Origin of the sequence: Streptomyces sp. NPDC050732, from assembly GCF_040654255.1 — a bacterium.
Classification (GTDB): Bacteria; Actinomycetota; Actinomycetes; order Streptomycetales; family Streptomycetaceae; genus Streptomyces.
The window spans coordinates 1-57671 of sequence record NZ_JBFAHP010000035.1; the positions used below are offsets into that span (position 1 = coordinate 1).

Annotated in this window: 48 protein-coding genes and 1 pseudogene; 14 read left to right on the forward strand and 35 right to left on the reverse strand. The window is 71.8% G+C overall.

Features of this window, described 5'->3' with window-relative positions; all coding sequences use genetic code 11:
- Positions 1 to 98 precede the first annotated feature (98 nt).
- A complete protein-coding gene (locus AB0H82_RS28010; protein WP_362997463.1) occupies positions 99 to 1463 on the reverse strand; it encodes a glycoside hydrolase family 6 protein in 1365 nt (454 codons plus the stop codon).
- A 62-nt stretch (positions 1464 to 1525) separates the two neighbouring features.
- Positions 1526 to 2716, reverse strand: a complete 1191-nt coding sequence (locus AB0H82_RS28015) for a cellulase family glycosylhydrolase (RefSeq protein ID WP_362997465.1) — start codon at positions 2714 to 2716, stop codon at positions 1526 to 1528.
- 470 nt (positions 2717 to 3186) lie between these two features.
- Here AB0H82_RS28015 and AB0H82_RS28020 point away from each other — a divergent pair.
- The 3 genes and pseudogenes from AB0H82_RS28020 to AB0H82_RS28030 all read left to right on the forward strand — a co-directional run.
- A pseudogene (locus AB0H82_RS28020) lies at positions 3187 to 5064 on the forward strand (glycoside hydrolase family 48 protein); the annotation flags it as partial.
- 123 nt (positions 5065 to 5187) lie between these two features.
- Positions 5188 to 7506: a xyloglucanase gene (locus AB0H82_RS28025; protein ID WP_362997620.1), complete on the forward strand. Its 2319-nt coding sequence runs from the start codon at positions 5188 to 5190 to the stop codon at positions 7504 to 7506.
- A gap of 114 nt (positions 7507 to 7620) precedes the next feature.
- The gene (locus tag AB0H82_RS28030; protein WP_362997467.1) at positions 7621 to 8004 is read left to right on the forward strand and encodes a VOC family protein; all 384 of its coding nucleotides are present in this window, start codon (positions 7621 to 7623) and stop codon (positions 8002 to 8004) included.
- Between the two features lie 15 nt (positions 8005 to 8019).
- Here AB0H82_RS28030 and AB0H82_RS28035 read toward each other — a convergent pair whose 3' ends face one another.
- From AB0H82_RS28035 to AB0H82_RS28095, 13 genes are all read right to left on the reverse strand, one after another.
- The gene (locus tag AB0H82_RS28035; RefSeq protein ID WP_362997469.1) at positions 8020 to 9315 is read right to left on the reverse strand and encodes a polysaccharide lyase family 1 protein; all 1296 of its coding nucleotides are present in this window, start codon (positions 9313 to 9315) and stop codon (positions 8020 to 8022) included.
- 2 nt (positions 9316 to 9317) lie between these two features.
- Positions 9318 to 10037: a rhamnogalacturonan acetylesterase gene (locus AB0H82_RS28040; RefSeq protein WP_362997470.1), complete on the reverse strand. Its 720-nt coding sequence runs from the start codon at positions 10035 to 10037 to the stop codon at positions 9318 to 9320.
- Positions 10034 to 11365: a sugar ABC transporter substrate-binding protein gene (locus AB0H82_RS28045; RefSeq protein WP_362997472.1), complete on the reverse strand. Its 1332-nt coding sequence runs from the start codon at positions 11363 to 11365 to the stop codon at positions 10034 to 10036. The genes AB0H82_RS28040 and AB0H82_RS28045 overlap by 4 nt, the downstream gene beginning before the upstream one ends.
- The gene (locus tag AB0H82_RS28050; RefSeq protein ID WP_362997474.1) at positions 11362 to 12918 is read right to left on the reverse strand and encodes a family 43 glycosylhydrolase; all 1557 of its coding nucleotides are present in this window, start codon (positions 12916 to 12918) and stop codon (positions 11362 to 11364) included. The genes AB0H82_RS28045 and AB0H82_RS28050 overlap by 4 nt, the downstream gene beginning before the upstream one ends.
- Positions 12915 to 13754, reverse strand: coding sequence for a PmoA family protein (locus tag AB0H82_RS28055; protein WP_362997476.1), 840 nt, complete (start codon positions 13752 to 13754; stop codon positions 12915 to 12917). Before AB0H82_RS28055 ends, AB0H82_RS28050 begins: the two co-directional genes overlap by 4 nt.
- Before the next feature lie 7 nt (positions 13755 to 13761).
- Positions 13762 to 14940: a Gfo/Idh/MocA family oxidoreductase gene (locus AB0H82_RS28060; protein WP_362997478.1), complete on the reverse strand. Its 1179-nt coding sequence runs from the start codon at positions 14938 to 14940 to the stop codon at positions 13762 to 13764.
- Entirely contained in the window at positions 14937 to 15830 is an 894-nt protein-coding gene (locus AB0H82_RS28065) for a carbohydrate ABC transporter permease (RefSeq protein ID WP_362997480.1), read from the reverse strand. The genes AB0H82_RS28060 and AB0H82_RS28065 overlap by 4 nt, the downstream gene beginning before the upstream one ends.
- 5 nt (positions 15831 to 15835) lie before the next feature.
- Positions 15836 to 16798 (reverse strand): sugar ABC transporter permease, encoded by a 963-nt coding sequence (locus AB0H82_RS28070; protein WP_362997482.1) that lies wholly within the window; start codon positions 16796 to 16798, stop codon positions 15836 to 15838.
- 124 nt (positions 16799 to 16922) lie between these two features.
- Positions 16923 to 18686 carry an L-arabinonate dehydratase gene (araD, locus tag AB0H82_RS28075; protein WP_362997484.1) on the reverse strand — a complete coding sequence of 588 codons (1764 nt, stop codon included), beginning with the start codon at positions 18684 to 18686 and terminating at the stop codon, positions 16923 to 16925.
- Positions 18683 to 19594, reverse strand: coding sequence for a dihydrodipicolinate synthase family protein (locus AB0H82_RS28080; protein WP_362997622.1), 912 nt, complete (start codon positions 19592 to 19594; stop codon positions 18683 to 18685). Before AB0H82_RS28080 ends, araD begins: the two co-directional genes overlap by 4 nt.
- 5 nt (positions 19595 to 19599) lie before the next feature.
- Entirely contained in the window at positions 19600 to 20247 is a 648-nt protein-coding gene (locus AB0H82_RS28085) for a GntR family transcriptional regulator (RefSeq protein ID WP_362997486.1), read from the reverse strand.
- 137 nt (positions 20248 to 20384) lie between these two features.
- The gene (locus tag AB0H82_RS28090; RefSeq protein WP_362997488.1) at positions 20385 to 21920 is read right to left on the reverse strand and encodes a glycosyl hydrolase 53 family protein; all 1536 of its coding nucleotides are present in this window, start codon (positions 21918 to 21920) and stop codon (positions 20385 to 20387) included.
- A gap of 228 nt (positions 21921 to 22148) precedes the next feature.
- Entirely contained in the window at positions 22149 to 24170 is a 2022-nt protein-coding gene (locus tag AB0H82_RS28095; RefSeq protein WP_362997490.1) for a beta-galactosidase, read from the reverse strand.
- Positions 24171 to 24371: 201 nt separating this feature from the next.
- On the opposite strand from AB0H82_RS28095, the gene AB0H82_RS28100 reads away from it, so the two are divergent.
- From AB0H82_RS28100 to AB0H82_RS28115, 4 genes are read left to right on the forward strand one after another with little or no spacing between them, the layout of a single operon-like run.
- Positions 24372 to 25700 carry an extracellular solute-binding protein gene (locus tag AB0H82_RS28100; RefSeq protein WP_362997492.1) on the forward strand — a complete coding sequence of 443 codons (1329 nt, stop codon included), beginning with the start codon at positions 24372 to 24374 and terminating at the stop codon, positions 25698 to 25700.
- Positions 25697 to 26641 (forward strand): sugar ABC transporter permease, encoded by a 945-nt coding sequence (locus AB0H82_RS28105; RefSeq protein WP_362997494.1) that lies wholly within the window; start codon positions 25697 to 25699, stop codon positions 26639 to 26641. The genes AB0H82_RS28100 and AB0H82_RS28105 overlap by 4 nt, the downstream gene beginning before the upstream one ends.
- Positions 26638 to 27552, forward strand: a complete 915-nt coding sequence (locus tag AB0H82_RS28110; RefSeq protein ID WP_362997496.1) for a carbohydrate ABC transporter permease — start codon at positions 26638 to 26640, stop codon at positions 27550 to 27552. Before AB0H82_RS28105 ends, AB0H82_RS28110 begins: the two co-directional genes overlap by 4 nt.
- Entirely contained in the window at positions 27549 to 28580 is a 1032-nt protein-coding gene (locus tag AB0H82_RS28115; RefSeq protein ID WP_362997498.1) for a LacI family DNA-binding transcriptional regulator, read from the forward strand. Before AB0H82_RS28110 ends, AB0H82_RS28115 begins: the two co-directional genes overlap by 4 nt.
- A 17-nt stretch (positions 28581 to 28597) precedes the next feature.
- Here AB0H82_RS28115 and AB0H82_RS28120 read toward each other — a convergent pair whose 3' ends face one another.
- From AB0H82_RS28120 to AB0H82_RS28170, 11 genes are all read right to left on the reverse strand, one after another.
- Positions 28598 to 31327 (reverse strand): Tat pathway signal sequence domain protein, encoded by a 2730-nt coding sequence (locus tag AB0H82_RS28120; protein ID WP_362997500.1) that lies wholly within the window; start codon positions 31325 to 31327, stop codon positions 28598 to 28600.
- A gap of 193 nt (positions 31328 to 31520) precedes the next feature.
- Positions 31521 to 32078 carry a hypothetical protein gene (locus AB0H82_RS28125; RefSeq protein ID WP_362997502.1) on the reverse strand — a complete coding sequence of 186 codons (558 nt, stop codon included), beginning with the start codon at positions 32076 to 32078 and terminating at the stop codon, positions 31521 to 31523.
- A complete protein-coding gene (locus tag AB0H82_RS28130) occupies positions 32075 to 32938 on the reverse strand; it encodes a carbohydrate ABC transporter permease (RefSeq protein WP_362997504.1) in 864 nt (287 codons plus the stop codon). Before AB0H82_RS28130 ends, AB0H82_RS28125 begins: the two co-directional genes overlap by 4 nt.
- Positions 32935 to 33957, reverse strand: a complete 1023-nt coding sequence (locus AB0H82_RS28135) for a sugar ABC transporter permease (protein WP_362997506.1) — start codon at positions 33955 to 33957, stop codon at positions 32935 to 32937. Before AB0H82_RS28135 ends, AB0H82_RS28130 begins: the two co-directional genes overlap by 4 nt.
- A gap of 8 nt (positions 33958 to 33965) precedes the next feature.
- On the reverse strand, positions 33966 to 35273 hold the full coding sequence (locus tag AB0H82_RS28140; RefSeq protein WP_362997508.1) for an extracellular solute-binding protein: 1308 nt from the start codon (positions 35271 to 35273) through the stop codon (positions 33966 to 33968).
- A 251-nt stretch (positions 35274 to 35524) separates the two neighbouring features.
- On the reverse strand, positions 35525 to 36259 hold the full coding sequence (locus AB0H82_RS28145; RefSeq protein WP_362997510.1) for an ANTAR domain-containing protein: 735 nt from the start codon (positions 36257 to 36259) through the stop codon (positions 35525 to 35527).
- Between the two features lie 55 nt (positions 36260 to 36314).
- A complete protein-coding gene (locus AB0H82_RS28150) occupies positions 36315 to 36992 on the reverse strand; it encodes an ANTAR domain-containing protein (RefSeq protein WP_362997512.1) in 678 nt (225 codons plus the stop codon).
- A gap of 199 nt (positions 36993 to 37191) precedes the next feature.
- Positions 37192 to 37953 carry a metallophosphoesterase gene (locus AB0H82_RS28155; RefSeq protein WP_362997514.1) on the reverse strand — a complete coding sequence of 254 codons (762 nt, stop codon included), beginning with the start codon at positions 37951 to 37953 and terminating at the stop codon, positions 37192 to 37194.
- Positions 37950 to 38204 (reverse strand): hypothetical protein, encoded by a 255-nt coding sequence (locus AB0H82_RS28160; protein ID WP_362997516.1) that lies wholly within the window; start codon positions 38202 to 38204, stop codon positions 37950 to 37952. The genes AB0H82_RS28155 and AB0H82_RS28160 overlap by 4 nt, the downstream gene beginning before the upstream one ends.
- Positions 38201 to 38884: a nucleotidyltransferase family protein gene (locus AB0H82_RS28165; RefSeq protein WP_362997518.1), complete on the reverse strand. Its 684-nt coding sequence runs from the start codon at positions 38882 to 38884 to the stop codon at positions 38201 to 38203. Before AB0H82_RS28165 ends, AB0H82_RS28160 begins: the two co-directional genes overlap by 4 nt.
- A 166-nt stretch (positions 38885 to 39050) precedes the next feature.
- Positions 39051 to 39860: an SDR family oxidoreductase gene (locus AB0H82_RS28170; protein WP_362997520.1), complete on the reverse strand. Its 810-nt coding sequence runs from the start codon at positions 39858 to 39860 to the stop codon at positions 39051 to 39053.
- A gap of 103 nt (positions 39861 to 39963) precedes the next feature.
- On the opposite strand from AB0H82_RS28170, the gene AB0H82_RS28175 reads away from it, so the two are divergent.
- The gene (locus AB0H82_RS28175) at positions 39964 to 40272 is read left to right on the forward strand and encodes a hypothetical protein (protein ID WP_362997522.1); all 309 of its coding nucleotides are present in this window, start codon (positions 39964 to 39966) and stop codon (positions 40270 to 40272) included.
- Positions 40273 to 40308: 36 nt separating this feature from the next.
- On the opposite strand, the gene AB0H82_RS28180 is transcribed toward AB0H82_RS28175, so the two are convergent.
- The 8 genes from AB0H82_RS28180 to AB0H82_RS28215 form a co-directional block, all read right to left on the reverse strand.
- Positions 40309 to 40800, reverse strand: coding sequence for a DUF5709 domain-containing protein (locus AB0H82_RS28180; protein WP_362997524.1), 492 nt, complete (start codon positions 40798 to 40800; stop codon positions 40309 to 40311).
- A gap of 120 nt (positions 40801 to 40920) precedes the next feature.
- Positions 40921 to 41307 (reverse strand): VOC family protein, encoded by a 387-nt coding sequence (locus AB0H82_RS28185; RefSeq protein WP_362997526.1) that lies wholly within the window; start codon positions 41305 to 41307, stop codon positions 40921 to 40923.
- Between the two features lie 136 nt (positions 41308 to 41443).
- Positions 41444 to 42163, reverse strand: coding sequence for a class I SAM-dependent methyltransferase (locus AB0H82_RS28190; protein ID WP_362997528.1), 720 nt, complete (start codon positions 42161 to 42163; stop codon positions 41444 to 41446).
- Positions 42164 to 42342: 179 nt separating this feature from the next.
- On the reverse strand, positions 42343 to 44850 hold the full coding sequence (locus tag AB0H82_RS28195; protein ID WP_362997530.1) for a SpoIIE family protein phosphatase: 2508 nt from the start codon (positions 44848 to 44850) through the stop codon (positions 42343 to 42345).
- Positions 44851 to 45017: 167 nt separating this feature from the next.
- Entirely contained in the window at positions 45018 to 47411 is a 2394-nt protein-coding gene (locus AB0H82_RS28200; protein ID WP_362997624.1) for an MFS transporter, read from the reverse strand.
- Positions 47412 to 47676: 265 nt separating this feature from the next.
- A complete protein-coding gene (locus tag AB0H82_RS28205; RefSeq protein ID WP_362997532.1) occupies positions 47677 to 48120 on the reverse strand; it encodes an SRPBCC family protein in 444 nt (147 codons plus the stop codon).
- Between the two features lie 96 nt (positions 48121 to 48216).
- A complete protein-coding gene (locus tag AB0H82_RS28210; RefSeq protein WP_362997534.1) occupies positions 48217 to 49476 on the reverse strand; it encodes an SLC13 family permease in 1260 nt (419 codons plus the stop codon).
- Positions 49477 to 49518: 42 nt separating this feature from the next.
- A complete protein-coding gene (locus tag AB0H82_RS28215; RefSeq protein WP_362997536.1) occupies positions 49519 to 50031 on the reverse strand; it encodes a GNAT family N-acetyltransferase in 513 nt (170 codons plus the stop codon).
- 260 nt (positions 50032 to 50291) lie between these two features.
- Here AB0H82_RS28215 and AB0H82_RS28220 point away from each other — a divergent pair, with 260 nt between their 5' ends.
- From AB0H82_RS28220 to AB0H82_RS28235, 4 genes are all read left to right on the forward strand, one after another.
- Positions 50292 to 51350 (forward strand): Rv2578c family radical SAM protein, encoded by a 1059-nt coding sequence (locus AB0H82_RS28220; protein WP_362997538.1) that lies wholly within the window; start codon positions 50292 to 50294, stop codon positions 51348 to 51350.
- Between the two features lie 119 nt (positions 51351 to 51469).
- Positions 51470 to 53038, forward strand: a complete 1569-nt coding sequence (locus AB0H82_RS28225) for an alpha/beta hydrolase (RefSeq protein WP_362997540.1) — start codon at positions 51470 to 51472, stop codon at positions 53036 to 53038.
- Positions 53035 to 53433, forward strand: a complete 399-nt coding sequence (locus AB0H82_RS28230; RefSeq protein WP_362997542.1) for a RidA family protein — start codon at positions 53035 to 53037, stop codon at positions 53431 to 53433. Before AB0H82_RS28225 ends, AB0H82_RS28230 begins: the two co-directional genes overlap by 4 nt.
- Entirely contained in the window at positions 53434 to 53955 is a 522-nt protein-coding gene (locus AB0H82_RS28235) for a GNAT family N-acetyltransferase (protein ID WP_362997544.1), read from the forward strand.
- Between the two features lie 19 nt (positions 53956 to 53974).
- On the opposite strand, the gene AB0H82_RS28240 is transcribed toward AB0H82_RS28235, so the two are convergent.
- A complete protein-coding gene (locus AB0H82_RS28240) occupies positions 53975 to 54544 on the reverse strand; it encodes an adenylosuccinate lyase (protein WP_362997546.1) in 570 nt (189 codons plus the stop codon).
- A gap of 355 nt (positions 54545 to 54899) precedes the next feature.
- On the opposite strand from AB0H82_RS28240, the gene AB0H82_RS28245 reads away from it, so the two are divergent.
- Together AB0H82_RS28245 and AB0H82_RS28250 are read left to right on the forward strand one after the other, a co-directional pair.
- Positions 54900 to 56681 (forward strand): 3-hydroxybutyryl-CoA dehydrogenase, encoded by a 1782-nt coding sequence (locus AB0H82_RS28245; protein WP_362997548.1) that lies wholly within the window; start codon positions 54900 to 54902, stop codon positions 56679 to 56681.
- A gap of 133 nt (positions 56682 to 56814) precedes the next feature.
- Positions 56815 to 57618 carry a TetR family transcriptional regulator gene (locus tag AB0H82_RS28250; RefSeq protein ID WP_362997550.1) on the forward strand — a complete coding sequence of 268 codons (804 nt, stop codon included), beginning with the start codon at positions 56815 to 56817 and terminating at the stop codon, positions 57616 to 57618.
- Positions 57619 to 57671 lie beyond the last annotated feature (53 nt).

Below are 57671 nucleotides of genomic sequence, written 5' to 3' on the forward strand. Positions count from 1 at the left end.
CCTTCTCCAACCAGCTGATGGCGATACTCCGCCTGCTGGTGGGGGGGGCCGGCCCGCCCCCCCCCCACCCCCGGTGGTTCACCTGTGCCGGCCGTGCCCTACAGCTTCGGGTGGGCGTTCCTCATGAGCTCCTGGAACTGTGCGGAGAACCAGTGCCCGGAGACCGGCGCGTCGGGCAGCGCACCGGACTTGTTGTAGCCGTTGCGCGCGTTCCCGTTGTACGTGGGGTCGCACATCCGGTCGAAGCCCTTGCCCTCGTCGTTCGGGATCTCCTTGCTCGATCCGTCGGACTCGCCCGGCGGCTTCATCCACACGTAGGCGTCGATGCCGGCCGCGGGTGCGGCCTTCGGGCGCTCGCCGAGGCCCGCGCCCGACTGGTTGCACCAGTTGCCGATGTGGACGCGGCGGTCGTAGCGGCCGCCGTTGACGTAGGAGTCCACGTCGGTGGTGGGGCCGGGCCGCGTGGGCCGTGCCGTGCCGCCCCAGCCGTTGCGGGAGGTGTCGATCAGCATGCCGATGTCGGACCGGAAGCCGGTGGACACCAGCTGGTTGCGGAAGGCCTGGGCGAAGGAGAGCTCGTCGGTGTAGCGGTTCCAGTCGACCCACTTGGACTCGCGGACCGACCTGCCGTTGACGGAGTCGGTGATCCTGAAGTTCTCCTCCTTCAGCGCGCTGTAGTTGGCGGTGTTGGTGATGAAGCCGTGCACCTTGTCGACCGTGCTGCCCTCGGCGGTGGCCGCCTCGCGGAAGATCTGCGCGGAGGGGCCGAAGTTGTCGTCCCAGCCGATCCAGCCGTGGTGGCCCGCGTCGACGTAGTTGTAGACGTTCGGGACGGCGCCGAGCTTGTTCAGGGCGTAGCCGACGCCCTTCACGTAGTTGCCGTTGGCCTTCATCACGTCGCACTGGGGGGTCGCGGTGGGGCGGCCGCCGGTGTTGGTGACGAGGTTGGGCAGGGAGTCGATCTCGACGGTCGTGACGATGCGGAGGCTGGCGTACTTCGGGTCGGCGAGGATCCTCGCGATCGGGTCGATGTAGTCCGTCTTGTACTTGTCGATCTCGGTGGGGCCGAGCTCGCCGTTGGAGGCGAGGGCCGCGCAGTCCCGGCCGGGCAGGTTGTAGATGACCAGCTGGATGACGCCGGCGCCCTGCCGGACGGCCGTGTCGAGGTGGTCGCGCAGGCCCATCTTGCCGTTGGCGCCCTCGATGGCGGCGATCCGGTCGAGCCAGACGCCGGTGGGCTGGTTGGCGATCCGGCTGCCGCCCGGTTCGGCGTTGGCCTTCGCCCGCCATTCGGGGTTCACGTAGCCCTTGGCGCCCGCGTAGGGGTTGTCGACGCGCGCGGCGGCAGCGGTGGCCTCGGCCGTGGTGTCGCCGGTGAGTGCGACGGCGGTGCCGCCGCTCACGGCGAGCACCGTGGCGAGTGCGAGGAGGAGCGTGCGTGATCTGTGGTGTGTGCGGCTCATGGTGAGTTCGGTGCCTCTCGATGTGGGGCCGGGTGGGGCCGGATGTCGGGTCAGGTGCCGGGTCAGGTGTCGAGGGCGCGCAGATGGTCGCGCAGCCCGATGCCGAACGGGGTCGGAGTGCCGTCGTAGGAGCTGATCAGGGCCGGACCCGATGAGCAGTCCCAGGCGTTCCAGGTCCAGCCGAGGTACGAGAGCCCGCGGTCGTCGAACCACTTCATGACGCGGTCGATGAACCCGTGGGAGCAGGTGTTCTCGCCGATCTCGCCCGCGACGAGCGGGACGCGGGCGGCGACGGGGGCGAGGGTGCGGTTCCAGCAGTCCTCGTCGGCGCAGGTGTTGAAGTTGTAGACGTGCCAGGCCGCGGCGAGATTGCGGGCGGGGTCGCGGGGCGCGTGTCGCAGCCAGCCGCTCAGGTCGTTGGCGTACGCGATGCCGGCCGCGAGGACGAGGTTCCTGGCGCCCGTGGCGCGGACGGCGTCCAGCAGGTCCTGCATGCCGGCGACTTCGTAGCCGATGCCGGGGCAGCGGCCGCCGTCGCGCCAGCAGGTCCAGGCGTCGGCGGTGGTGGGGGTCGCGCGGTCGGGGTAGGGCTCGTTGAAGAGGTCGAAGACGACTTCCGGGTCGTTCTTGTACGTGCGGGCGACCGAGGTCCAGAACTCCGGGGTGTACCGGGCGTTCGGCATCGGCTTCTGGCAGCTGGCGTGGACGTCGTGGCAGCCGGCCGAGTTGCCGGTGTACTGGCCGTGGGACCAGTGCAGTTCGACGACGGGTGTCATGCCGTGCTTCTGGACGCGCTGGACCAGCTCGTCGATCGCGGCGCGGTAGTTGGCGCCGCCGTACCGCGGGTCGATGTTGCCGGTGCCGAGCCAGCACTCTTCGTTGAGGGGGATGCGGACGGTGTTGGCCTTCCAGTCCGCGATGGCCCGGACGGAGGCGTCGTCGACGGGGCCGTCGAAGAAGCCCCAGCCCTGGACGCAGGCGAACTCGCCGCCGGAGCGGTTGACGCCGAGGAGGCGGCGGGTGTTGCCCGCCGCGTCGACGAGCTTGTTGCCGTGGGCGCGCAGGACGGGTGGAGCGGCGGTCGCGGCCGGCGCGGCCGCGGTGGGCTCGGCCGCGCTCGCCGTGGGCAGGGCGGACGGCACGGTGAGGCCACCGGCGGTGAGCAGGACGCCGGCCAGCGCGACGAGCAGACGTGACAGGCGAGACGGGCGTGAAAGACGTGACAGGTGGGGCAGGCGGGAGGGACGTCGCATGAGCGACTCCTTCGAGGTCAACTCGGTGTCGGCACAGCCGATTTCGAGGCCAACTGAACGGAATCGCTCCCACTGTTGAACGCGGAAGCTATCAGTGAGTTGCCGCCGGGGCCAGACGGGTTCGCGCATTCTCCGGAGATTTACTTGTCGAATTCATTCGACAGGCCCGGCGTCGAATGAATTCGACGGTCCAATGCACGCCCACTCCCTTGACATGTTCTTGTAACACGTTGACTTTGGGAGCGCTCCCACTGGTTCCCCGCTCCCACCTCTTGGAACTCACCCCCCGACGCACCCACAGGAGGGATCCGCGCATGCGCGCCTTCCCCGGATCACCGGAACCCGAAGAGTCAAGACCCCCGCTCAGCCGGCGCCGCCTGCTCGCGATCGGCGCCGCCGCCGTCGCCGTCCCCGCCGCGACCTCCCTGACGTCCGCAGGTCAGACGGCCCACGCGGGCGAGGCCCGGGTCGCCGCGAACGAGTACGAGCAGCGCTTCCTCGACCTCTACGCGAAGATCACCGACCCGGCGAACGGCTATTTCTCGCCGGAGGGCATTCCGTACCACTCCGTCGAGACGCTCATCGTCGAGGCCCCCGACCACGGCCACGAGACGACGTCCGAGGCATACAGCTATCTGATCTGGCTGCAGGCCATGTACGGCAAGGTCACGGGCGACTGGAGCCGTTTCAACGCGGCGTGGGAAACCATGGAGAAATTCATGATCCCGACCCGCGCGGACCAGCCGACGAACAGTTTCTACAATCCTTCGAAACCGGCCACGTACGCTCCCGAATGGGATCAGCCCTCCCAGTATCCGGCCCGGCTCGGTCCGTCGGTCGCCGCCGGCAGCGATCCGCTCGCGGCCGAGCTGAGGAGCGCGTACGGCACCGACGACGTCTACGGCATGCACTGGCTGCAGGACGTCGACAACACGTACGGCCTGGGCGGGGCCGGCACCGCGCCGACGTACATCAACACCTTCCAGCGCGGCGCGCAGGAGTCCGTGTGGGAGACGGTCACGCAGCCCTGCCGCGACGCGTTCACCTACGGCGGCAGGAACGGCTATCTGGACCTGTTCACCGGCGACTCCTCGTACGCGAAGCAGTGGAAGTTCACCAACGCCCCCGACGCCGACGCGCGCGCCGTCCAGGCCGCCTACTGGGCGCACAAGTGGGCCTCCGCGCAGGGCAAGGCGGGCCAGGTGGCGACGACCGTCGCCAAGGCCGCCAAGATGGGTGACTACCTCCGGTACGCCCTGTTCGACAAGTACTTCAAGAAGGTCGGCGACTGCACGAGCCCGTCCGGCTGCGCCCCGGGCAGCGGCAAGAACAGCTCGCACTACCTGCTGTCCTGGTACTACGCGTGGGGCGGCGCGCTCGACACCTCGGCGGGCTGGGCCTGGCGCATCGGCTGCAGCCACAGTCACGGCGGCTACCAGAACCCCCTGGCGGCGTACGCCCTGAGCTCGTACGCGGCGCTCGCGCCCAGGTCGGCCACCGGCAGGGCGGACTGGCGCCAGAGCCTCACCCGCCAGCTGGAGTTCTACCGCTGGCTGCAGTCCGCCGAGGGCGCCATCGCGGGCGGCGCGACCAACAGCTGGCAGGGCAGGTACGCGCAGCCGCCCGCGGGCACGCCCACCTTCTACGGCATGTACTACGACGAGAAGCCCGTCTACCACGACCCGCCGTCCAACCAGTGGTTCGGCTTCCAGGCCTGGTCGATGGAGCGGGTCGCCGAGTACTACCACCAGACGGGCGCGTCCAACGCCAAGGCCGTCCTCGACAAGTGGGTGGCCTGGGCGCTGTCCGAGACGACGGTCGCCGCCGACGGCACGTACACGTTCCCCTCGACCCTGCGGTGGAGCGGCGCGCCCGACACCTGGAACCCGTCGAGCCCCGGGCGCAACAGCGGGCTTCATGTGTCGGTCGTGGACCGCACCAACGACGTCGGCGTGGCCGGTGCCTACGCCCGCACCCTCGTGTACTACGCCGCCAGGTCCGGCCACGCGGCGGCGAAGCGGACCGCCAAGGCGCTGCTCGACGGCATGTGGGCGCACCACCAGGACGCGCGGGGCATCGCGGTGCCGGAGAAGCGGGCCGACTTCAGCCGCTTCAAGGACGCCGTGTACGTGCCGAACGGCTGGAGCGGCACCATGCCGAACGGCGACCCGATCAACGCGTCGTCGACGTTCCTCTCCATCCGCTCCTTCTACAAGAAGGACCCCGACTGGCCGAAGGTCGAGGCGTATCTGGCGGGCGGCGCGGTGCCCACCTTCACGTACCACCGGTTCTGGGCGCAGGCGGACATCGCCCTGGCGCTCGGGGCGTACGCGGAGCTCCTCGTCTAGCCCTGCCGCTCCGTGTACGGGCCGGCCGGAAGCCCCCGCCGGGGGCCCGGCCGGCCCCTCCCCGTCCTCCTCGTGAAGGGAACCCCCATGCCCCTCGGCCCCCGCGTGTCCCCCGTCCCCCGTGTGCGGAGAGCGCGCACGCTCCCCGCCCTCCTCGGTCTGCTGGTCGGCTTCCTGGCCGGCGGGCCCGTGACGTCCGCGGACGCGGACGCCTCCGCCGCCACGGCGGCCGCCCCCGCCGCCGTGCCGTACGACTGGAAGAACGTCCGCGTCGACGGGGGCGGCTTCGTCCCCGGCATCGTCTTCAACCGCTCCGAGCCCGGCCTCGCCTACGCCCGCACCGACATCGGCGGCGCCTACCGCTGGCAGGAGTCCTCCCGGTCCTGGAAGCCGCTGCTCGACTCGGTCGGCTGGGACGACTGGGGGCACACCGGCGTCGCGAGCATCGCCTCCGACTCCGTCGACCCCGACAAGGTGTACGCGGCCGTCGGGACGTACACGAACGACTGGGACCCCGGCAACGGCGCCGTGCTGCGCTCCGCGGACCGGGGCGAGACCTGGCGCAAGGCCGACCTGCCCTTCAAGCTGGGCGGCAACATGCCGGGGCGCGGCATGGGCGAGCGCCTCGCCGTCGACCCGCACGACAACAGGGTGCTGTACCTGGGCGCGCCGAGCGGCAAGGGCCTGTGGCGCTCCACGGACTCGGGCGCCACCTGGCGGCAGGTGACGAGCTTCCCCAACCCGGGGAACTACGCGGAGAACCCGGCCGACACCAGTGGCTACGCCTCCGACAACCAGGGCGTCGTCTGGGTGACCTTCGACGAGTCGACGGGGAAGGGCGGCGGCAGGACGCGGACCATCTACGTCGGGGTCGCCGACAAGCAGAACGCCGTCTACAAGTCGACGGACGCGGGCGCGAGTTGGACGCGGGTCGGCGGCCAGCCGACCGGTTATCTGCCGCACAAGGGTGTCCTCGACGCCGAGAACGGCTACCTCTATCTCGCGTACAGCGACAAGGGCGGCCCGTACGACGGAGGCAAGGGCCAGGTGTGGCGGTACGCGACGAGGAGCGGGGAGTGGAAGAACATCAGTCCGGCCGCCGAGGCCGACACCTTCTACGGCTACAGCGGCCTGACCGTCGACCGGCAGCGTCCGGGCACGGTCATGGTCACCGGCTACAGCTCCTGGTGGCCGGACACGCAGATCTTCCGCTCCACGGACAGCGGCGCCAAGTGGGCGTCGGCGTGGGGCTATTCGTCGTACCCGAACCGTGAGAACCGCTACACGATGGACGTCTCGTCCGTGCCGTGGCTCTCCTGGGGCGCGCACCCCACTCCGCCCGAGCAGACGCCCAAGCTCGGCTGGATGACGGAGGCCCTGGAGATCGACCCGTTCGACTCGGACCGGATGATGTACGGCACGGGAGCCACCGTCTACGGCACCGAGAACCTCACCCAATGGGACGCGTCCGGAGGGAAGTTCACCATCGAACCCATGGTGAAGGGCCTGGAGGAGACCGCGGTCAACGACCTCGCCGCTCCCCCGTCCGGGGCGCCGCTGTTCAGCGCGCTCGGCGACATCGGCGGCTTCCGCCACACGGACGTGTCCAAGGTGCCGTCCCTGATGTACACCCAGCCGAACCTCTCCACCACGACCAGCCTCGACTACGCCGCTTCGCAGCCGAACACGGTGGTGCGGGTCGGCAACGCCGACGCGGCACCCCGCATCGGCTTCTCCACGGACAATGGCGCCCACTGGTTCGCCGGGCAGGAGCCGTCCGGTGTCACGGGCGGCGGCACGGTCGCCGCGGCGGCCGACGGCAGCCGCTTCGTGTGGAGCCCGGACGGGGCGGGCGTGCACACGGCGGCCGGGTTCGGCTCGTCGTGGACGGCGTCGAAGGGCATCCCGCAGGGAGCCGTCGTCGAGTCGGACCGCTCCGACCCGAAGACGTTCTACGGCTTCAAGTCCGGCACGTTCTATGTGAGTTCGGACGGCGGCGCGACCTTCACCGCGAAGGCGTCGGCCGGGCTGCCCGCCGAAGGTCCCGTGAAGTTCCAGGCCGTGCCCGGCAAGAAGGGCGACATCTGGCTGGCGGGCGGCAAGGCGGGGGCGGCGTACGGCCTGTGGCACTCCACCGACGCCGGCGCCACGTTCAAGAGGATCGAGGGGGTCCAGGAGGCCGACACCGTCGGCTTCGGCAAGGCGGCGCCCGGCGCCTCGTACCAGACGCTCTACACCAGCGCGAAGATCGGCGGGGTACGCGGCATCTTCCGCTCCACGGACTCGGGCGCGACCTGGGTGCGGGTCAACGACGACCGCCACCAGTGGGGTTGGACCGGCGCGGCGATCACCGGCGATCCGAACGTCTTCGGCCGGGTCTACGTGGCGACGAACGGCCGCGGCGTGCTCTACGGCGACACGGCGGCGCGACGCTCGCGGTAGCCCGACGACGCGGACGGGCGCCGGGACCGGCCGAGTGCGACTCGGCTGCTCCCGGCGCCTCTGACGTTCACCGGTCCACTGGCGGACAGCGGTGATCTCCGTACACTGACGCGCATGGCATGCCGCATCAGTGAGATCGTCCTCGACGTCGCCGACCCCGAACGGCTCGCCGCGTTCTGGAGCGAGGTCCTGGGGTACGTCGAGATCGGCCGGGAGGACGACGGAAGCATCGAGATCGGGCCGCCCGGCACCGGCTTCGGCGGTCCGCAGCCCACCCTCGTCCTCAGTCCCAGCAGCGCCCCGCGGGCCGGGAAGCTCCCGCTGCACCTCGACGTCAACGCCACCGACCGCGACCAGGAAGCCGAGTTGGAGCGGCTGCTCGCGCTCGGCGCGAAGCCCGCCGACGTCGGCCAGACCGGTGCCGAGAGCTGGCACGTCCTGACCGACCCGGAGGGCAATGAGTTCTGTCTGCTGCGCGCCCGGATCCAGCCCGTCTGACGACGGGGCCGGGCGTCAGCGGATCCGGCCCGCGCCCGCGTGCCGGCCGACGGCGTCCGGCACGCGCCGCGCGTCGTCCACGCCGGTCCGCAGGGTGGGGGTCCAGCCCGCGCCGGACTGCAGGGGCTCTGCCGGGAACTCCGCGTTGTGGGCGGCGATCAGGTCGACGGTCCTGCCGTTGACGCGGTTGCCGACGGCGGTGACCGGTGCCTCCTTCCACTTCTTGAGGACGCGCCCCGCGCCGACCCCGGCGGGCAGGGTGAACGCGTTGGCCTCGGCCACCAGTTGGGACTCGGCGCCGATGCCGAAGCTGTACTGGTAGCCGCTCGCCGGGGCCACGAAGTGGTTGTTGTAGGCGTCGACCTTGCCGAAGCGGACGCGCGGGGCCCGCTCGATGACGTTCCGGAACAGGTTGTGGTGCAGGGTGACGCGGAGTCTGCCGCGGTCGGTGGCGCCCGCGCTGTCGCTGTTGCCGATCATGAGGGTCTTGTCGTGGTCGGCGAAGACGTTCCAGGAAACGGTCACGAGGTCCGCGCCGCGCACGATGTCGAGCTCACCGTCGTGCCGCTGGTACAGCTCTCCGTAGTAGGACGGCAGCGTGCTGTCCGGGTGGGCGCCGTCGGTGAACGTGTTGTGGTCCAGCCACACGTGCGTCGAGCCGTACACGACCGCGCTGTCGTACTCGGAGTTCCAGGCCCCGGTCGCGCCGTCCGTGGGGTCCCACTGCGGGAAGCAGTCCAGCGGGCTCTCCAGGGTGAGGTTGCGGACGACGACGTTGTCGGCGTCCTTGATCTGGAGGCTGCCGCCGGTGATCCCCGCGTTCCTGCCCACGCCGACGATCGTCGTGTCGGAGGGGACGTACGCCTTGACGGCCGCGGCCTGCCGGGTGGCCGACGCGGCGCGCAGGTCCTCCTGTTCGCCGCTGACCGGCCGGTCCCTGCCCCACACGGCGGGGTCGTAGGCGGCGAGGTACTTCGCGAAGCCGTACCCCTCGGCCTCGAACGCCCCGCAGCCCGCGGCGTCGGCGCGCAGGACGCCCTTGACCTTGATGACCCTGGGGGCGTCACCGCCCGCGGCCAGTGCCGCCCGGAACTCCTCCCAGGTGGTGACCGTGAAGGTGTGCGCGGCGTCGGCGCCCGCGCCGCCTGTGGTGCCGCCGCCGGTCGACGCCCAGCCGTCGTGCGGCGGCAGGACGTGGCGGGCGGGCGCGGCGGCCTGTGCCGTGGCGCCGGTGGCGTTGGCGGTGGCTGTGGCTGTGGTGCCGAGGACGAGCGCGGTGCAGCCCGCGAGGACCGCGTGAGACGTACGCATGGTCAGGCTCCTTGTGGCCAGGTGATCCAGGACTCGGGGATCTCGTCGTCGAGGCGGCGCACGTCGCCAGGGGCGAGCACCCGGCGGTGCAGCAGCTCGGCGGCGACGAGGCGGGCCACGGCGATGGCGCCGGGCGGGTTGAAGTGGGTGTTGTCCTGCTCGGTCGCCGTCCAGTTGAAGTACTTCTTCGTCTCCTCGGCGCCGAGCTTCCGCCACAGCGCCCGTGACAGCTCCTGGATGTCGAGGAGCGCGACGTCCGCCTCCCCGGCGAGGGCGCGCATCGCCGCGGGGTAGTCGCCGTGGGTCGGCAGGGCGTTGCCCGCCGAGTCGAACCTCCTGCGCTCCACGGGGGTGAGGAGCACCGGCCGGGCCCCGCGCGCCCGCGCCCCTTCGACATACCGCCGCAGGTGGTCCCGGTAGGTCGTCCAGGGCTCGGTGTAGCGGGCCGGGTCGTCCTTCTTCTGGTCGTTGTGGCCGAACTGGACGAGGAGGAAGTCGCCGGGGGTGATCACGTCGAGGATCGCGTCGAGGCGGCCCTCGTCGATGAAGCTCTTCGAACTGCGGCCGTTGACCGCGTGGTTGGCGACGGGCAGCCAGTCGCGCAGGAAGAAGCGCAGGGCCATGCCCCATCCGGTCTCGGGCGCGGCGGACGCGTACTTCTGGGCGGCGGTGGAGTCCCCTGCCACGTACAGGGTGCGCACGCCCGGACCCGCCGCCGTCACCGGTCCTGCTCCTGCCACTCGGCCTGCGCCTTGTTGAGCTGCTCGGCGAGGCTGTCGAGGAAGTCCTTCGCGGACATCTTGCCGAGCAGCACCTTCTGGAAGTCGGGCTCGTTCTCCGCCTTGCTGATGGTGTTCCAGTCCGGCAGGTAGTACGGCAGCTGCACGATCTTCGTGGAGCCGTCGTTGAGCGCGGCGGCCGCGAGCTTGGTGGTCTCCGCCTTCTGCACCCAACCGTCCTTGGCGGCCTCGGTGTTGGCGGGGATGGCGCCGGCCGACTCGTTCCACTTGCTGTTGGAGGCGTGCGAGGCGGCGAACTCGATGAACTTCCAGGCGGCCTTCTTCTTCTTGCTCGACTTGAAGAGGCCGAGGCCGTCGACCGGGTTGGAGACCTGGACGCGGACGCCCGCGTCGGTCGTCGGGTTGGGCAGGCCGCGGAACTTGTCCTTGCCGAGCGCCTTCACGTGGTCCGCGTAGGAGCCGAGGTTGTGGCTGAGCATGCCGATCTGCCCGTTGTCCCACTGCGCGTTCATCTTGGTGAAGTCGTTGTTGAGGTCGGCGGAGGGTGTGGCCTTCTTGTAGAGGGCGACGTACTTCTTCAACGCGGCGACGTTCTTGGGGTGGTTGACGGTGGTCTCGTCGCCGTCCCAGAAGGAGCCGATGCCCGACTGGCCGTACATCGCGTCGAGCGCCTGCGCGATGGAGCCCTCGCCGCCGCGGATGGTGTAGCCGAAGCGGTTCGACTTCTGGTCGGTGAGTTTCTCCGCCGCCTCGTAGAACTTGGACCAGGTGGTGGGCGCGTCGAGGCCCGCCGCCTCGAACAGGTCGGTGCGGTAGTAGAGGACGCCGTTGCTGGCGGAGGTCGGCACCGTGTACAGCTGACGGCCGCCGCCGGCCGCGCGGACGCTGTCCACCATGCCCGTGTTCAGCTTGCCGTTCAGCGCGCTGCCGTCGAGGCGCTTGTCCAGCGGCTCCAGGGCGTCCTGCGCGGCGATCCCGGCGAGCATGGCGGCGCCGACGCCGCCGACGTCGGGCAGGCCGCCGCCCTGGATGGCGGTGTCGTACTTGGACTGGACGCTCTCCGCGGGCACCCCGACGTACTTGACGTCGATGTCGGGGTTGGCCTTCTCGAAGTCCTTGATGATCTCCTTCCAGATGTCGTGCCGGACGGCGGTGTTGTTGTCCCAGAAGGTGATCTCGCCCTTGCCGGAACCCTCACCCCCGCCGCCCCCGGCCGCGCCGCCCCCGTCGTCACCGCAGGCGGTGGCGGTCAGGGCGAGGACGGCGGTCAGGACGATGGCGGTCGTACTCGTTCTCGTTCTCGTGTTCATCGTCGGCTCTCTTCTTCAGTGGTGATCCGGAAGTGCGTGAACAGAGCGGTACCGGCGGGTCCGGTGCCGGTGGGCGCGGCCGCGAACAGGCCGAGCAGGGCGCCGACCCAGTTCCAGGGGGTGGCGGCGAAGACGGGGCCCGAGGCGCGGAATCCGTCGCCGGTGTCGGCGTGGAAGCGGCAGCGGGCACCCTCGCCGACCTCCACCCGCAGCCGTGCCGTGCCGTCCGGCGCCGGTCGCGGGCGCTCGGCGTCGCGCTCCGGACCGCCCCGCTCGGCGAACCGGTGCACGAGCAGGACCGTGCCGTCGGTGTCCCGTTCCAGGCCGATCCAGGAGTACGCGTCGCCGAGCACCGCGAACCCGGCCCGCGCGCCCGGCGCCTCCGCCGGGAGGCTCAGCCGGGTCTCCGCGACGCACGGCGCGAGCGGGAGGCGCTGGGTGAGCACGTGCGGCAGGGCGCGCGGGTCGGTCGCCTGCCGGGTGCGCACACACGCCAGTTGCAGCCCGTCCCCGGTGTGCGAAGTCGCCCATCCGTCGCGGGGGTTGGCGGTCCACTGCCACTGCCGCCCGTACCGGCCGCCGGGGAAGTCGTCGTCGGTGGCGGGCGCGGACCGGGGCTGCTCCGGGAGCAGGGGCTTCCGGTGTACGTCGACGGGGGCGCCGTCGGCGCCGAGCACCGGCCACCCTTCGGCGTCCCAGCGCATCGGCTGGAGGTGGACGACGCGTCCGTACGCGCCGCGCTGCTGGAAGTGCAGGAACCAGTCCTCGCCGCGCGCGGTGCGCACCCAGCCGCCCTGGTGCGGTCCGTTGACGTCGGTGCCGCCCTGCTGGAGCACGATCCGTTCCTCGTAGGGACCGTGGAAGCAGCGGGCGCGGAAGGCGCCCTGCCAGCCGGTCTCGACCCCGCCGGCCGGGGCGAGGATCCAGAACCAGCCGTCGTGCCGGTAGATCTTGGGCCCTTCGAGGGTGAACCAGCCGGGGATCCGGTCGCCGTCGATCAACGTCCGTCCCTCGTCGAGGAGTTCACTGCCGTCGGCGCTCATGCGGTGGCCCGTGATGCGGTTCTTCACGCCGGACCGTGACTTGGCCCAGGCGTGCACGAGGTGGGCGGTGCCGGTCTCCTCGTCCCACAGGGGGCACGCGTCGATGAAGCCCTTGCCGGGCTTGAGGAGGTGCGGCCGGGACCAGGGGCCGCGGATCTCGGGGGCGTTGACCTGGAAGATGCCGTGGTCGGGGTCGCCCCAGAAGATCCAGAACCGCCCGCCGTGGTGGCGCAGGGACGGCGCCCAGATCCCGCAGTCGTGCCGCGGCACGGCGAAGGCCTCCGCGGGTTCCAGGCGCTCGACGGCGTGCCCGATCAGCGTCCAGTTGACCAGGTCGCGCGAGTGCAGCAGAGGCAGGCCGGGGGCCCGGCCGAAGCTGGACGCGGTGAGGTAGAAGTCGTCGCCGACCCGCAGCACGTCGGGGTCGGACCAGTCGGCGGCGAGCACGGGGTTGCGGTAGGTGCCGTCGCCGAGGTCGCCGGTGGTCCGGCCCGACAGGGGTGCGCTCACGCCGTCACCGCCTTGCGCACAAGCGCCGCCGCCTCGTCGCGCTCCAGGGCGCCGTCGACGACGACGGTCACCACGCGGCGTACGACGGTGTCGCCCGGCGCGACGGGGAGCCGGGCGTCGGCGGCGAGGGAGGAGCCGACGCCGGGGTACTCGGTGGCGCGCACGAACCACGGGTCGTGGCGGGTCGTCGCGGTGGCCCCGGCGAACACCAGGGTCCAGCCGTCGCCGGACAGGGCGAGCCAGTCCGCGCGGGCGGCGTGCCCCGACGCCTCGCCGTCGGTGTCCGCGGTGAACACGCGCGGGGGCGCGGACTCCTTCGGGGCGCGCCAGAAGAAGCCGCCGTATCCGGCGCCGGGGCGGCCGTTGGTGGCGGGGCTGCCGACGGACAGCACCGCGCCGGTGGCGTTGGTGAGGGAGAAGGTGAAGTCCAACGCCCAGGCGGCGGCGGTCAGTTCGACGGCGGCGACGGTGCGGCGCTCGCTCAGCAGCACCTCTCCCCCGGCCGACCAGGTCAGGTCCTCCACGAAGCCGTCGGGGTCCTGGAGCTTGAACCCCTGGTGGCGCTGGACTCCGTGGTTGTCGAGGTCGACGGGGCCCTGGTCCCGTACGAAGGTGCGGCCGCCCCAGAAGTTGCGGCCCGCCACGTCGGGGACGGCCACGCCGACGCCGAGGTGGTGCGGGTGGTCGGCGGGGCACAGTTCGCTGACCGGGGTTCCCGCGAGGGTGGTGACGGGGTGCAGGTAGGGGCGCGGGGACAGGTGCGGGTCCAGCTCGGGCCGGTAGGCGTAGCGGCCGACGGGCCGTCCCGCGCAGCGCAGGACGAGGGATTGGTTCATGACGTACTCACCTCGTTGTGAATGTCGTCGGAGCGGGCCGGGCCCAGTCGGTGCCGAGCTCGGAGTAGAGGCGGAGGGTGTCGGCGGCGACCGTGACGAGGCCGTCGATGCCGTGCACGACGCGGCGTTCGGCGTGCTCGCCCGGGGCCGTGCTCCAGACCGGTGTGGGCAGGGCGACCGGGTCGGGGGCGGTCCTGACGGCTTCGACGACCCGCATGAAGGCGCCGGTCGCGGCGGGCGGGACGAGGAGCCGGGCGCGGCCGGTGAGGTGCTCGACCAGGTTCTCCAGGAGGTCGGTCCTGCCGTGCGTGGTGGTGTGCTCCGGGACCGGGCCCTCGCCCTCGCGGCGCACCTCCACCCGGTCCTGCCGGTACCAGAAGGTGATGCGTCCCCGGGTGCCGTGCACGACGACGTACGGTTCACCGCTCGTGTGCGCGCACAGCGTCGCCGCCACGGTGACCCGGCCGCCGTCGGCCGTGCGGACGCGCACGCACGACGTGTCGTCGGACTCGATGGCGTTGGCACGGAACAGTTCGGTCTCCACCTCGGTGACGTCCTCGGCCGCGCCGGCGTCCGCCAGGGCGAGGGCGGTGGCGACGGCGTGCGCGAGGGGGTTCGTCAGGACGCCGTCGACGACGTCCGCCCCGTCGAGGCGGCGGCGCCCCGCCCACGGCGCGCGGCGGAAGTACGCCTCGTCCCGCACCCAGGCGCCCGCCCCGCCGACCCCGGTCACGTCGCCGACCGCCCCCTCGGCGATCAGCCGGCGGATCGCGGGGACGGCGTGCGAACCGAGCGACTGGAAGCCGATCTGGACCGTGGTGCCCGCCGCCTCCGCGCCGTCGGCCATCCGCCGGAACTCCTCGTAGGAGGGGGCGGGCGGCTTCTCCAGGAGCAGGTGGACGCCGCGCGCGGCGGCGGCGAGGGCCAGGGTCGTGTGGGTGGGGATGGGGGTGCAGACGACGGCGACGGCTGCGCCGGTCGAGTCGAGCAGCCCGGCGAAGTCGTCGGACTGCTGAACCGCGCCGAACCCGGCGAGCTCCGCGCCGTCGAGCGGCCGCAGCTCGCAGACGCCGACGAGGCGTACGAGACCGGCGTGCTGGAGGCGGCGGATGTTCTCCAGGTGCCAGGCGCCGTGGCCGCGCGCCCCGGCCAGGACGACGGGCAGCGGTGGGCGCAGGTCCCTCATCCCTTCACCGCCCCGGCGCTGAACCCGGTGACCAGCCACTTCTGGATGAAGGCGAAGACGATGACCACGGGCACGGCGGCGACGACACCGCCCGCGGCGAGCGCGCCCAGGTCGACGCTGTCGGCGCCCATGAGGGTGGCGAGGCCCACCGGGATCGTCTGCTTGCCCTGGTCGCTGAGGAACATCAGGGCGAACAGGAAGTGGTTCCAGCTGTGCACGAAGGCGAAGGAGCCGACGGCGATGAGGCCGGGCCGCAGCATCGGCAGGACGATGGCGCAGAAGGCGCGGAAGCGCCCGCAGCCGTCGACCCAGGCGGCCTCTTCCAGGGAGTACGGCACGTTCTTGATGAAGCCGCTGATCAGGATCATGGAAAGCGGGAGCTGGAAGACCGTCTCCGCGATGATGACGCTGGCGAGCGAGTTGATCATCTGGAGCTCGGCGAAGATCTGGAAGAGCGGCACGAGCATCAGGGCGCCGGGAATGAACTGCGAGCACAGCAGCGCCAGCATGAAGCCGCGTTTGATGCGGAAGTCGAAGCGGGCCAGGGCGTAGCCGCCGGCGAGGGCGACGAGCGTGGTCATCACCATGGAGGCGACGCCGACGAGCAGGCTGTTCTGGAAGAAGGTGGCGAAGCTGCGCTCGGTCCACACCTTGTCGAAGTGCTCGAAGGTGACGGGCCACGGCACGAGGGACGTGGAGCCGCTGGGCCGCAGGGCGAAGAGGAGGATCCAGTAGAAGGGGATGAGGGTGAAGAGGAGGTAGAGGCCGAGGGGGAGGTAGATCTGCCAGCGGGGCGCCTCGTCCCAGGCGCGCTTCCTGCCTTTGCCCGGCCGCCTCCGCTGCCGGGCCTGCTGGAGCTGCTGCTGTTCCGTGACGGTCGCGGTGGTCATGGCGGTCACTTGTCCTGCCCCCCGAACTTGCTGAGCCGCAGATAGAGCAGCGAGCAGAAGAGAAGAATCACGAAGGCGATGGCGGTCAGCGCGGAGGCGTAGCCGAAGTCGTGGGAGTCGACGGCGATGGACGCGATGCGCAGCGGCAGGGTCGTGGTCTCGCCCGCGGGCCCGCCGCCGGTGAGGGTGTAGAGCAGGTCGACGTTGTTGAACTCCCAGACCGCGCGGAGCAGCGTGGACAGGATGATGGCGTCCTTCAGGTGCGGCAGCGTGATGTGGAAGAACTGCCGGACGCGGCTCGCGCCGTCCACCTCGGCCGCCTCGTACAGGTCCTTCGATACGGACTGGAGGTCGGCGAGGATGAGGATCGCGAAGAAGGGGACGCCGCGCCAGAGTTCGGCGACGACGACGGCGGGGAAGACGGTGCCGGTGTCGGAGAGCCACGAGGTGCCGTAGGAGCCGATGCCGGCGTCCGCGAGGTAACGGGTGATCCCGGTCTGGGAGTTGAAGATCAGCAGCCAGATCGTGGAGGTCAGCACGCCGGAGACGGCCCACGGCGAGAAGACGAGGGCGCGGGCCATCGCGCGGCCGACGAAGGTCTGGTTGACGAGCAGCGCGAGGGCGAGCCCGAGCAGGAGTTGCAGGACGACCTCGACGGCCACCCACTGGAAGCTGAAGCCGAGGGTGCGCCAGAAGTCCGGGTCGTCGGTGAACGCCGTCACGAAGTTCTCGAAGCCCGCGTAGCCGTTGCGCCACGGCTTGGTGGGGTTGTAGTGGCGCAGGCTGTAGTAGAAGACGCTGATCACCGGGTAGGCGATGAAGCCGAGCATCAGCAGGGCGGCGGGGGCGATCAGCAGGTACGGCAGGCGGCGCGGGGTCGTCCCGGTCCTGCGCCGCTTCTTGTGCGGGGGTGGCGGCGCCCCGGCGGTGCTGGGCGGCGGCTTCGCCACGGCTGCGGCGTGGGCCATGACACTACTCCGATCGTGGAGGTACGAGTGCTACGAGGTGCTGCGAGGTTCTGGGTGCGGGTGAAGCGCTTCGCGTACGACGTTCGGTATCTCGAACACGAAGAAGAGGGGCTGGGTGTGGCGGTCAGCCCGCGTACGGGTCCGGCACCGTGCCCGGCCTGGCGAGGAACGCGAAGTCGCATCCCGTGTCGGCCTGGGTGATCTGCTCGCTGTAGAGCGCGCCGTAGCCGCGCTCGTAGCGCTCGGGCGGCGCGGTCCACTCGGCCCGCCGCCGGTCCAGCTCCTCGTCCGTCACTTCGAGGTGCAGGCTGCGCGCCGCGACGTCGAGGGTGATGAGGTCACCGGTGCGCACCAGGGCGAGCGGCCCGCCGACGTGCGACTCGGGCGCGACGTGCAGGACGCACGTGCCGTACGAGGTGCCGCTCATCCGCGCGTCGGAGATCCGCACCATGTCGCGCACGCCCTGCTTCAGCAGGTGGTCCGGGATGGGCAGCATGCCGTACTCGGGCATGCCGGGGCCGCCCTTGGGCCCGGATCCGCGCAGTACGAGCACGTGATCCGGTGTGATGCCGAGCGCCGGGTCGTGGATGGTGCGCTGCATCGTGCGGTAGTCGTCGAAGACGACGGCCGGGCCGGTGTGCCGGAGCAGCCGCGGGTCGGCGGCGATGTGCTTGATGACGGCGCCGTCCGGGCAGAGGTTGCCGCGCAGGACGGCGACGCCGCCTTCCGCGGCGACGGGGTTGTCGCGGGGGCGGATCACGTCGTCGTGGTGGACGCGGGCGCCCGCGAGCTGTTCGCGCAGGGTGTCGTGCGCGACGGTGGGGCGGTCCAGGTGCAGCAGGTCCGTGATGCGGGAGAGGAACCCGGGCAGCCCGCCCGCGAAGTGGAAGTCCTCCATCAGGTACTTCTCGCCGCCCGGCCTGACGTTGGCGAGGACCGGCACGGTGCGGGCGATCCGGTCGAAGTCGTCGAGGGTGAGCTTCACCCCGGCGCGGCCGGCGAGCGCGATGAGGTGGATGACGGCGTTGGTGGAGCCGCCGAGTCCGAGGACGGTGGTGACGGCGTCCGCGAAGGCGTCCGGGGTCAGGATGTGGGACAACCGCAGGTCGCGGCGGACGAGTTCGACGATCCGCAGCCCCGACGCGGCCGCCATCCTGTCGTGCCCCGAGTCGACGGCGGGGATGGACGAGGCGCCGGGCACGGTCACCCCGAGCGCCTCGGCCGCGGCGGTCAGCGTGGAGGCGGTGCCCATGGTCATGCAGTGGCCCGGGGAACGGGCGAGACCGCTCTCCAGTTCGGTCAGCTCGCAGTCGCCGATGAGTCCGGCACGGTGGTCGTCCCAGTACTTCCACATGTCCGTGCCGGAGCCGAGGGTCTCGCCCCGCCAGTGCCCCGGCAGCATGGGCCCCGCGGGCACGAAGACGGCCGGCAGGTCGACGCTCGCGGCGCCCATGAGCAGCGCGGGCGTCGTCTTGTCGCAGCCGCCGAGCAGCACGGCGCCGTCGACGGGATAGGAGCGGAGCAGTTCCTCGGTCTCCATGGCGAGGAGGTTCCGGTAGAGCATCGGCGTCGGCTTCTGGAAGGTCTCGCTGAGCGTGGCGACCGGGAATTCCAGGGGGAAGCCGCCCGCCTGCCACACGCCCCGCTTGACGGCCTGGGCGCGGTCGCGCAGGTGGGAGTGGCAGGGGTTGATGTCGGACCAGGTGTTGAGGACCGCGATGACGGGCTTGCCCAGGTGCTCCTCGGGGAGATAGCCGAGCTGCCGGGTGCGGGCCCGGTGGCTGAAGGACCGCAGCCCCGCGGAGACGCTGTCGCCGTACCACTGGCCGCTGCGCAGTTCGCGGGGCGGGCGCCCGCCCGCGCCGGTCATCCCGCCCGTGCCGGTCATATGGACCACCCCGCGACGATGGCGGCGACCTCGGCCCGCTCCGCCGCCGGCAGGAGGCTGCTCGGGGCGCGCACGTCCCGGCGGCAGAGTCCCAGCGTGGCCAGGGCTTCCTTGACGACGGTGACGTTGTTCGCCGAGCCGTCGGCCGCGCGCAGCTCCTCGAAGCGGCGGATCCGGGCCCAGACCGCCATGGCCGCCGGGTAGTCACCGGATCGAAGCGCTTCGATCATGTGCAGCGAAAGGCTCGGGGCGACGTTCACGAGCCCGGAGGTGAAGCCGGTGGCGCCCGCCGAGAAGTACGAGGGGGCGTACGGCTCCGCGAGTCCGGCGATCCACACGAACCGGTCGAGCCCCGCGTCGCGCGCGAACCCGGCGAAGCGCACCGCGTCCGGCACGGCGTACTTGACGCCGATGACGTTGGGACAGGCGTCGGCGAGCTCGGCGAGGCGGGCGCCGGGCAGGGCCGCGTCGCGCAGGTAGGGGACGACGCCGAGACCGGGGACGGCCTCGGCGATGGCCCGGTGGTAGTCGACCCAGCCGTCGTCGGAGACGTAGGGGTGCACGGGCTGATGGACCATCACCATGTGGGCGCCGACCGCCTCGGCGTGCCGGGCGGCGGCCACCGCGGTGGGCACGTCGTGGCCGACACCGACGAGGATCGCGGCCCGCCCCGCCGCCTCCTCGACGGTCGACTCGACGACGGCGCGACGCTCGTCGGGGGCGAGGGCGTAGAACTCGCCCGTGTTGCCGTTCGGCGTGAGGGTCCGCACCCCGGCGTCGAGCTGCCGGCGCAGCAGCTTGCGGTGGGCACCGTGGTCGATCGAGCCGTCCTCGGCGAAGGGCGTCACCGGGATCGCCACGACGTCGGCGAGCGCGGCACGCCGGTCCGCGAAGGGCGGCGGTGTCACGTGGGTCACTGGAGGTCCCCTTCCGAGGGAAAGGCGCGCTGCACGAACGACGCGATGTGGCGGTGCAGCGCCTCGGCGGCACCGTCGGCGTCCCCGGCGAGGGCGAGCCGCAGGATCTCCTGGTGCTCGGTGGCCTCGCGGGCCCACGAGGGGTCGGCCGACCAGGCGACGGCGGAGACGAGGGCGGCCTGGTCCCGCACCTCGTCGAGGAGGCGGCCGAGGAGCGGGTTGCCGCAGGCGGAGTACAGCGTGCGGTGGAACTCGCGGTTGGCCAGCGAGCGTTCGGCGGCGTCCTCGGCGAGGTCGGCCCGCGCCAGGGCCTCGCGTGCGGTGTCGAGGGCCGCGCCGCGCCGGACGGTGCGGCGCAGCGCCTCGGGCTCCAGGAGCAGCCGCACGTCGTACACTTCGCGCGCCATGGCCGCGTCCACGGTGCGTACGGCGGCTCCCTTGTACTGGCTCATCGCGACGAGCCCGGTGCCCGCCAGCGTCTTGAGGGCCTCGCGGACGGGCGTCTTGGAGACCCCGAACTCACCGGCGAGCTCCGTCTCGACCAGTGGCTGTCCTGGTCGCAACTCGCCGGTGAGGATGCGGTGTTTGATCGCTTCGAGCACGAACTGCGTGCGCGAGGGGATCGGGGTCGGCACGGACGTCATGGGCACCCTCAGATCTCACGTATCGCGTATCACGTCTCATATATGACGTACGAAGTACGACGCGTAGAAGTTAAGAGGGCGCCAGGGCTTCGTCAACGCTTCTGACAAAAGAAGCGGCGACGACTTTGACCAGAGCCCTAGCGGTGGCCGAACCAGCGTGCCGCCGGTAGCAGTTGGCGGTCGTAGCCGAACAGCGCCTGGTTCTCCCAGGCGTTGCCGGAGGAGGGGTCGGCGGGATCCCAGCCGCTGCCGTCGACCGCCGTCCACGCGGGCTCCCAGTAGACGACGCCGAGTCCGCGTCCGCCGGGCACGGCCTCGACGACGTTCATGACGTCGCGCAGGTTGGCGGCCTGTCCGGCGGGGGTCGCGGGGTAGCCGGCGGCGAGCTGGTCGGTGCGGGCCAGGTTGTTCTCCAGACCGTCGCCGTTGGCCAGGGTGTGCGCGTAGGCGGTCTCGGCGACGAGGACGGGCTTGCCGTAACGGGCCGCCGCGTCGTCGAGGTTGGCCTGCAGTTCGTTCAGTGGCCCGTGCCAGTAGCCGTAGTAGGAGAGGGCGATGACATCGAAGGGCACGCCACGCGAGACGGCCTGGTCGAACCACCAGCGCGTGCCCGCGTTGTCGCCGCCCTCGGCGAGGTGCAGGGCGACCCGTGTGCCCGACGACACGGCCTTCGCGGCCCGGGCGCCGGACGTCAACAGGCCCGCGAGCTGCGCCCAGTTGTCCGTCGAGCCCTCGGGCCAGAGCATGCCCGCGTTGAGTTCGTTGCCGATCTGCACCATGTCGGCGGTGGTGCCCTGCGCCTTCAGGGCGTTCAGGACGTCGTACGTGTGGTCGTACACGTCCTTGGTCAACTGGCTGTAGCCGTGCGACGCCCAGGCGGCGGGCTTGTTCTGCTTGCCCGGGTCGGCCCAGCTGTCGGAGTAGTGGAAGTCGACGAGCAGCTTCATGCCGCGGGCCTTGGCGCGGGCCGCCGTGGCGAGGACCTTCGCCTTGTTGTTGTAGCCGTCGGCGGGGTTCACCCACACTTTGAGGCGGGCGTAGTTCATGCCCGCCGACTTCAGGATGGCGAGGGCGTCGCCGCTCGTGCCGTCGGCGTAGCGGTAGGTGGCGCCGTGCGCCTCGTTCTTGGCGAGCGTGGAGACGTCGCCGCCCTTGACGGACAGGCCCGTCGAGCCGGGCGCGAAGGTGATGTCGTCGAAGTTGGCCCACTCCCCCGCGTGGGCGTCCGAGTACAGGCGCACGGTGCAGGCGCCGCCGGTGACGCGCACGGACGTGACGAGGCGGATCCAGCCGCCGTTCGGCGTGGGCGGCAGGTCGGTGCGCTGCTCGGCGCTTCCGCTCTTCAGCGCGATGTAGGCGGCGTTCTGGCCGCCGCTGGACCGGGCCCACGCCGTCAGCGTGTACGGGCCGTCGGCCAGGCCGGTGAGGTACTGGTACGTCTCCACCTTGTAGGCCGAAGTGGCCCAGTGGGAGAGGCGGGTGCTGCCGCCGTGACCGCCCGCCTCGGTGAACGCGGCGGCGGTGGTGCCGTATCCGGACCAGCCCGTCAGGCCGTTCTCGAAGCCGCCGTTGGTGAGGGTGCTCGCGGCCCGTGCGCCCGGGGCGGGCAGGGCGAGGGCCGCGGCCCCTCCGAGGGCGGCGGCCAGCAGTCCTCTGCGGGAGGTGCGGGCCACGGTTGTGTGTGCTGCGTTGTTGCCGTGCATCGTCGATGTCCCTTCGACGTAGCGGTACTCGGGCGGAAAGGAGGAGAAGGGGGAGAAAGAGGAGAAAGAGTGCGGCGGCGCCGCGCACGGTTGTGCACGGCGCCGCCGCGTCCGGCCGGCAGTCCCCCACGGACCACGACCGGGGTCGGTGTGACGCCAGGCGTCAGACACCAGGTGTCAGGCGTCAGGCATCAGATGTCAGGCGTCCAGGTGCACCACACGCACGGCCCCCGCGGGCACCGCCATGCGGCCCGCCGCGCGTTCGCCAGTGAGCAGCTCCGTGCCGTGGGCCTCCAGCGGCACCTTCACCTCGGAGTCGGTGTGGTTGATGACGAAGAGGAAGCTCCCCGACTCCCCCGTGCGGCGCACCACCTCGACGTCGCGCGGGAGTTCGGCGCGCGGCTCGATCCCCGCGTCGCCGCCCGCCGCACCCAGGATCGCGTCCAGCTCGCGGGCGCCGAGCCGCGTGGAGACGTACCAGGCGGTGCCCTCGCCGAGCCGGTGCCGGGTGACGGCCGGACGTCCCGCGGCGAGCCCGTCCTCGTACGTCCACACCGTCTCGGCGCCGCGCGGCACCACGAACTCCGTCCACACGTCGCCGGTCAGCTCCGCGCCCCCGGGCCCGGAGATGCGCACCGTCTCCCCCGCGAGCAGCGGTGAGAACTCCTCGACGGTCAGGCCGAGTACGTCGCGCAGGGCGCCCGGGTAGGGTCCGGGGTGCACGGCGTCGTGCTCGTCGACGATGCCGGAGAAGTAGGAGACGACGAGGGTGCCGCCGTTCTCCACGTAGGCGCGGAGGTTGCGGGCGGTGGCCTCGGTGGCGAGGTAGAGCGCGGGCACGACGACAAGGGGATAGGCCGACAAGTCGGCTTCTGGGTGCGCGAAGTCGACTGTCAGGTGCCGGTCGTAGAGGGCCTCGTAGAAGCTGTCGGCGCGCTCGCGCGCGTCGTGGTCCTCGCTCGGCCGCCACTCCAGGGACTGCGCCCACCACGAGTGCCAGTCCCAGAGGACGGCGGCGTCGGCGACGGTTCGAGTGCCCCGGGCAGGGCTCAATGCGCTCACGTCCGACCCCAGTTGGACGACCTCCCGCCACACCCGCGACTCCGTGCCGGCGTGCGGGAGCATCGCCGAGTGGAACTTCTCCGCACCCCGCCGCGACTGCCGCCACTGGAAGAACATGGCGCCGTCGGAGCCGCGCGCCACGTGCCCCAGCGAGTTGCGCGCCATCTCGCCCGGCGCCTTCGCGGGGTTGCGGGGCTGCCAGTTGACGCCACCCGCGGCGTGCTCCATGAGCAGCCAGGGCGCGCCGCCCGCGACGGAGCGCGTCAGGTCGGCGGCCATGGCGAGGTTGACGTGCGTACGGCGTCCGTCGGTGATCAGGTAGTGGTCGTTGGAGACCAGGTCGACCTCGCGCCCCCACGCCCAGTAGTCGACGGAGTCGCACTGGCTGAGGGCCGTCATGAAGTTGGTGGTGACGGGGATGCCGGGGGCGAGGCGGTGCAGGATGTCGCGCTCGCGGACGAAGTTCTCGCGCATCGTGGCGTCGGCGAAGCGCCGGTAGTCGAGGGCCTGCGCCGGATTGCCGACGGTCGGGGTGGCGCGGGGCGGGTCGATCTCGTCGAGGCTGCCGTAGCGCTGGCCCCAGAACGCCGTGCCCCAGGCTTCGTTGACCGCGTCCACCGTCCCGTACGTCGCCTCCAGCCAGCGGCGGAAGCGGGCGGCGCAGGTGTCGCAGTAGCACGCGGAGACGGGCACGCCGTACTCGTTGTGGACGTGCCACAGGGCGAGCGCCGGGTGGTCGGCGTACCGGGCGGCGAGCCGGGTGGTGATGTCTGCGGCGGCCTCGCGGTAGGCGGGGTTGCTGTGGCAGATGGCGCCGCGTGAGCCGAATGCGTACCGCACGCCGTCGGCGGTGACGGGCAGCGCGTCGGGGTGGGCGCGGTAGAACCAGGCGGGCGGCGCCACTGTAGGCGTGCCGAGGTCGGCCCGGATGCCGTTCTCGTGCAGCAGGCCGAGGAGCCGGTCGAGCCAGCCGAAGTCGTGGGCGCCCGGGGCGGGTTCGAGGAGCGCCCAGGAGAAGATGCCGACGCTCACCATCGTGACGCCGGCCTCGCGCATCAGCCGGACGTCGTCCCGCCAGTCGGATTCCGGCCACTGCTCCGGGTTGTAGTCCCCGCCGAAGGCGAGGCGGGTGAGGCCCTTGGGGGCGTGGTCCGGCATGGATCTCTCCCGAAGATCGATCATTTGGGAACGTGCACACACGCCGTCAGCGGCGTCGGGCCAACATAACCGCACAGCAACAACCATTGACAAGTGTCCTGGATGTTTCTCTACTGTGAACGCTCACAGACGCCTTCACCGGCTCACAGACGCATGGCAGGCACCGCAGCAGGCGGGGCCCAGCTCAGGGGAGAAAGATCCATGCCGCAGAACACGCCACGCCGCTTCGCCGCGGCCGCCGTCACCGTCGCGCTCGGCGCCACCGCGCTCACCGCCTGCGGCTCGTCCGACGACGACGGTTCCGGAGCCGGGTCGGGCGGCCCGGTCTCCCTGACGTACTGGTCCTGGACGCCCGGCATGGACAAGGTCGTCGACCTCTGGAACAAGGGCCCCGGCAAGAAGGACCGGATCGACGTCACGGTCAAGAAGCAGGCGTCCGGCGACACCCTGGTCACCAAGATCCTCACCGCGCACAAGGCCCACAAGGCGCCCGACCTGGTGCAGGCCGAGTACCAGGCGCTGCCGACCCTCGTCAGCAACGACGCGCTCGCGGACATATCGAGCGAGGTCGGCGAGGCGAAGTCCGCGTACACCCAGGGCATCTGGCAGCAGACCACGCTCGGCACGGACGCGGTCTACGCCGTCCCGCAGGACGCCGGGCCGATGATGTTCTACTACCGCGCGGACCTCTTCAAGAAGTACGGGCTGGAGGTCCCGAAGACGTGGGACGAGTTTGCCGACACGGCCCGCGCCCTGAAGAAGAAGGCGCCGGACAAGGACCTCACCACGTTCTCCGCCAACGACTCCGGGCTCTTCGCCGGACTCGCCCAGCAGGCCGGTGCCCGCTGGTGGACCACCGAGGGCGAGAAGTGGAAGGTCGGCATCGACGACGCGGCCACGCGCAAGGTCGCCGACTTCTGGGGCGGCCTCGTCAAGGAGGGCGCCATCGACAACCAGCCGATGTACACGCCCGCCTGGAACAAGGCGCTCAACACCGGCAAGCAGATCGCCTGGGTCAGCGCGGTGTGGGCGCCCGGCACCCTCACCACCGCCGCGCCCGACACCCAGGGCAAGTGGGCGATGGCCCCGCTCCCCCAGTGGGACGCCAAGGGCAAGGCCGTGACCGGCAGCTGGGGCGGCTCCTCCACCGCCGTCACCACGGACTCGGAGCACAAGGAGGCCGCGGCGAAGTTCGCGACCTGGCTCAACACCGACCCGAAGGCGCTCGCCGCACTCGTGAAGGAGGGCGGCATCTACCCCGCCGCCACCGACGCCCAGACCGGCGGCGCCCTCGCGAAGGCCCCCGCGTACTTCGCGAACCAGCCCGACTTCTACGAGAAGGCGGCCGACATCGCGAAGACCACGGCCCCCGGCGCCTGGGGCCCGAACGTCAACGTCGCCTACACCACCTTCAAGGACGCCTTCGGCTCGGCCGCCAAGAACAGGTCTGACTTCGGCGCGGCCCTGCGGACCATGCAGGACGACACGGTCGCCGACCTGAAGAAGCAGGGCTTCGAGGTCGCGCCGTGACGAGTCGCACGGTGCCGGCACCGGACCGCCGCACGGGCAAGCGAGGGGTGCGCAGCGCCCCGTACCTCTTCCTCCTCCCCGCCACCGCGCTCTTCGCCCTCTTCTTCGCCCTGCCCATCGGCTACGCGCTCTGGCTGAGCCTGCACAAGGTCGAGGTGTCGGGCCTCGGCCTCGGCAAGGGCGCCCGGAGCGAGGTGTGGGCGGGCGTGGAGAACTACACCGCCGCGTTCACCGACTCCGAGCTGCTGCACGGCGCGCTGCGCGTCCTCGGCTACGGTGCGCTCGTCATCCCCGTGATGCTGGGTCTCGCGCTGGTCTTCGCCCTGATGCTGGACAGCGACCGGGTGCGGCTCACGCCCTTCACCCGGCTCGCGATCTTCCTGCCGTACGCCGTGCCGGGCGTCGTCGCCGCGCTGCTCTGGGGCTTCCTGTATCTGCCGGACGTGAGCCCCTTCTACTACGTCCTCGACACCCTCGGCCTGCCGCAGCCCGACCTGCTCGACGGCGGCCCGCTCTACCTCGCGCTCTCCAACATCGCGGTCTGGGGCGGCACCGGCTTCAACATGATCGTCATCTACACGTCGCTGCGGGCCATCCCCGCCGAGGTGTACGAGGCGGCGAAGCTCGACGGCTGCTCGCCGCTGCAGATCGCGCTCCGCATCAAGATCCCGATGGTGGCGCCCTCGCTGGTGCTCACCTTCTTCTTCTCGATCATCGCGACGCTCCAGGTGTTCAGCGAGCCGACCACGCTCAAGCCGCTCACCAACTCCGTCCCGACGACCTGGAGTCCGCTGATGAAGGTGTACCAGGACGCCTTCGGCAAGGGCGACATCCACTCGGCGGCGGCCACCGCCGTACTCATCGCCGTCGTCACGCTCGTCCTGTCCTTCGGCTTCCTGCGCGCCGCCAACTCCCGTACGAAGCAGGGGGAAGCACGATGACCTCTCTCGCGCCCGCCACGCGCCTCAAGTCCGCCCCGGCCGCGGGCACCACCCCCGGCACCGCGCAGGGCCCGCCCCGGCCCCGCCGCGTCGCCCTCGTCCCCACCGCGGCCCTGCTGCTCGGCGCCCTCTACTGCCTCCTGCCGGTGGCCTGGGTGGTGATCGCGTCGACCAAGTCGGGCAGCGAGCTCTTCTCCACCTTCACGTTCCTGCCCGGCACCGGCTTCGCCGAGAACCTCGCCGACCTGAGCGCCTACCGCGACGGCGTCTACTGGCAGTGGATGGCCAACTCCGCCCTCTACGCCGGCCTGGGCGCCCTGCTCTCCACAGCCGTCTCCGCCTTCGGCGGCTACGCCCTCGCGGTCTACCGCTTCCGCGGCCGCGAGACCGTCTTCAACGTCCTGCTGGCCGGCGTCCTCATGCCGCCCGTCATCCTGGCCGTCCCCCAGTACCTGCTCCTGGCGAAGGCGGACCTCACCGATTCCTACGCGTCCGTGCTGCTGCCGCTGATCCTCTCCCCGTACGGCGTGTACCTCTCCCGCGTCTACGCCACCGCGGCCGTGCCCGGCGACGTCGTCGAGGCCGGGCGGATGGACGGCGCGGGCGAGTGGCGGATCTTCACGCGCATCGCGCTGCCGATGATGGTGCCGGGCCTGGTGACGGTGTTCCTGTTCCAGTTCGTCGCGGTCTGGAACAACTTCCTGCTGCCGTACATCATGCTCAGCGACGACGAGAAGTTCCCCATCACGCTCGGCCTGTTCACCCTCCTCGAACAGGGCTCCAACACCCCGGCGCTCTACACCCTCGTCATCACCGGCGCCCTGCTCGCCGTCATCCCCCTCATCGCCCTGTTCCTGGTCGTCCAGCGCTTCTGGAGCCTCGACCTGCTGTCGGGCGCCGTAAAGTCATGACCATGAGCAAGCCGGAGCAGCGCCGCAAGGCGCCGACCATCCACGACGTGGCACGCGAGGCCGGCGTCTCCCGCGGCACGGTCTCCCGCGTGCTCAACGGCGGACACTACGTCAGCCCGGCGGCCCGGGAAGCGGTCGACTCCGCGATCCGCAGGACCGGTTACGTCGTCAACCGGCACGCCCGCTCCCTCATCACGGGCCGCTCGGACTCGGTCGGCTTCCTGCTCACCGAGCCGCAGGAGCGGTTCTTCGAGGACCCGAACTTCAACGTGCTGCTGCGCGGCTGCACCCAGGCCCTCGCCGCCCACGACATCCCGCTGCTCCTGATGATCGCGGGCACGGAGGACGAGCGGCGCCGCATCACGCGGTACATCACGGCGGGCCACGTCGACGGTGTCCTCCTCGTCTCCAGCCACTCCGGCGACCCGCTCGCCGCCCGGCTGCGCGACGCGGGCGTGCCCCTCGTTGCCTGCGGAAAGCCGCTCGGGCAGGCCTCCAAGGTGGCGTACGTCGCCGCCGACGACCGGGACGGCGCCCGCGACATGGTCCGCCACCTCCTCTCCCTCGGCCGCCGCAGGATCGGCATGGTGACGGGCCCCCTCGACACCCCCGGCGGCACCGAGCGCCTCGCCGGATACCGCGAAGTGCTCGCCGAGGCGGGCATCGAGCCCGACGACCGGCTCGTCGTCCCCGGCGACTACAGCCGCGCCGGCGGCGAGCGCGGCGCGACCGAACTCCTCGGCCGCGCCCCGGACATGGACGCCCTGTTCGTCGCCTCCGACCTGATGGCGCAGGGCGCCGTCGCGGCACTGCAGCGCGCGGGCCGCCGGGTGCCCGAGGACATCGCGGTGGGCGGCTTCGACGACTCGTCGGCCGCCCTCGGCAGCCACCCCGAGCTGACCACGATCCGCCAGCCCTGGGACCGGATCAGCACGGAGATGGTCCGCGTCCTGCTCGCCCAGATCGGCGGCGAGGACCCGGCGGCGGTGATCCTGCCGACGGAGCTGGTACGACGGGGGTCGGCCTGACCCGCTCCGGGGCGCGGCTACTTGGGCAGCTTGTCGCCGATCAGGGCCAGGTTCTGGATGGCGGCGAGGCCGAACAGGGCCGTCTCGTTGGTGCTGACGCGCGGGTGCTCGTGGCCCGGCTCCAGCGCGGCGGGGCCCTCGATCCTCGTCCGCTCCCACTTCATGGCGCGGGTGTAGCCGTCGCTGTCGTGGAACTTCTTCCAGGCGCGCGCCGCCAGCCCGTCGTCCCGCAGCTGGGCCGCCGCGTACGCGTCCTGGCGGGAGTGGCCCTGGAACAGCAGCAGGCTGCCGAAGTCCTTGCCGTACCGCTCCTTCTGTTCGGCCTTGGTCGCGTTGAAGCAGCGGCAGTAGTCCAGCCAGGCGGCCTTGAACTCCGGCAGGTCGACGAGGTCGATCAGCTCGGCGCACATCTCGACGAGGCCGAACATCGCGGAGAGGTGCGAGACGTTCACCGCGGGCTCGGCCACGACGGCGAACTCGCCCGTGTCGAGGTCGTAGAGGCCGCTCCCCTGCACGAAGCCGTTGGGCTGCGCGGCGATGGTCCGCATCGTGGAGCGCAGCCGCGCCTCCGCCTTCTCCGCCTTCGGGCCCCGGCGCTCCCACTCGGTGAGCCACGCGCCCGCGAGGCCGCTCCAGTCGGTGCCGAAGCCGATGGACAGGGCGTGCCGGTCCGGCTCGTACGGCTCGGTGCGGATCTTGCGGAGCGGGTCGAGGGCGAGGAACGTCTCGTCGGAGTCGACGAGGGCGTGCATCAGGTCGCCGACGCGTTCGTCGGCGGTGAGGAAGTAGTAGGGGCGGCGGTAGACGGCGGTGGAGATGCGCTGCTGCTTGGCGCTGTCCGCGAAGTGCTGCACGCCGTGCCGGGTGCCGAGTCCCGCCCACTCGCCGAGGTGGTAGGCGTCGACCTCGCCGGTGTGCCGGGTCATGGCCTCGGCGAAGCGGAAGATGTCGGCGCGGCCCGAGCGCAGATAGGCGTACCAGAGCCAGAGGTCGGGCGAGAGCTCGGAGTTGTCCCAGGCGTACCCCCCGACGTCGTACCGCCACTGGTGCCGGTCCTCGTCGTAGGTGTGCATGATGTCGCCGTAGTCCCAGAAGCCGTACCAGCGGCGCTGTTCGGCCTGGTCCTTGTAGTACGTGAAGAGGAAGTCGAGGTGGTCCTCGATCTCGGCCTTCGCGGGCGTGGAGCGGTCGACGGGCGCGAAGAGCCCGCCGAAGACCTTGGCCCTGCTCAGGTGCTCGGGGGCGGCGACGAGCTGCGGCGGCGTGCGGACCGCGGCGGACTGGGCGACGAGCTCGGCGGCGGTCGGTGTCGCGGCGTTGGCCCAGAACATCAGCTCGCTGGTGCGGGCGATGCCGTAGGGCGTGCCGAACCCGGGTTCGTGGTCCTCGTAGGTGATGTTGAGGCCTTCGAGCTGCTCGGGATACGTGTCCTGGCCCATGCCGTCGTGGTAGAAGCGCAGGTCCATCGGGGGTGCTTCGGGGGACCAGAGCCAGAGGGTGACCTCCGCGGCGTCACTCGCGGCGCCGCGGATGTCGAGCTGGGCGGGGTGCTTCTCCCAGAAGTCCCGCAGCCCGAAGGAGAACCCGCCGCTCACCCCGCCGACGTACCCGAAGCCGCCTGCCCGCCCGCCGCCGCCCGCGGTGATCCAGCCGCGGCCCTCCTCGGTGCGCTTGCGCAGCGTGAAGCCGTCGGCGGAGAGCTGGGAGAGCGTGTAGTCGCCCCAGGCCGGTATGTACTGGAGCCTGCTCGTGACCCGCTGGTCCCAGGTCGCCGGGTCCGGCAGCCTCTCGCCCTTGACCTGCGCGGCGCGCACGGCGGCGCCCGGGTCGCGCCGCAGCCCGGTGATGCCCTTCACGGCCTCGGTGAGGAACCCCTTCCCCTCCCCCGCGATCCGGATGTGCCGGTCGTACGCGGCATCACGCATCGGCACGGTGAAGCGCACGCCGAGCCCGCGGATGAAGTCCTTCTCCTGGTCCCCGTCGTAGGTGATGGTGTGCACCATGCGGAAGGAGTCGGCGCCCGCGTAGAAGTACAGCCGGACGCTGAACGGCAGCCAACTCCGTCTCCCCCTCCGGTGCTTGCCGTCGACCCGCACGACCGCCCGCAGCGGCCCGTCCTGCTCGACCTTCACCTCGCCGATCTCGCCGTCGAACCGCTCCCACTTCGCGCTGCCGGAGTCCCCGTCGTCGACCTCGCCCTGTCGCAGCAGGACGAGCCGCCCGTCGGTGGCGATCCTCCTGCCCCCGCGCGTCACCGACCGCACGAGCCGCTCGCCGTCCTCGTCGATCACCGCCGTGATGACACCGGTGTCCACGGTGACCTTGCGGCCGGTCCGGGCGACGGTGAGCTTCTTCCCGTACGCCGCCGGGGTCCCGGCCGCCAGCGTGAACCGTTCGGCGCCCGCTCCTCCGGGCCCGACCGCATGCGCCGTCCACTTCAGCGAACCGTCGGGCCAGTACGCGGTGGGCCAGCTCTGCACGGGCACGCGGTCGCCGTCGCCGCTGACGAGGGCGAACGTGGTGCCGGCACCGTGGACACCCTTGGGCCAGGGCACCCCGAAGGTGGACCCGGGCGCGGCCCCGAGCCCACCGTCCTCCAGCCAGCGGATGTCGGCGGGGGCGTCGGGGCCAGGGGCGCCGGGCGCGTCGGCCCGGGCCTCCCCCCGCCCGAGCACCCAGCCGACCTGGGCGGCGGCGCCTGCCGTAGCGGCAGCCTTGAGCAGAGACCTACGGGTTACGGAGGACATACGATCCCTTCACACAGGCGCCCCTAAAGGGGCGCGGGGCTCTGACATGTGCGGCTCCGCCGCGGGACGCGACCAGCCACACGCGGCCCGCAGACAACAACCCGACCCGGGCGCCCCTTCAGGGGCGCGGGGAACTGCGCGACGAGCCACACGACGCCCGCAGCCGCTAAACCGTCACCAGCCCCGCAGACGCTCAAGCGCGGCGTTCAACCGCGAGGCCGGCTGCCACGAGCACCCCCACCGCAGGAGCGGCAAGCGGCACGGCGAACCACCCGGAGATCACAACAACGGCAAGCCCACAGACCAGCGCCAGCGACCCCGCAGGGTCGCGAACCGTACGGCGGACCGCCCCTGCGACCAGCCCCCTCCAAGACGCCCCGGGCCGCCAGGCCACAGCACCCCGCACGCCCGCGACGACCAGAAGCAACATCGCCAGCACGCCCACCACCCCGACGACCGCCCCACCGGGCAGCGCCCCGGACCGTACGACGGAGAGATCGAGCCGGAGCAGCCCGAGGGCGGCCCATCCCGCAAGGCCCACCAGCCACCCGCGCCGGACGGCGGACCGCCAGTCCGCCGCGAACTCCCGCCACCCGCCCGCCTCATGGGCGAGGTACCGCCGCAGGTGGGCAGAGCCCGCGGCCAGCGCGGCGGGCGCCGTCACCAGCGGCAGCGCGGCGACCGCGATCCACACCCCGGTGAGCAGGCACTCGGCGAAGACCCCGAACCGCCTGCCGCGTACGCCCGTCACTTCAGCCCCGACGTGGCCATGCCGTCGATCAGATACCGCTGGAAGGCCAGGAAGAAGGCGAGCACCGGCAGCAGCGCCACAAGCGACATCGCGATCATGCCGCCGTAGTTGGCGAGGCCCTCCTGGTCGACGAACATCTTCAGGCCGAGTGAGACGGTGTACTTGGAAGGGTCGTTGAGGTAGATCAACGGGCCCATGAAGTCGTTCCACGCGTTGATGAACGTGAAGATCGCGCTGGTGATGAGCGCGGGCCGGCACAGCGGCAGCACGATCGACCAGTAGATCCGCAGATGGCCGCAGCCGTCGAGCCGCGCCGCCTCGTCGAGCTCGCGCGGCAGGCTCCGCATGAACTGCACCATCAGGAAGACGAAGAAGGCGTCGACGGCGAGGTACTTGCCGAGCAGCAGTGGCGTGTAGGTGTTGATCAGGCCGAGCTTCTGGAACAGCACGTACTGCGGGATGAGGAGGACGTGGTACGGCAGGAGCAGCGTGCCGATCATCAGCGCGAAGAGCAGGTTGCGTCCCGCGAACCTGATCCGGGCGAACGCGTAGGCCGCGAGCGAGCAGGAGACCAGCACCCCCACCACCGAACCGCCCGCCAAGAACAGGGAGTTGGTAAAGAACGTGGTGATGGAGATGTCGGCGAGGCCGTCGGCGAGACCGGTGTAGTTGGAGACGACCGGGTCCGTCGGGAGCAGGTCCAGACTGCCGACGATCTTGTCGTTGGGCTTGAACGAACCGCCGATCAGCCACACCACGGGGTAGAGGACCACGGCGAGCACGGCGAGCGCCCCGATGTGCCAGGCGAGGGAGCCCGCGCCGCGCCCACGCGCTTTGGCCGTCACACGCAACGTACTCATCGGGCGCCCTCCTCGTAGTGCACCCAGCGCTTCTGGGACCAGAACAGGACCGCCGTCACCAGGCCGACGGCGAGCAGCAGCATCCAGGCCATGGCCGAGGCGAAGCCCATCCGGCTGTTCTCGAAGCCCTGGACGTAGAGGTAGCAGGTGTAGACGAGCGAACCGTCCGCCGGGCCGCAGGCGTTGCCGCCCGCGCCGCCGCCGACGATGTACGCGGAGGCGAAGATCTGGAAGGAGTGGATGGTCTCCAGGAGGACGTTGAAGAACAGCACCGGGGAAATCATCGGCAGGGTGATGTTCCAGAACCGGCGCCAGCTGCCCGCGCCGTCCATCGCCGCCGCCTCGTACAGCTCGCGCGGCACCTGTTTGAGGCCGGCCAGGAAGATGACCATCGGCGCGCCGAACTGCCAGACGGTGAGCGCCACCAGGCTGTAGATGATCCAGTCGGGGTCGCCGGTCCAGCCGCCGACGTCCACGCCGAACAGGGCGCGCTGGGTGCGGTCGACGACCGCGTCGTCCGAGAAGATCGCCTTCCAGACGACGGCGACCGACACGCTCGCGCCGATCAGCGAGGGGGCGTAGAACGCGGCCCGGTAGAAGCCCTGGCCGCGCCGCTGCTGGCTGAGGAGCAGCGCGACACCGAGTGCGGCGGCCAGCTTCAGCGGGGTGCCGATGACCACGTACCAGAGCGTCACCTCGACCGACTTGCGCCAGCGCGGGTCGCCGAACATCTCGGTGAAGTTGTCCAGGCCGACCCACGTGGGCGCGTCGAAGAGGTTGTAGTCGGTGAACGCGAAGTAGAGCGAGGCGACCATCGGGCCCGCTGTGAGCAGCAGGAACCCGGCGATCCAGGGCGACATGAAGAGGTAGCCCGCGAGATGGTCGCCGCGTCGGGCCGCACCACCGGCCCGGCGGCCGGAGCCGGATCCAAAGCCGGAGCCGGAGCCGCCGTGCGGGGCCGCTCCACCCGCTCCCTTCGCCCCGGACCGCGGTGTCGCCGCGGCGTCGACAGGGGTCATGGCGGCGCTCATCGGGAACCGAGTGCCGTCTTGCACTCGGCGAAGTACTGCTCCACCGCTTCGCCGACCGACCGCTTCCCCAGGGCGAGTTCCTCGGCGATGCGCAGGAAGCCCGCCTCGCAGACGTCGGCGCCCGCCGGGTGCGGGGTGATGGTCTCCAGGACACCGGCGTCGACGAGGCTCTCCTCGTACGCGGCGATCTCCTTGTTCACCGACGCGATCGTCCTGTCGCTCTCCTGCGCCGGCTTGTACGCCTCGTACTGCGCCGTCGTCGTCGGCACCCCGCGGTCGTACCCCATGATCTCGGCGACCTCGGGGTCGTGCACCATGAAGTCGATGAACCGCGCGACCTCCTTGGGGTGCCTGGTGCGCCGGGAGCCGCTGAGCATCAGGGAACCGAGGTACTGGCGGGTCTTCTCGCCGTCGGTGGTCGGGATGGGCGCGAGGCCGTAGCTGCTCTTGCCCTCGGCGGAGTAGCGGACGGTGAAGTTGTCCCAGGTGAACTCGGCGGCCGCGAGTTCGGCGGCGACCGCGGACTTGGGCTTGACCTGGGCGACCTTCTTCGGGTCGGCGTAGATACCGGACCTGACGCCCTCGTACCCCTTCGCCCACCACTCCTTCAGGTCGCCCTCGGTGAAGCCCAGGCCGTCCTCGGTGAAGAAGGCCTTGCCGTGCTGGCGGAGGTAGAGGTCGTAGAGGTACATGACGCCGTAGAGCCCGCTGTCGCCGGGCCGCCCGCCCCTGTCGCGGATCTTCCTCATCGCGGTGTGGAAGTCGTCCCAGGTCCAGCCCATCTTCGGGGTGACGCCCGCCTTCGCGAAGAGCGGCTTGTCGATGACCAGGGCCATGGAGTTGCTGCCGACGGGCACGCCGAGCAGCTTGCCGTCGACCTCGCCGAACTTCTCCAGGCCGGCCCGGAAGCCGTCGAGCCGCAGGTTGCCCGCCTTGACCTGTGCGTTCAGGTCGAGCAGCACGTTGCGCTCGTCGTACTTGCGCAGGAAACCGATCGCGTTCTGGAAGACGTCGGGCGGATTGCCGCCCGCCGCCTGGGTGTTGAACTTCTTCCAGAAGTCGAGGTAGGGCTGGAAGTCCGTCTTGATCTTGATCTTCGGGTGCTTCTTCTCGAAGAGCGCGATCGTCTTGTTGATCCGCTGGGCCCGGTCGTCCGACCCCCACCACGCGTACCGGAGCGTGACCGTGCCGTTCCCGGACCCGTCACCGGAACCACAGCCCGCCGCCGTCAGGCCGACGGCAGCGAGTGAGCCGCCCGCGAACTTGAGCAGGCCGCGTCGGTCAAGTTCCCCATGTACAGGCACAGTTAGCCCCTCAAGACGCGAGTTGAATCGTTTTAGGCAAGCGCTTTCCGGGCCAACGTAGGGAGAGGGCGTTCGTACGTCAACGGTTCGGACAGGAAATTAGTCGAAGCGCTTCACTGGTGGGGCGCCGAGAGCACATGATGCCCGCAATGCGACACGTGCACCGCGCCGAACGCACAACCTCGCACGACCCCGCACCGCGCCGCGCGGCGTGAATCGATTCAGCCAGCGGGTCGGCGCGGGACCGCCCGCTACCCGTTCGACGCGCCGTCGGCAGCGCGGCTCGGGAGCTCCCCCGTGTCGACGACATGCCGGGCGACAGCGGTGAGCAGGAGGCGGTGGTGACGGGCGTGGCGGCGCATGACGGCGAAGGCCTCGTCGGGCGAGACGGCGCGGCGGGCGGCGAGGAAGCCCTTGGCCTGTTCGATGACGATGCGGCTGTGCAGGGCGGTGTGGAGCTGCGCGTTGACGGTGTCGGCGTTCTGCAGGGTGCGGGCGTGGAGCAGTCCGATGGTGGCCGCGTCGGCGAAGGCCTGCGCCATCGCGAGGTCGTCGGCCGGCAGCGGGCTGTCGGTGGCGCGCAGGAGCAGCAGGCTGCCGAGGGTCTCACGGCGCAGGCGCAGGGGGACCGCGCTGGCGTAGGTGTAGCCGGACTCGCGGGCCAGCGCGGTGAAGTCGCGCCAGGCGGCCGGGGCGCTGGAGAGGTTTCCGGGGGCGACGGTGGCGGCCGTGCGGTAGGCGTCCAGGGCGGGGCCTTCGCGCAGAGCCAGCTCCAGCAGCCCCGACAGGGCCGGGCTTGGGTCGCAGGGGGCGGGGCTGTACAGCTGCGGTCCCGGGTAGGCCAGCAGGACCGCGACGTCGGTGACGGCGAAGATGTCGCAGCAGCGGATGGTCAGTTGCTGCAGGAAGTCGATGACGTCGAAGTCGGCGACGAAGGTGTCGGCGAGTTCGACGAAGGTTTCGGCGATCTTTCGTTCTCTGCTCATGCCTTGACTCCTCGGTGTACGGGCGCCTTTCGGCGGCCTGCACCGGACGGCGGGTTCACGGCGGCAGCTCCCGCAGGATCTCGCGGGCGGCCTCGGTCAGGGGCCGGCCCGAGGCGTAGGCCCGGGCGCGCAGCCGGATCAGGGCCTCCTCCAGCGACACACCGAGCCGGTAGCTGAGCACGCCGGTGGCCTGGTGCACCTCCGCCCAGTGCAGGTCGACGGCGCCCGCCCGCCCCGGCCCGTTCCGTGCGGCCTCGGCGGTCGGCTGCCAGGCCAGCAGCCGGCCGGTCAGCGCGTCGGCCACCCGCAGCCCGTCCGTCGCCTCCCGCGCGGTCAGCGGGCCCGGCGTCCGGCGGTATCCGGTCAGCGTGCCGAACAGTGCCGCCCCCGTCCTGACGGGCCACACGAACACGGCCCGCACGCCCAACGCCTGGGCCTCGGCGGCGAACTGCGGCCACTGTGCGCCCGCGCCCGTGTCCGCGCCCAGGTCCGCTACCTGGCACGGTCCTTCGCTCAAGTCCCCGGTTACCCCCGGCCCCTGCCCCAGGGTGAACTGCATGTCCAGCAGCCGCGCGCTGGTGTCGTCGCTGAACCACACCAGCTCCGACCCCCACCGCAAGGAGACCGCGATCCCCTGCAACCCCAGCGCATGCGCGCATCGCATCGCCCACATGCGGTGCTCCCCGGCTTCGGCGGCCCGCTCCAGACCGACAAGCAGCTCCTGCACAGACACCCGGTGCTCCATCACTGAGTTCTCCACACCGAAAAGCGAACCGGCTCCGGAAGACGGCCACGTTCCGTAGTCAGAATCTACTCCTCCGCACCCGCCGACAGGTGCCTTCGAGAAGAAGCGTCGCCGGTGGACGCGGCAGCGGGAGGAGCGGTGGGGGGAGAACCGGGTGCCGCCGTCGACGAACGGATGCCCCGGCCGGCTAGCCGTTGCGGGCGGCCGTCGCGGGTTCCGCACGGTGGTGGTCCTGCAGGTGGTAGACGTTGAACGCCTTGCGGATGACGGGCTGGGCGACGTTGCGCACCGGTACGCCGCCGTTGGTCATGCCGTGCTCGGTGCCCGCGTGCGCGTGGCCGTGGACGGCCAGGTCCGCGCCCGCGTCGTCGACCGCCTCCGCCAGCAGATAGCTGCCGAGGAACGGGTAGATCTCCAGGGGTTCGCCCGCGAGGGTGTCCGGCACGGGGGCGAAGTGCGTGAGCGCCACCCGTGTGCCGCAGCCCTGCTCGGCCAGCTCCCGCAGAGAGGTCCGCAGGCCGTCGGCGCAGCGCCGGGTGTACCGGATGAACTCCTTCATCAGGGGTTCGCCGAACTCGCTGCCGCTGCAGCCGACGAATCCGCCGCCGAACCCCTTCGTGCCGGCGATGCCCACCCGCGCCCCGTCGACCTCGACGACCGTGCCCTCCCCTTCGAGCACCCGTACACCCGCTTCGCGCAGGATGGCGGTGACCTTCTCGGGCTGCTCGTCGTGGTGGTCGTGGTTGCCGAGCACGGCGACGACGGGCACCGGCAGGCCGGTCACCTCCTGGGCGACGATCCGCGCTTCCTCCGGGGTGCCGTGGCGGGTGAGGTCCCCGGCGAGGAGCAGCAGGTCCGCGCACTCGTGCAGCGTCTCGAAGGCGGGCCTGAGCACTCCCTGGCTGTCCAGGCCCATGTGGATGTCCCCGACGGCGGCGATGCGGATCATGACACTTCCTCCGGGTGGTCCGGTGCTGTCGACTCGGCCACCACGACGTCGAAGTGGACGGTCTGGCCTGCCAGTTCCTCGTTGACGGTACGCAGCAGCTCGTCGCGGCAGTGAGTCGTGGGCACCGTCCCGACGACCGCGACGGACGAGCCGCGGGACTCGACGCGGATGCCGAGTTCGCCGAGTTCCTCCGCGGCGAGCCGTTCCTTCAGGTGGGCGATGCGGTACTCGACGTGCGCGTGGTCGTTCATCGGTCTCCTCCTCGCGGTGCAATGACTTCCAGGCGTTCCAGCAGGAAGAGGAAGGCGGCCGGCATCGGCGTGTTCCCGTACTCGTCGCGGAGCGCCTCCCAGTCGACCTTCTCCCGCAGCTGCCGCGCGATCGGCAGGACGGCGCCGAAGTCGCAGTGGTGCTCGGAGAAGGCGGCGAGCAGGGCCCGCAGCAGGTCGGTCGGCGACAGGACCGGCATGTGCACCGAGTCCATCGGCAGTTGCACCGCGCGGCCGAGGAGCTCCGTGGTGACCGGCTGGTTGGCCAGTTCGAAGATGAGGTCGATGTCCTGGCCCAGGCACTTGGCCTTGAGGAGCCAGTCCTCGGGCGGCGCGTAGACCGTGAGGCCCGCCTCCTCCAGTGAGGCCGCTACCGCTTCGGCGTCCTCCGGCCTGATGCAGAAGTCGGCGTCGTGCTGGAGGTTTCCGGTGCCGCCGTGCGCGTACACGGCGACGCTGCCCGCGAGGGCGAAGTCGTGGTCGCGCCTCTTGAGGATGGCGGCGACCTGCTTCGCCGCCTCCAGGATCGCCTGGTGGAGGTCGGGCGGCAGCTCCTCCGCGGGCGCCTCGTGCGGAGATCCTCCGGCCGGCGGTCCCGCCGGGCACGGCGCGGTGCTCCGGCGCTGCGCGTCGGGCGTGGTGTCTTCTGCGTTCGACGTCACCTTCTGCTCCGTTTCCGGAGACGGGCCGCGGCACCGTTCGTGCGGGCCGGTGGTCTCCGACGATCCCTTTCCCAGGCAGCACCGGTACCCGGGCCGCCGGGTTCGACACGGGCCTGCGGGCATGTGGTGCGGGGCGCCGCGGGGACGGCGGGCCCGCGGGTCCGTCTCAGGGGCGCCGCCACTCGTCGCTGCGCAGGTGCGATCCGGCCTGCGGGCCCATGCGCACCATGCCGCCGTCGGCGATCCAGGACGCGCCCGTCACGTACGAGGCGTCGGGCCCGGCGAGGAAGGCGATGACGGCGGCGATCTCCCGGGCGTCGCCGGGCCTGCCGAGCGGAATGCCGGGGCGGTGCTCGTCGTGGACGTCCGTGTCCTCCTGCCCGGTCATGGGCGTGGCGATCTCGCCGGGCGCGACGGCGTTGACGGTGATGCCGTGTTCCGCGAGTTCCAGGGCCATGACCTGGGTCAGCAGTCCGAGGCCGCCCTTGGCGGCGCAGTAGGGGGCCGCGCCGACGCGGGGCTGGTGTTCGTGGACCGACGTCACGTTGACGATGCGGCCGCCCGCGCCCTGCCGGATCATGCGGCGCGCGGCGTGCTGACCGCAGAGGAAGGGGCCGATGAGGTCGACGTCGACGACGCGTCGGACGTCTTCGTGTCCGAGGTCGAGGAAGGGGGTGGCGGTGCCTGTTCCTGCGTTGTTGACCAGGACGTCGATGCGGCCGAGGCGCTCGGCGAGGTCGTCGACGACCCGCGCGGCATCGGGGAGCCGGGTCAGGTCCATTTGGGCGACGGCCGCGTTCCGGCCGTGCCGGTCCACTTCCTCGGCCGTCCTGCGGGCGCCCTCCTCGTCGGAGTGCCAGGTGATGCCGACATCCATTCCGGCCGCCGCGAGCCGGACGGCCGTGGCCCGGCCGATGCCGGAGTCCGCGCCCGTGACGACGGCCACGGGGGTGCCGGAGGCGGTGGGGACGGTCATGGGGTTCCTCCTGTTCGTCGTACGGATCACTCGTCGCCCTCTGTCCAGCTTCGGGCAGACTCACGCGTCGCGCTCGTACGCTGGGAGGCCGGAGGTGGTCGCGATGGTCCGGTCGGTGAAGTACGCGGTGGCGGCCTCGGGCCAGTGGGTCGACGAGGAGGACGGCCGGCAGCGGCTGCCCGCCGGTGAGGCGCACGCGTGGCAGCCGGGCAGGAACGAGACCGTCTGCGGGCTCTCCCTGAGCCGCTCCCGCCTCACCCGTTTCCCGCACGTGCCGTGGACGGACGTGATTCCGGAGTCGGGCGGTTCGGCGGACCGCGTCCAGCGGCTGTGCCGCCGGTGCGCGTCCGTGGCGGGCCGCGCGGGGCCCGACGCCCGGCCGCCGTGGCGCCGGATCAATCCCCGCCCGTGACCTGGGGCCGGTGGCGGCCCCTCGTCCGGCCCGGACCTAGGAGGCAGGTGGCAGGTCCTCGTCGGAGACGACGTGGACCGCCGCCTCCTCCGCGCCCGCGGCGCCGCCGTCGATGCCCTCGTCCCTGGCGATCACCTCTTTGGTGGTGTCCGTGTGGGCTCCTTCGTCCGGGGCCACCAGGCGGCCCGCGCGGTCCCGACCGGCCTCCGGGTCCATGGGCTCGCCCTCGCCGTCCGGCAGGTCGCCGATGGTGTCGCGGACGGGCTGCTCGGGGTCGGGCACCTCGGTGTCGGGCACTTCCTGACGCAGTCGCTCGTCGAGCGTCTCGCCCTCGTGCTGTTCCGCCGCCGTCGTGCCGGTCTTGGTGACGCCCAGCGGCTTCTCCGGCGGCGAGTAGCCCTCGTCGAGCATGTCGTCGTACGTACGCTCGTCCACCGCGTCCTGGAGGTCCAGCGGTGCCGCGTCCTCCTGCTCCTCGTTGTCGCCGGTGGGCTGGTAGGCGTCGTCCGCCATGTTCTGGTCGCTCATGACTACCTCGCGCTTCGGAGTCTCGGTGGTGTCGCGCTCGCCCTCTCATGGTCGCGCTCAGCGTCCAGGGTTGCCCGCGAGAGACCGCCCAAACGATCTGACCCGGCTCCCGGCCCGGCCCTACTCGGTGTGCATGATCTGGATCAGGTTGCCGCAGGTGTCGTCGAGGACCGCGACGGTGACCTTGTCCATCCGTACCGGCTCCTGGGTGAAGTGGACGCCGAGCCCGCGCAGCCGTTCGAACTCCGCCGTGACGTCGTCCACGGCGAAGGCGGTGGCCGGGATGCCGTCCGCGACCAGCGCGGCCTTGTAGGGCTTCACCGCGGGGTGTCCGTCGGGCTCCAGGAGCAGCTCCGTGCCGTCGGGGTCCTCCGGCGAGACCACGGTGAGCCACCAGTCGTCGCCGATCGCGACCTTGGACTTCTCCACAAAGCCGAGGACGTCGGTGTAGAAGGCCAGGGCCTTGAGCTGGTCGTCGACGAATACGCTGGTCAGGTTGATTCTCATGGGCGCTCTCCGGTGCGGTCGGGGTCGTGGAGCTTGTAGCGGCCCCGGCGGCGTGTGCGCACCGGACCCGCGGTTTCGAGTATGGCGAGATCCCGGCCGCTCGCCTGCCGGGACGGCCCCGGGTCGCCCTGCCACGTCAGGAGGCCGCGAGCACCAGCCATCTCGACGGCAGCTCGACGCGCGTGCCGTCCGCGGAGAACTCCGTCGTCACCAGGGGCAGCTCGCCCGCGGCGACGGTCGCGAGCCCGGCCGACGCGACGTACGCGTCCACCGCCGCGTCGACGACCTCCGCGGGCGCGATCCCGTGGGCGAAGACCGGTGCCAGCTTCGGCGGCGGCCCCGCGGGGCCCCGCATGAGCCCCGTCAGCACGGGCCGTGCCGCCTCCGAGAGCTCGACGACGAAGGCGCGCCCGCGCTCGCCGAGCAGCGTGGCGATGCCGTCGAGCAGCGGCTGTCGGCCGGCGGCCTCGCACTGGTGCAGGACGCCCCGCATGTACACGTTCACATCGCCGACCTCGGCGTGCAGCTGCTCCGTCTCGCTCTTCTCGCCCGCGTCGAGCTGCCGGAAGTCGACCTGCCCGGCCGCGTCGGCGCGCCGGGCGTGGGTGAGGGCGGCCGCCGACAGGTCGATGCCGAGGACGCGCGGGAAGCGGTCGGCGAGGAAGCGCGTCTGGGTGCCGTTGCCGCAGCCGATGTCGACGACGGGGAGGCCGGCGGTCATGTGCGGTTCGAAGAGGGCGAGGTGGAGGCCCGCGGTGAGGGCCGGCTCGGCGTCCCAGAAGACCGCCCCGGGCTCGTCGGGCGCCTCCCGCCAGAACCCCTCCCACGCCTCTCTGTACCGGCTCGTGACGCTCATGTCCGTACTCCCCGGGGATGCGACGAGAGCCGCCGAAGCCGACGACAAGATCGGTGTATCGCGCCCGGGGCGAACGGACAACCACCCGCGCACTCCTTCACCGCTCAATCGGTACGGTGTGGCGGGGCGCACGCCCGCGACGCACGGCACTTCCTGCGTACGAGAGTGCCGCGGGCGGCCTAGCGGCGCGGGAGCGGCAGTTCGCACCAGACCGTCTTGCCCGCGCGCGTGCGGCTCGTGCCCCACTCCGCGGCCAGCGAGCTGACGACGCGCAGGCCGCGCCCGAACTCGTCGGCGGGGCCCGCGCTGAGCAGCGTCGGCAGCGTCTGGTCGTCGTCCTCGACCTCGCACACCAGCACCCCGGAGCGGACGAGCCGCAGGTCGATCCTGCTGCTGCGGGAGTGGCGCACGACATTGGTGACGAGCTCGCTGACGAGCAACTCGGCCGTGTCGGACAGGGGTTGGAGCGACCAGGCCCGCAGCTGGGTGCGGACCATGTCGCGGGCCCTGCCCACCTCGGCGGGGTCGACGGCGAGCCGCCAGTGCGCGACGTTCTCCATCGAGATGCCGTTGAGCCGGGCCATCAGGAGCGCCACGTCGTCCTTGCGGCCGCCGCGCGGGTTGAGGGCGCGGATGATCGTGTCGCAGGCGGCGTCCATGGAGGCGGCGGGGTGCGCGGCCGACTCGGTGAGGGTGGCGAGGCCGACGCCGATGTCCTCGCCGCGGATCTCGACGAGGCCGTCGGTGCACATCAGCAGCCGGTCGCCGGGCGCCACGCGCACCAGGACCGATTCGAAGGGCACGCCGCCGACGCCGATGGGCGCCCCGGTGGGCAGGTCGAGGAGTTCGCTGCGGCCGTCGGCGGCGCGGACCAGGACGGGCGGGATGTGGCCGGCGTTGGCGAGGTGCAGCTCGCCCGCGATCGGGTCGTAGACCGCGTACAGGCACGTCGCGAGGTAGTGCTCGCCGAGGCGCTGCGCGAGGTCGTCGAGGTTGCGCAGCAGCTGCTCGGGCGGCAGGTCGAGGGCGGCCATGGTCTGCACGGCCGTGCGCAACTGGCCCATCATCGCCGCCGAGTTGAGGCCGTGGCCCATCACGTCGCCGACGACGAACGCGGTCCTGGACCCGGGCAGCTTGACGGAGTCGAACCAGTCGCCGCCGACCCGGCCGAGGAGCGTGCCGGGCAGATAGCGGGTGGCGATGTCGCAGCCGGGCATCCGGGGCTGGATGTGCGGGAGCATGCTGTCCTGGAGGGTGTCGGCGACACTCTCCTGGTACGTGTACATGCGGGCGTTGTCGAGCACCAGGCCGGCGCGGGCGGCCAGTTCGGCGCCGGTGACGCGGTCCATGTCGTTGAAGACGGGCCGCTCCCGGTGGCGGAGCAGGATCATGAAGCCGAGCACCACATTGCGCGCCTTGAGCGGCACGACGAGCATCGAGCGGTGGTTGATCAGCGGGCGGATGTCGCGCTTCTCGAACTGGGAGGCGATGGCGTTGCCCATCTCCTCGGTGATGCGGGGCACGAGCACCGGGTCGCCCGAGGTCATGCACTGGAAGAACGGCGTGTGCGCGGGGAACGGCATGGACTCGCCGACCGGCACCACGTCGTCCCAGCGGCCCGGCTCGTCGGTGTGCTCGACGGCGACCCGGTGCCACATCGTGGTCTCGTCCGGCACACCCTCGGGGAAGCCCTCGCCCGCGACGACCTGCTCGCGGAGGTAGGTGCCCGCCACGTCCGTGAAGCGCGGCACGACCGCCCTGCTCACCTCGATGATCGTCCGCGACAGGTCGAGCGAGGAGCCGATCCGCCCGCTGACCTCGTTAAGGAATTCGAGGTGCTCGCGGACCGCGGCGTACTCAAGGTCCTCGCCCTCGTCGTCCACCGCCTCCGGGGCCGCCGGCACTCCGCGGGCGGCCGCTTGCGCGGCGCGCTCCCTGCGCTCCTTGCGCTCGATCCGGCGGGCGACGCCCCAGTCCGGGGTGACGGGCACCCGGTCGTGCCTGCTGAACTCCAGGACCGGATAGCCCAGTTCGAGGATCTGGGCGACGATGCGGGCGCTTTCGTCCACGCTCATGCTGGGCAGGATCTCGGGGAGCCGGGCGGCGAGCTCGTCCGCGCCGGGGAAGTCGGTGTGCAGCGCGAAGCCCGGCGCGATCCGCTCGACCTGCTCGTCCCTCTCATCGCGCTCGTCGCGCTCGTCGCGCTCGTCCCTCGTGCCCCGTCCGCCGCGCTCGCCGTCCGGGCCGTCGGTCGCGGTGAGTCGCGCGGCGTCGGCGGCGAGCACGAGGAGCCGCTCGGGTCCTGGGCCCACCAGGGGGTACGCCCACCACAGCACGTCGACCCTGGCGCGGCCGCGGGCGCCGCCCGTCCCGCTCCCCGAGCCGGTCAGGCGCGCACGCCCGGCGGCCGGGTAGGAGATGCGTCCGTCGAGGGAGGTCTCCAGGTCGGGGCCGAGTCCGTCGAAGGCTCCGTAGGACCCGCGGTCCTCCGGGAGCGCGCCGTGCACCGGCAGCAGATCGCCCACCGGACGGCCGACGGCCTCTTCCCTGGCGCACCCGAAGAGGCGGCGCGCGCCGACGCTCCAGTGCGAGACGAGACCGGCGCCGTCGACGACGACCACGGCCAGCGGAATGCGGCCGGACGCGGCACTCTGCGCCGGTGGCTCGCCCGGAGTGCCTCGTTCCATGGCTCATGCTCCTTCCCGCGGCAGCGCAAGATTCTGCGCCGCCACCAACCACCGTACGGCCGCCGGTGGTTGCCGTGCGGGGCAATACGGGAATTGGCAGGGCGGGCCTGGCCACCGGCGCACGCCCCCTCCGCCGCCCGCCGGCCGGGCGCCCGGCCCGGGGAGGCTCAGTCCTCGTGGCCGAGCTGCAGGTCCCGCTCGGTGCGGCCGCCGCCCGCGACCTGGAGGACGGTGGCGACCGGCGGGTAACCCGCCGCGATCACGGTGTACTCGCCCGACGACAGGTCGACGAAGCGGAACGAGCCGTCCGGTCCCGTGGTCAGGGTGTCGACGACGTTCCCCGCCGCGTCGAGCAGTGTCACGCGCGCGTCCTCGACGGGCCGCCCGCCGCCGGCCCGCACGGTGCCCCGCAGCACGGCCCCGCCCGCCAGCTCCACGTCCTGCCGGGTCTCGCGCGAGGCCTGCACCGAGACGGGCAGCGCGGCGGGACGGAACGCGGGCGCGCTGGCCGCGAGCGTGTACTCGCCCGCCACCAGCTCCGTGATGACGTAGCCGCCCTCGCGGCCGCTGCGGGTGGTGGCGACGACCTCGCCGCGGACGTCGGTGAGGGTGACGGCCGCGTCCCTGACGGGCGTTCCGTCGGCGGTCACCACGGTCCCCGCGAGCCGGCCCGCCCCGCCGAGGACGACGTCGAGCTCGACGGGCCGCTCCCCCACGGTGACGGTGACGGCCTGCGGCTGGTGCCCGCCGGCCGCCGCGATCAGCACGAACGAACCCGCGCCCGGGGTGGCCAGCGCGTACCGCCCGTCCTCGCCGCTCGCGCCGCGCCCGATCTGCTGTCCCGCCACGTCGATGAGGGTGAGGGCGGCACGGGGCACGACGGTGCCGTCGGGGTGCTGCACGGTGCCGCAGACCGGGACTCCGGCGGCGTACGTCGTCGTACGGGCCCGGGGGACGGCCGTCGGCTCGGCGGCGGGTGCGTTGTGGGGGGCGGTGCTGGACAACAGGGGGGTCTCCTTGAGGAAGAAGGCGAGCAGCATGCCGAGGACGAGCACCGGCACCAGGTAGAGGAAGATCCGCGGCATCGCGTCGGCGTAGGCCTGGATGTAGCCCTCGCGCAGCGGCGCGGGCAGCGCGTGGACGAGCTGCGGGGTGATGGACTCGGCGTCGGGCACGGCCTCGTCCGACCCGGCGGGGAGCCGGTCCCGGAGCGCGTCGGCGAGCCGGTCGGCGAAGAGCGTGCCGAAGATGGCGGCTCCCACGCTGCCGCCGATCTGCCGGAAGTAGTTGTTGGCGCTGGTGGCGGTGCCCAGGTCGGCGGGGCGGACGGCGTTCTGCACGGCGAGGACGAGCACCGGCATGACCAGGCCGATGCCCGCGCCGAGCACGGCCATCCAGACGCTGTACTCCAGCCGGGAGGTGTCCGCTTCGAGCCGCGAGAGCAGCCACATGCCGACTACGGAGAGCATGCCTCCGACGATCGGGTACACCTTGTAGCGCCCGGTGTGGCTGATGAGCTGGCCGGAGACGATCGACGCGCCGACGATGCCGCCCATCATCGGCACCATCAGGAGTCCGGACTCGGTGGCGCTGGCGCCGTCGACCATCTGCAGGAAGGTCGGCAGATAACTGGCCGCTCCGAAGAGGGCGATTCCGACGACCATGCCCACAAGACCCGTGATGTTGAAGACCGGATCACGGAACAGGCGCAACGGAATGATCGGTTCTGCCGCGAACTTCTCGGCGACGAGGAAGAGCACGCTCGCCACGACCGCACCGGCGCCGAGCCCGAGGATCATCCGGTCGCCCCACGCGTACTCGGTCCCGCCCCAACTGGTCAGCAGCACGAGGCAGGTGGACGCGGCGGCGAGCAGGAGCGCGCCGAGGACGTCGAGCCGGGCCCTGCCGGTGGGCTTGGGCAGTTTCAGGACGAGCGAGACGACGAGGAGGGTGACGAGGCCGAAGGGCACGTTGAAGTAGAAGCACCAGCGCCAGGAGGCGTGGTCGGTGAAGAAGCCGCCGAGCAGCGGGCCGGCGACGGAGGCGAGGCCGAACGCGGCGCCGATGAGGCCCATGTAGCGGCCGCGCTGCCGGGGCGGCACGATGTCCGCGATGATCGCCTGTACGCCGATCATCAGGCCGCCCGCGCCGACGCCCTGGAGCGCGCGGAAGGCGATGAGCTGGTCCATCGTCCGCGACCAGCCGGCGAGCGCCGAGCCGATGACGAAGATGACGATCGCGAACTGGAAGACGCCCTTGCGTCCGAAGAGGTCGCCGAGCTTGCCGTAGATCGGCAGGCCGACCGTGGAGGTGAGCAGGTAGGCGGTGATCGCCCAGGACATCCTGTCGAGGCCGTGCAGCTCGCCGACGATCTTCGGGAGCGCGGTGGCGACGATCATCTGCTCCAGCGCGGCGAGCAGCAGCGCGAGCATGAGCCCCACGAAGACCATGCGGACGCGGCCGGGGCTGAGCCCGTGCGCCGCGGCCGGACCGGCGGCCCCGGGTGGCGCCTGCGCCTGTCCCGGGCCCTGATCGCCGGGTGTCGAGGGGCCGTTGGCCACCTCGTCGCGGTGCTGCCCGTTCCGCTCGTCCTGCTCTGCGACCTTCACCAGCGTCGTCCCGCCCACGTCGTGCTCCCCTCGTCGCGCCTGCGACGCATTTCTCGCATTACGCGACAACTGCGAGCAAGCGCGACGAGTCGCCCTCACATGGGGCCCGGCGGACGTAAGCGCCGGTCGGAGCCCTACGGCGTACAACGGAGCCGAGCGGAAAACCACTCGAAACGGTGAGCGTGACGACAACCCTGATGGGCTACAGGGGAGTTGGCTACTTCTCGACCTCGGCGGCGAGGTTGCCGAGCACGGCGTCGTAGATCCGGCCGAGGCCCTTGGGGGCGAAGGTCTTCTCGAAGAAGCCGCCGATGCCGCCGGCGCCGTTCCACACCGTGGAGACGACCACGCGGGACTTGCCCTCGCCGGCCGGGGTCACCGTCCAGGTCGTGACCATCGAGGAGTTGCGGTCCTTCTCGACCAGTTCGCCGTCGGTCGGCTCGCTGACCTCCAGAAGGCAGTCGCGGATCCGCTTGCTGGTGGCCTGCAGCTTCCAGTGGACCAGGGTGCCCTCGCCGTCGCCGCCCTCGCGCACCTCGTACTCGCTGAAGTGCTCCGAAAGGAGCTTCTGCCGCGTGCCGTTGTAGTCGGCCAGCGCGTCGAAGACGTCGTCCGGCTTCGCCGTGATGATCCGCTCCGTGACTGCCTCGACCTGCGCCATTGCACTTCCTCCAGCACTTGTTTCTCGGGGACTTCGCGGAAAGCCAACCACCCGGGCCACCGGCCTCCCAAATCGGGGCCCTCGTGGAGGGCCCGCTCAGCCCGGCAGGAGCCGGAGCGAGAGCCACAGCGCGAGGGTCGCCAGGGCCAGGGCGGCGGGGGTGGTGAGCAGCCCGAGGCGGGTGAACCTGCCGAGGCTGACGTCGTGTTCGTGCTGGTGGGCGATGCGGCGCCAGAGGAGCGTGGCGAGGGATCCGGCGTAGGTGAGGTTGGGTCCGACGTTCACGCCGATGAGCACGGCGAGCACGGCGCCGGGTCCGGCCGGTGCGGCGAGCGGGACGAGGGCGAGGACGGCGGGCAGGTTGTTGATCAGGTTGGCGAGGAGCGCGGCGACGGCGGCGGTGCCGAGCAGCGCGGGCAGCGAGGTGCCGTCGGGGACGACCCGTCCGAGGGCGTCGCCGAGTCCGTTGTCGACGACGGCCCTGACGACGACGCCGAGGGCGAGAACGAAGGCCAGGAACGGCAGCTGGACCGAGTGCAGGAGCGCCACCGGTGTCGTACGTCGGCGTGCGAGGGCCCGCACGGCGAGGACGGCCGCACCGGCCGCCGCCGACCAGGCGGGGTCGACGCCGGCGCCGGAGGCCACGGCGAACCCGGCGAGCGTCGCCGCGACGGTCACCAGGGCGAACTGCGGCATGCGCGGCGGCTCCGTGACCTCGGTGCCCTCGGCGGGGGCGTCGAGGTCGGCGGCGAAGAAGCGCCGGAAGACGGCGTACTCGACCGCGATGGCGACCAGCCAGGGCAGCGTCATGAGCAGGGCGAACCGCGTGAAGCTGAGGCCCGTCGCGGTGAAGGCGAGGAGGTTCGTCAGGTTCGAGACGGGCAGCAGGAGGGACGCCGTGTTGGACAGGTGGGCGCTGGCATAGACGTGCGGGGCGGGGCGGGCGCCCATGCGGGCCGCGGTGGCGAAGACGACCGGTGTCAGGAGGACGACGGTGGCGTCCAGGCTCAGGGTCGCGGTGATCACGGAGGCGAGCCCGAAGACGGCGGCGAGCAGTCTGCGGGGCCGTCCCGCGGCCCGGCGCGCCATCCAGGTGCCGCAGGCGCGGAAGAGCCCTTCGTCGGCGCAGAGCTTGGCGAGCACGAGGACGCCCGCCAGGAAGCCGATCACGGGGCCGAGCCGCGCGGCCTCGTCCCGCACGTCGTCGAGCGGGATCGCCCCGGCCGCGACGACGACTCCGGCGGCGGGCACGGCGAAGGCGGCCTCGGGCAGGCGGAAGGGGCGGACGACGGCGCAGACGAGGACCACGGCCAGGGCGGCGACGGACAGGGACTCGGCGAGCATGTCTTCGATCATGCATCGCGCGCCGTCCTGTCCGGTCGCCGCCCCGGCGGGGGCTCAGAGACAGGCTCTGAAGCGGGCCACCGTGCCGTCGTCGCTCCAGCGACGCAGCCCGGCCTTCTCCAGGACGCGGACGGAGGCCGGGTTGCACAGTTCGACGTCGGCGTGGACCGCAGTGACCTCCGGTACGGCCAGGGCGGCCGTCACGAGGGCGCGGGCGGCCTCGGGGGCGTAACCGCGACCCCGCCGGGAGGGCACCACCCCGTACCCGAGCTCGACGGCGCCCTCACTGGGCGGCCAGAGCAGGCTGATGGAGCCGACGACGGCACCGCTCGCGCGTTCGACGATGAGCCGGTGGCCGTACGCGCCCGGCGCGCCGGACGGGCCGGCCTGTTCGGCGACGAAGCCCGCGATGACGCGGTCGCCGTCGGCGGGGAAGTCCACCGCCCAGTGGGCGAGCCGCTCGTCTCGGACGACGGCGGCGATCTCGTCGGCGGACCAGTCCCTCAGGACGAGGCGCTCGGTGATCAGGTCGGTACCGGCGAGGGAGAGAGCAGGAAAAGAAGACACGCGACACTCCAGGTCGTTCGGACGACCGGGCCGCTCTCGGGGAGCTCTGTTGCGTCAGGCTCGCGCGGCCCGGACAAGGGCATGCTGATGAGGCGTCCGGCGGGCCATATTCATCAACCTCCCTCGTCGCAGTGCGGTCGCGCGTGTCACGCGTGACATGACCCTACCAAGCACGCCCACCCGAAGGGCCTCGATGTTCCGCCCGCACGATCAAGGGAACAAGTGTTCTATTGTGTGGCCAGTGCTACCGAGGAGGCGTCATGCGCTGGGAGAACCTTTCCGACGGGCCGCGCCGGGGCACCGCGGATGCCGCGCTGTTCGGCGCGGACGCGGTGACCACGCGGACCTTCGACACCCCTGAATTCGCCGGAATCACCTTCCACGAGATCCGGGCCCGGTCGATCGTGAACCGGGTGCCGGGGGCGTCCCGCATGCCGTTCGAATGGACGGTCAACCCGTACCGGGGGTGCACGCACGCGTGCGTCTACTGTTTCGCGCGCAAGACGCACAGCTACCTCGACCTGGACACCGGCCTCGGGTTCGACAGCCAGATCGTCGTCAAGGTCAACGCCGCCGAGCTGCTGCGGCGCCAGCTCGCCTCGCCGCGCTGGCACGGCGACCACATCGCCATGGGCACGAACGTGGACTGCTACCAGCGCGCGGAGGGCCGCTACCGCCTCATGCCGGGGATCATCGAGGCGCTGCGCGACCGCGGCAACCCCTTCTCCATCCTCACCAAGGGCACGCTGATCCTGCGCGACCTCGACCTGCTGCGGCAGGCCGCCGCGGTGACGGAGGTCGGGATCTCCGTGTCCGTGGGCTTCACCGACCAGGAGCTGTGGCGCACCGTCGAACCCGGCACGCCCGCTCCGGAGAGGCGTCTCGACGTCGTCCGCACGCTGACCGGGCACGGCATCGGCTGCGGAGTCCTGATGGCGCCCGTCATCCCCTTCCTGGGGGACCATCCCGACCAGCTGCGCGCCACCGTGCGGGCCATCGCCGCGTCGGGCGCGACGTCCGTGACACCTCTGGTGCTGCACCTGCGGCCGGGAGCCCGCGAATGGTTCATGGCGTGGCTCGGGCAGCACCACCCGCATCTGGTGCGGCGGTACGAGCGGTTGTACGCGGAGGGCGCCTACGCCCCGAAGTGGTACCAGCGCCGCATCACCCGCCACGTGCACGAGCTGGCCGAGGAGTTCGGCATCGGCCCCACGCGCGCGGGTGCCCGGCGGAGGTTCAGCGCCCCGGAGGAACCGGAGCCCGCGACCGCACCCGCGACCGGGCCCGCCACCGGGCCCATCCAGCTCTCACTGTTGTGAGCGGCGTGCCCCTTTCGGGTTGTTCCTCGGCAGGGCGGCCCTGACCTGGACGGCTTTCCGGGAGGATGCGCCAAGGGTCACGGCCTGCGGGGCCCTGAACCACCGCCCCGGGAGGCCGGATGAAGAAGCGTGCCGTCGTACTCGGATCGGTCGCCGCCGCGGTGGCGATGGCAGGGACGGCCCTCGCGGCACCGCCCGCGCCGGGCACCCCGCACGCGGCCCACGCCCCGCGGCACGCCCCTCTGGCGTGGAAGACGTGCGCCATCAAGGAGCACCCGACGCTCCAGTGCGCCTCGCTGAAGGTCCCGCTCGACCACCACCGGCCGGACGGCCGGCAGATCACCCTCGCCCTGTCCCGCGTCCCGCACACCGCGGAGACCTCCCAGGGACCGCTCCTGGTGAACCCCGGCGGTCCTGGCGGCAGCGGACTGACCATGGCGGCGTTCGTCGCCGATGCGCTGCCCGACGAGGTGGCCGCGCGGTACGACGTCATCGGCTTCGACCCGCGCGGCGTGGGCCGGAGCAGGCCCGCGCTGAACTGCCGCCCCGGGCACTTCTCCCCCGTGCGGCCCGCCACCGTCCCGGCCACGCCCGAACTGGAGCGGGCCAATCTCCGGCGCGCGGAGGCGTTCGCGCGGGCGTGCTCTTCGAAGTACGCGGACATCCTGCCCTTCATCGACTCGGTGAGCACGGTCCAGGACATGGACGCCATCCGCGCGGCCCTCGGCGCGGACCGCATCAATTTCTTCGGCTACTCATACGGCAGCTATCTGGGCGCGCTCTACGGAAAGCTCCATCCGCACCGGGTGCGCCGCATGGCTCTCGACTCCCTCGTCGACCCGACGGGCGTCTGGTACGGCAACAACCTCAGGCAGGACCACGCCTTCGACGTCCGCCACAAGGCGCTCATGGCCTGGATCGCCCGGCACGACGCGACGTACGGCCTCGGCAAGGACCCCGAGAGGGTCGAGGCCGCGTGGCACGCCATGCGGGAAGCGGTCGCCGAGCGGCCCGCCGGCAAGAAGGTGGGCGCCGCCGAGCTGGAGGACACCTTCATCCCCGGCGGCTACTACAACGGCTACTGGCCCCGCCTCGCGACGGCGTTCGCGGCGTACGTGAACGACGGGGACCACGAGCCGCTCGTCGCGGCGTACGAGAGCATCGGCGCGGTCGACGCGGCGGGCGAGAACAGCTACAGCGTCTACGCGGCCGTGCAGTGCCGGGACGCGCGGTGGCCGCGCGACTGGCGGACGTGGCGCGCCGACAACGCGCGGATGCACGCGAAGGCACCGTTCTCCACCTGGAACAACGCCTGGTACAACGCGCCGTGCGCGTTCTGGCCGACGCACCACCTGACCCCGCCGGACGTCGCCGAATCCGCCCTGCCGCCCGTGCTGTTGTTCCAGGCGACCGACGACCCCGCCACCCCGTACGACGGCGCCCTCGCCCTGCACCGCAAGCTGCGCGGTTCCCGCCTGGTGGTCGAGCGGGGCGGCGGCAACCACGGCGTCACCCTGCGCGGCAACGCCTGCCTGGACCGGCACTTGACGGCCTACCTGACCACCGGGGAGGTGCCGACCGGTGGCGGCGAGGCCGACGCGGTGTGCGAGGCGCCGCCCGAGCCGAAGCCGCGGGGCGCCACCGCGCGCAGGGCGTTGTCACACCCATGGTCCACGATGGGTTCATGAGCCGACTGACCCGCATCAGCGCCCCCGAGGGCGTCGCCCCCGCCACCGCGTACACCCACGTCGTCATGGGATCGGGCCGCTTCGTGGCGATATCCGGCCAGTTGCCCCTGGACGAGGACGGCAGGCCGGTCGGCGAGGGCGACGCGGCGGCGCAGGCCCGGCAGGTCTTCGAGAACCTGCGGCGCTGCCTCGCGGCCGCGGGCGCGACCTTCGACGACGTCGTGAAGCTGACGTACTTCGTGACGGACATGGCGCACATGCCCGCGGTGCGGTCCGCGCGGGACGCGTTCCTCGACCCCGAGCGGCTCCCCGCGTCCTCGGCGGTGCAGGTGGTGTCGCTGGTGCGCCCGGAGTTCCTGATGGAGATAGAGGCGTTCGCGGTGGTGCCGGAGTAGATGGACGACGTGCGCATACGGGAGATGGGCGAGGCCGACTGCGATGCCGTCGCCGAACTCCGCGCCCTCGGCTGGCGGTCGGCGTACGCCGGACTGATGCCCCAGCCGCACCTGGACGCGCTCAGCGTCGAGGAGAGCGCGGCGCAGTTCCGTGCGCGGTTGGCACGGGGCGGGACGGGCTCGGTGGACCTGGTCGCCCTGCGCGCCGGGCGGATCGCAGGATGGGCCTGCTTCGGCCCGGCCCGCGACGACGATCTCCCGCCGGGCGAGAGCGAGTTGTACGCGCTGTACGCGCACCCGGAGCAGTACTCCACGGGTGTGGGCCGCGCGCTGCTCCTGGAGTGCGTGGCCCGCTGCGCCGCGGCCGGGTACGGCCGGATGCGCCTCTGGGTCCTGGAGGCCAACACCGGCGCCCGCCGTTTCTACGAACGCGCCGGGTTCGCACCGGACGGCGCCCGCGACCCCCAGGAGCTGGACGGCACCCCCGTGCCCGAGGTCCGCTACAGCCGCCCCCTCCCCTGAGCCACCCACTCCGGAGCTCTCACTCCGGCAGCCGCGCCAGTGCCGCCGAGGCCGCCGCCGCGAGGCGGGGGTGGGCGCGGGCCGCCATCAGGACCGGTCTGGCCCGCGCGTCGCCGAGCGCCCCGAGTCCTTCGACGCACGCGAGGGCGATCTTGCCGTACGGATCGTGCGGCGCCAGTCTGCGCTGCAGCGTGGTGATCAGCGCGGGCGCCGACTCCGGGGCGCGCAGCTCCGTGAGGAGGCGCACCGGGTACAGGGCGTACGCCACGCGGAGTTCGTTCGTCGCGAGGGCGGCCGCGGCGCGTGCCGTGCGCGGGTCGCCGAGGCGGGCCAGGGCGTGGGCCGCGGCGGCGCACCGCGGCGGGTCCCGGTGGTTGAGGAGGAGGACGAGCGACTCGAAGGCCCTGCGGTCGCCGGCGACGCCGAGCCTGATCGCCACCAACTCCCGGGCCCACAGGGGCTGCCCCGGGGAGACGAGCGCCTCGGCGAGCTCATCGAGGTCGTCCGTGGCGACCAGCCTCTCGTACTCCTTCGAACCACCCGCCTCGGCCCGTAAGCGTTCCGTCACCGTCCGCAACTCCTCATCCATGGTCGCGAGCCTAAGCCTTACCCAGCGGTCGCGATGTAGATCACAGACATCGGAGAACATCGCGGGCTGGCGCGCTCGTTACTCGCCGGTTAGTCTCATGTGAGCGGGGCACACTCCCCGTAGCAGTTCCTTTCCTCGCCGTGGCCTGGTGACGCAGCCAAGGCGAGTGCAAGTCGGTTCGGTACTTCAAGTACCTCAGTACGACGCGGCTCCGGGACAGAGCCGGTCGGCTTCTCCCACCGGGCGTGCCCCTCGCGCGCCGCCCGGACACACCACGTACCACTCCCCGCTCGCCGTGCGGCGCTCGCCGCACCCGCGCGCCCCTCAGTCGTCACTCTCTTCCTGGAGTCCACGCATGGACGCTCCCTTGAACACCGTCGCCGTCATCGGTCTCGGCACGATGGGCACCGGCATCACCGAGGTCCTGGCCCGGGCGGGCCGCGAGGTCATCGGCATCGACATCAGCCAGGCGGCGGCCACCCGGGCCGTCGAGTCGCTGGAGGCCTCGACGGCGCGTGCCGTGCACCGGGGACGCCTCACCGAGGAGGAGCGCCGCGGCGTCCTCTCCCGCTTCCGCACCTTCACGGACCTGCGGGCCGCCGCCGACGCCGACCTGGTCATCGAGGTCGTCCCGGAGTCGTACGAGGTCAAGCAGCAGGTCTTCCGTGAGGTCGACGCCGTCGTGCGCCCCGAGACGATCGTCGCGACCGGCACGAACGCGCTGTCCGTGACCCGTCTCGCCGCCGAATCGGCGCGCCCCGAGCGGGTGTTGGGCCTGCACTTCTTCAACCCGGCGCCCGCGATGAAGCTCGTCGAGGTCGTCTCGTCCGTGCTGACCTCGCCCGCCGCCGTCGCCGCGGTCACCGACCTGGCGCACGCCCTGGGCAAGGAGCCCGTCGCGGTCGGCGACCGGCCCGGCTTCGTCGCCGACGGGCTGCTCTTCGGCTACCTCAACCAGGCCGCCGCGATGTACGAGGCGAAGTACGCCTCCCGTGAGGACATCGACGCCGCGATGCGGCTCGGCTGCGGCCTGCCGATGGGTCCGCTCGCGCTGCTCGACCTGATCGGCGTGGACACCGCCCGCACGGTCCTCGACGCCATGTACGCCGAGTCGCAGGACCGTCTGCACGCCCCCGCGCCGATCCTCAAGCAACTCAGCGAGGCGGGCCTGACCGGGCGCAAGGCGGGCCGCGGTTTCTACACGTACGCCGGGCCGGGCAGCGACGAGGTGGTGCGCGACGCGCTGACCCCGGTCGCCGGCGAGGAGCGGGAGCGGGGGCGCACGGTCCGCTCGGTCGGTGTCGCCGGTTCCGGGACGATGGCGTCCGGCATCGCGGAGGTCTTCGCCAAGGCCGGCTTCGACGTGGTGCTCGCCGCGCGCACGGACGAGAAGGCCGAGGCCGCGAAGGCCCGTATCGACACGTCGCTCGCGCGCTCCGTCGCCAAGGGCAGGATGACGGCCGAGGCCGCCGCGCAGGCGCTGGAGCGGATCACGCCTGCGGGTTCGTACGAGGCGTTCACCGACGTCGATCTGGCCCTGGAGGCCGTCGCCGAGGACCTGGACATCAAGCGGCAGCTCTTCGCGACGCTCGACAAGGTGTGCAAGCCGGGCGCGATCCTGGCCACCACGACGTCCTCGCTGCCGGTCGTCGCCTGCGCCCGCGCCACGTCGCGGCCGCGTGACGTGATCGGGATGCACTTCTTCAACCCGGCGCCGGCGATGAAGCTGGTCGAGGTGGTCCGCACGGTGGTGACCGCGGACGACGTGCACGCCACGGTCCGCGAGGTCTGCGCGAGGATCCGCAAGCACCCGGTGGACTGCGGCGACCGCGCGGGGTTCATCGTGAACGCGCTGCTGTTCCCGTACCTCAACAACGCGATCAAGATGGTCGAGCAGCACTACGCCTCGCTGGACGACATCGACGCCGCGATGAAGCTCGGCGGCGGCTACCCCATGGGCCCCTTCGAGCTCCTGGACGTCGTCGGCCTGGATGTCTCGCTGGCCATCGAGAAGGTCCTGCACCGCGAGTTCCGCGACCCGGGCCTGGCCCCGGCGCCGCTGCTCGAACACCTGGTGGCCGCGGGCTGCCTCGGCCGCAAGACGGGCCGTGGCTTCCGCGAACATGCCCGGCGCTGAGCAGGCCGAGGGTCGCCCGGGCGAACGGACGGACTGGGGCGGGCTGCTCGAACCCTCGGGCAGCCCCTCCCCCCAGAAGCACGGTCCCGTCCCTCTGGAGCACCGCGCCGCGCATATGCAGTACGTTCGTGGCATGTCCAAGGCCGCCAAGTCCTCACGCAACACCAGCCCCGACGCCCCCGAGAGCGCCGCGGGCAACCGTGCCGCCGCCCAGCGGCTCAAGATGCGCAGGGAGCTGGCGGCCGCGGCCATGGAGCTCTTCGCGTCCAAGGGGTACGAGGCGACGACGGTCGACGAGATCGCCGCGCAGGCCGGAGTCGCCCGCCGGACCTTCTTCCGGCACTTCCGCTCCAAGGAAGAGGCGATCTTCCCGGACCACGACGACACCCTGATCCGCGCGGAGGCCGTGCTCAACGCGGCACCGCCGCACGAGCACCCGCTGGACACGGTGTGCCGGGGCATCAAGGAAGTCATGAAGATGTACGCGGCGTCGCCCGCGGTCTCCGTGGAGCGCTACCGCCTCACCCGTGAGGTCCCCACGCTCCGGGAGCGCGAGATCGCCTCGGTGGCCCGCTACGAACGGCTCTTCACGCGCTATCTCCTCGGCCACTTCGACGAGCACGCGCACCACGACGGCAACGACGACCCGCTGCTCGCCGAGGTCGCCGCATCCGCGGTGGTCACCGCCCACAACCACGTGCTGCGGCGCTGGCTGCGGGCGGGCGGCCAGGGCGACGTGGAGACCCAGCTGGACCACGCCTTCTCGATCGTCCGCCGCACCTTCGGCACGGGGATCGGCGCGGGCCGCGACACCCTGCCCGCCTCGGGTCCCGCGACGGTCTCCGCCCAGGGTGAGGTGCTCGTCACGGTGGCACGCACGGACGCGCCGCTGGACGAGGTCATGCGCACCATCGAGAAGGCGCTGCGCGAGCGCTGATAGACGCCTTTTGAGCTATTTCGTCCTCGGCTTTTGAGGGGGCGCTACCGACC

Coding starts and splice junctions, on each gene's coding strand:
- AB0H82_RS28010 (WP_362997463.1), bottom strand. CDS start 1,463: ATGAGCCGCACACACCACAGATCACGCACGCTCCTCCTCGCACTCGCC.
- AB0H82_RS28015 (WP_362997465.1), bottom strand. CDS start 2,716: ATGCGACGTCCCTCCCGCCTGCCCCACCTGTCACGTCTTTCACGCCCG.
- AB0H82_RS28030 (WP_362997467.1), top strand. CDS start 7,621: ATGGCATGCCGCATCAGTGAGATCGTCCTCGACGTCGCCGACCCCGAA.
- AB0H82_RS28035 (WP_362997469.1), bottom strand. CDS start 9,315: ATGCGTACGTCTCACGCGGTCCTCGCGGGCTGCACCGCGCTCGTCCTC.
- AB0H82_RS28045 (WP_362997472.1), bottom strand. CDS start 11,365: ATGAACACGAGAACGAGAACGAGTACGACCGCCATCGTCCTGACCGCC.
- AB0H82_RS28055 (WP_362997476.1), bottom strand. CDS start 13,754: ATGAACCAATCCCTCGTCCTGCGCTGCGCGGGACGGCCCGTCGGCCGC.
- AB0H82_RS28060 (WP_362997478.1), bottom strand. CDS start 14,940: ATGAGGGACCTGCGCCCACCGCTGCCCGTCGTCCTGGCCGGGGCGCGC.
- AB0H82_RS28065 (WP_362997480.1), bottom strand. CDS start 15,830: ATGACCACCGCGACCGTCACGGAACAGCAGCAGCTCCAGCAGGCCCGG.
- AB0H82_RS28070 (WP_362997482.1), bottom strand. CDS start 16,798: ATGGCCCACGCCGCAGCCGTGGCGAAGCCGCCGCCCAGCACCGCCGGG.
- araD (WP_362997484.1), bottom strand. CDS start 18,686: ATGACCGGCACGGGCGGGATGACCGGCGCGGGCGGGCGCCCGCCCCGC.
- AB0H82_RS28085 (WP_362997486.1), bottom strand. CDS start 20,247: ATGACGTCCGTGCCGACCCCGATCCCCTCGCGCACGCAGTTCGTGCTC.
- AB0H82_RS28095 (WP_362997490.1), bottom strand. CDS start 24,170: ATGCCGGACCACGCCCCCAAGGGCCTCACCCGCCTCGCCTTCGGCGGG.
- AB0H82_RS28100 (WP_362997492.1), top strand. CDS start 24,372: ATGCCGCAGAACACGCCACGCCGCTTCGCCGCGGCCGCCGTCACCGTC.
- AB0H82_RS28110 (WP_362997496.1), top strand. CDS start 26,638: ATGACCTCTCTCGCGCCCGCCACGCGCCTCAAGTCCGCCCCGGCCGCG.
- AB0H82_RS28115 (WP_362997498.1), top strand. CDS start 27,549: ATGACCATGAGCAAGCCGGAGCAGCGCCGCAAGGCGCCGACCATCCAC.
- AB0H82_RS28120 (WP_362997500.1), bottom strand. CDS start 31,327: ATGTCCTCCGTAACCCGTAGGTCTCTGCTCAAGGCTGCCGCTACGGCA.
- AB0H82_RS28130 (WP_362997504.1), bottom strand. CDS start 32,938: ATGAGTACGTTGCGTGTGACGGCCAAAGCGCGTGGGCGCGGCGCGGGC.
- AB0H82_RS28135 (WP_362997506.1), bottom strand. CDS start 33,957: ATGACCCCTGTCGACGCCGCGGCGACACCGCGGTCCGGGGCGAAGGGA.
- AB0H82_RS28145 (WP_362997510.1), bottom strand. CDS start 36,259: ATGAGCAGAGAACGAAAGATCGCCGAAACCTTCGTCGAACTCGCCGAC.
- AB0H82_RS28155 (WP_362997514.1), bottom strand. CDS start 37,953: ATGATCCGCATCGCCGCCGTCGGGGACATCCACATGGGCCTGGACAGC.
- AB0H82_RS28160 (WP_362997516.1), bottom strand. CDS start 38,204: ATGAACGACCACGCGCACGTCGAGTACCGCATCGCCCACCTGAAGGAA.
- AB0H82_RS28170 (WP_362997520.1), bottom strand. CDS start 39,860: ATGACCGTCCCCACCGCCTCCGGCACCCCCGTGGCCGTCGTCACGGGC.
- AB0H82_RS28175 (WP_362997522.1), top strand. CDS start 39,964: ATGGTCCGGTCGGTGAAGTACGCGGTGGCGGCCTCGGGCCAGTGGGTC.
- AB0H82_RS28180 (WP_362997524.1), bottom strand. CDS start 40,800: ATGAGCGACCAGAACATGGCGGACGACGCCTACCAGCCCACCGGCGAC.
- AB0H82_RS28185 (WP_362997526.1), bottom strand. CDS start 41,307: ATGAGAATCAACCTGACCAGCGTATTCGTCGACGACCAGCTCAAGGCC.
- AB0H82_RS28190 (WP_362997528.1), bottom strand. CDS start 42,163: ATGAGCGTCACGAGCCGGTACAGAGAGGCGTGGGAGGGGTTCTGGCGG.
- AB0H82_RS28195 (WP_362997530.1), bottom strand. CDS start 44,850: ATGGAACGAGGCACTCCGGGCGAGCCACCGGCGCAGAGTGCCGCGTCC.
- AB0H82_RS28205 (WP_362997532.1), bottom strand. CDS start 48,120: ATGGCGCAGGTCGAGGCAGTCACGGAGCGGATCATCACGGCGAAGCCG.
- AB0H82_RS28210 (WP_362997534.1), bottom strand. CDS start 49,476: ATGATCGAAGACATGCTCGCCGAGTCCCTGTCCGTCGCCGCCCTGGCC.
- AB0H82_RS28220 (WP_362997538.1), top strand. CDS start 50,292: ATGCGCTGGGAGAACCTTTCCGACGGGCCGCGCCGGGGCACCGCGGAT.
- AB0H82_RS28225 (WP_362997540.1), top strand. CDS start 51,470: ATGAAGAAGCGTGCCGTCGTACTCGGATCGGTCGCCGCCGCGGTGGCG.
- AB0H82_RS28230 (WP_362997542.1), top strand. CDS start 53,035: ATGAGCCGACTGACCCGCATCAGCGCCCCCGAGGGCGTCGCCCCCGCC.
- AB0H82_RS28235 (WP_362997544.1), top strand. CDS start 53,434: ATGGACGACGTGCGCATACGGGAGATGGGCGAGGCCGACTGCGATGCC.
- AB0H82_RS28240 (WP_362997546.1), bottom strand. CDS start 54,544: ATGGATGAGGAGTTGCGGACGGTGACGGAACGCTTACGGGCCGAGGCG.
- AB0H82_RS28245 (WP_362997548.1), top strand. CDS start 54,900: ATGGACGCTCCCTTGAACACCGTCGCCGTCATCGGTCTCGGCACGATG.
- AB0H82_RS28250 (WP_362997550.1), top strand. CDS start 56,815: ATGTCCAAGGCCGCCAAGTCCTCACGCAACACCAGCCCCGACGCCCCC.